General features: G+C 41.5%; 47 protein-coding genes and 1 riboswitch. Of the genes, 36 read left to right on the forward strand and 11 right to left on the reverse strand.

Going from position 1 to position 50781, the window contains the following annotated elements; genetic code table 11:
* Positions 1 to 285 precede the first annotated feature (285 nt).
* Positions 286 to 957 carry a DUF3885 domain-containing protein gene (locus QYG89_RS14740; RefSeq protein WP_404318609.1) on the forward strand — a complete coding sequence of 224 codons (672 nt, stop codon included), beginning with the start codon at positions 286 to 288 and terminating at the stop codon, positions 955 to 957.
* A 43-nt stretch (positions 958 to 1000) separates the two neighbouring features.
* Positions 1001 to 1132: a hypothetical protein gene (locus QYG89_RS14745; protein WP_404318611.1), complete on the forward strand. Its 132-nt coding sequence runs from the start codon at positions 1001 to 1003 to the stop codon at positions 1130 to 1132.
* A 405-nt stretch (positions 1133 to 1537) separates the two neighbouring features.
* Here QYG89_RS14745 and cyoE read toward each other — a convergent pair whose 3' ends face one another.
* Positions 1538 to 2470: a heme o synthase gene (gene cyoE / locus QYG89_RS14750; RefSeq protein ID WP_404318614.1), complete on the reverse strand. Its 933-nt coding sequence runs from the start codon at positions 2468 to 2470 to the stop codon at positions 1538 to 1540.
* A 187-nt stretch (positions 2471 to 2657) separates the two neighbouring features.
* On the opposite strand from cyoE, the gene QYG89_RS14755 reads away from it, so the two are divergent.
* The 4 genes from QYG89_RS14755 to QYG89_RS14770 all read left to right on the forward strand — a co-directional run bounded on the left by QYG89_RS14755 (position 2658) and on the right by QYG89_RS14770 (position 5223).
* The gene (locus tag QYG89_RS14755; protein WP_404318617.1) at positions 2658 to 2927 is read left to right on the forward strand and encodes a hypothetical protein; all 270 of its coding nucleotides are present in this window, start codon (positions 2658 to 2660) and stop codon (positions 2925 to 2927) included.
* 44 nt (positions 2928 to 2971) lie between these two features.
* Positions 2972 to 3391 carry a hypothetical protein gene (locus QYG89_RS14760; protein WP_404318620.1) on the forward strand — a complete coding sequence of 140 codons (420 nt, stop codon included), beginning with the start codon at positions 2972 to 2974 and terminating at the stop codon, positions 3389 to 3391.
* An 86-nt stretch (positions 3392 to 3477) separates the two neighbouring features.
* Complete coding sequence (locus tag QYG89_RS14765) at positions 3478 to 4326, forward strand: hypothetical protein (protein ID WP_404318622.1); 849 nt, start codon at positions 3478 to 3480, stop codon at positions 4324 to 4326.
* A gap of 225 nt (positions 4327 to 4551) precedes the next feature.
* Positions 4552 to 5223, forward strand: a complete 672-nt coding sequence (locus tag QYG89_RS14770; RefSeq protein ID WP_404318625.1) for a C40 family peptidase — start codon at positions 4552 to 4554, stop codon at positions 5221 to 5223.
* A gap of 34 nt (positions 5224 to 5257) precedes the next feature.
* Here the strand turns inward: QYG89_RS14770 and QYG89_RS14775 are convergent, their stop codons facing one another.
* The 5 genes from QYG89_RS14775 to QYG89_RS14795 all read right to left on the reverse strand — a co-directional run bounded on the left by QYG89_RS14775 (position 5258) and on the right by QYG89_RS14795 (position 10619).
* A complete protein-coding gene (locus tag QYG89_RS14775) occupies positions 5258 to 5998 on the reverse strand; it encodes a CBS domain-containing protein (protein WP_404318628.1) in 741 nt (246 codons plus the stop codon).
* Between the two features lie 297 nt (positions 5999 to 6295).
* The gene (locus QYG89_RS14780) at positions 6296 to 6622 is read right to left on the reverse strand and encodes a general stress protein (protein WP_404318631.1); all 327 of its coding nucleotides are present in this window, start codon (positions 6620 to 6622) and stop codon (positions 6296 to 6298) included.
* A gap of 91 nt (positions 6623 to 6713) precedes the next feature.
* On the reverse strand, positions 6714 to 9299 hold the full coding sequence (locus tag QYG89_RS14785) for a YfhO family protein (protein WP_404318634.1): 2586 nt from the start codon (positions 9297 to 9299) through the stop codon (positions 6714 to 6716).
* Positions 9296 to 9661, reverse strand: coding sequence for a GtrA family protein (locus tag QYG89_RS14790; protein WP_404318727.1), 366 nt, complete (start codon positions 9659 to 9661; stop codon positions 9296 to 9298). Before QYG89_RS14790 ends, QYG89_RS14785 begins: the two co-directional genes overlap by 4 nt.
* Positions 9624 to 10619, reverse strand: a complete 996-nt coding sequence (locus tag QYG89_RS14795) for a glycosyltransferase family 2 protein (RefSeq protein ID WP_404318637.1) — start codon at positions 10617 to 10619, stop codon at positions 9624 to 9626. Before QYG89_RS14795 ends, QYG89_RS14790 begins: the two co-directional genes overlap by 38 nt.
* A gap of 79 nt (positions 10620 to 10698) precedes the next feature.
* Here QYG89_RS14795 and QYG89_RS14800 point away from each other — a divergent pair, with 79 nt between their 5' ends.
* From QYG89_RS14800 to QYG89_RS14840, 9 genes are all read left to right on the forward strand, one after another.
* Positions 10699 to 12363: a glycosyl hydrolase family 28-related protein gene (locus tag QYG89_RS14800; protein WP_404318639.1), complete on the forward strand. Its 1665-nt coding sequence runs from the start codon at positions 10699 to 10701 to the stop codon at positions 12361 to 12363.
* Between the two features lie 95 nt (positions 12364 to 12458).
* The gene (locus QYG89_RS14805) at positions 12459 to 13631 is read left to right on the forward strand and encodes a CapA family protein (RefSeq protein ID WP_404318642.1); all 1173 of its coding nucleotides are present in this window, start codon (positions 12459 to 12461) and stop codon (positions 13629 to 13631) included.
* A gap of 214 nt (positions 13632 to 13845) precedes the next feature.
* The gene (locus QYG89_RS14810; protein WP_404318645.1) at positions 13846 to 14502 is read left to right on the forward strand and encodes a sugar transferase; all 657 of its coding nucleotides are present in this window, start codon (positions 13846 to 13848) and stop codon (positions 14500 to 14502) included.
* Positions 14503 to 14612: 110 nt separating this feature from the next.
* A complete protein-coding gene (locus tag QYG89_RS14815; protein WP_404318648.1) occupies positions 14613 to 15713 on the forward strand; it encodes a glycosyltransferase family 4 protein in 1101 nt (366 codons plus the stop codon).
* 44 nt (positions 15714 to 15757) lie between these two features.
* Entirely contained in the window at positions 15758 to 16678 is a 921-nt protein-coding gene (locus QYG89_RS14820; RefSeq protein ID WP_404318650.1) for an NAD-dependent epimerase/dehydratase family protein, read from the forward strand.
* Between the two features lie 82 nt (positions 16679 to 16760).
* A complete protein-coding gene (locus QYG89_RS14825; protein ID WP_404318653.1) occupies positions 16761 to 17516 on the forward strand; it encodes a hypothetical protein in 756 nt (251 codons plus the stop codon).
* A gap of 12 nt (positions 17517 to 17528) precedes the next feature.
* Positions 17529 to 18524, forward strand: a complete 996-nt coding sequence (locus tag QYG89_RS14830; protein WP_404318655.1) for a polysaccharide deacetylase family protein — start codon at positions 17529 to 17531, stop codon at positions 18522 to 18524.
* Positions 18525 to 18876: 352 nt separating this feature from the next.
* Entirely contained in the window at positions 18877 to 20331 is a 1455-nt protein-coding gene (locus QYG89_RS14835; protein WP_404318658.1) for a polysaccharide deacetylase family protein, read from the forward strand.
* 151 nt (positions 20332 to 20482) lie between these two features.
* Complete coding sequence (locus QYG89_RS14840) at positions 20483 to 22087, forward strand: ATP-binding protein (protein ID WP_404318660.1); 1605 nt, start codon at positions 20483 to 20485, stop codon at positions 22085 to 22087.
* 69 nt (positions 22088 to 22156) lie between these two features.
* Here the strand turns inward: QYG89_RS14840 and QYG89_RS14845 are convergent, their stop codons facing one another.
* On the reverse strand, positions 22157 to 23071 hold the full coding sequence (locus QYG89_RS14845) for a DMT family transporter (RefSeq protein ID WP_404318663.1): 915 nt from the start codon (positions 23069 to 23071) through the stop codon (positions 22157 to 22159).
* Positions 23072 to 23207: 136 nt separating this feature from the next.
* On the opposite strand from QYG89_RS14845, the gene QYG89_RS14850 reads away from it, so the two are divergent.
* On the forward strand, positions 23208 to 23660 hold the full coding sequence (locus QYG89_RS14850; RefSeq protein WP_404318666.1) for a YaiI/YqxD family protein: 453 nt from the start codon (positions 23208 to 23210) through the stop codon (positions 23658 to 23660).
* 93 nt (positions 23661 to 23753) lie between these two features.
* Here QYG89_RS14850 and QYG89_RS14855 read toward each other — a convergent pair whose 3' ends face one another.
* Entirely contained in the window at positions 23754 to 24872 is a 1119-nt protein-coding gene (locus QYG89_RS14855; RefSeq protein WP_404318668.1) for an NAD(P)/FAD-dependent oxidoreductase, read from the reverse strand.
* Positions 24873 to 25026: 154 nt separating this feature from the next.
* Here QYG89_RS14855 and QYG89_RS14860 point away from each other — a divergent pair, with 154 nt between their 5' ends.
* The 7 genes from QYG89_RS14860 to QYG89_RS14890 all read left to right on the forward strand — a co-directional run bounded on the left by QYG89_RS14860 (position 25027) and on the right by QYG89_RS14890 (position 32810).
* Positions 25027 to 26640, forward strand: coding sequence for a spore germination protein (locus QYG89_RS14860; protein ID WP_404318671.1), 1614 nt, complete (start codon positions 25027 to 25029; stop codon positions 26638 to 26640).
* A 39-nt stretch (positions 26641 to 26679) separates the two neighbouring features.
* Positions 26680 to 27861, forward strand: coding sequence for a Ger(x)C family spore germination protein (locus tag QYG89_RS14865; protein ID WP_404318673.1), 1182 nt, complete (start codon positions 26680 to 26682; stop codon positions 27859 to 27861).
* On the forward strand, positions 27858 to 28079 hold the full coding sequence (locus QYG89_RS14870; protein ID WP_404318676.1) for a hypothetical protein: 222 nt from the start codon (positions 27858 to 27860) through the stop codon (positions 28077 to 28079). Before QYG89_RS14865 ends, QYG89_RS14870 begins: the two co-directional genes overlap by 4 nt.
* A 57-nt stretch (positions 28080 to 28136) precedes the next feature.
* A complete protein-coding gene (locus QYG89_RS14875; protein ID WP_404318678.1) occupies positions 28137 to 29237 on the forward strand; it encodes a GerAB/ArcD/ProY family transporter in 1101 nt (366 codons plus the stop codon).
* 97 nt (positions 29238 to 29334) lie between these two features.
* Complete coding sequence (locus QYG89_RS14880; protein WP_404318680.1) at positions 29335 to 30435, forward strand: GerAB/ArcD/ProY family transporter; 1101 nt, start codon at positions 29335 to 29337, stop codon at positions 30433 to 30435.
* An 87-nt stretch (positions 30436 to 30522) separates the two neighbouring features.
* Entirely contained in the window at positions 30523 to 31623 is a 1101-nt protein-coding gene (locus QYG89_RS14885; protein ID WP_404318683.1) for a GerAB/ArcD/ProY family transporter, read from the forward strand.
* 95 nt (positions 31624 to 31718) lie between these two features.
* Entirely contained in the window at positions 31719 to 32810 is a 1092-nt protein-coding gene (locus QYG89_RS14890) for a GerAB/ArcD/ProY family transporter (RefSeq protein WP_404318685.1), read from the forward strand.
* A 218-nt stretch (positions 32811 to 33028) separates the two neighbouring features.
* On the opposite strand, the gene QYG89_RS14895 is transcribed toward QYG89_RS14890, so the two are convergent.
* Positions 33029 to 34441, reverse strand: a complete 1413-nt coding sequence (locus QYG89_RS14895) for an FMN-binding glutamate synthase family protein (protein WP_404318688.1) — start codon at positions 34439 to 34441, stop codon at positions 33029 to 33031.
* A gap of 178 nt (positions 34442 to 34619) precedes the next feature.
* Positions 34620 to 35417 carry an SDR family NAD(P)-dependent oxidoreductase gene (locus QYG89_RS14900; RefSeq protein ID WP_404318691.1) on the reverse strand — a complete coding sequence of 266 codons (798 nt, stop codon included), beginning with the start codon at positions 35415 to 35417 and terminating at the stop codon, positions 34620 to 34622.
* Positions 35418 to 35681: 264 nt separating this feature from the next.
* Between QYG89_RS14900 and QYG89_RS14905 the strand changes: the two genes are divergently transcribed.
* From QYG89_RS14905 to QYG89_RS14925, 5 genes are all read left to right on the forward strand, one after another.
* The gene (locus QYG89_RS14905; protein ID WP_404318694.1) at positions 35682 to 37079 is read left to right on the forward strand and encodes a M28 family peptidase; all 1398 of its coding nucleotides are present in this window, start codon (positions 35682 to 35684) and stop codon (positions 37077 to 37079) included.
* A gap of 375 nt (positions 37080 to 37454) precedes the next feature.
* Positions 37455 to 37577 (forward strand): hypothetical protein, encoded by a 123-nt coding sequence (locus tag QYG89_RS14910; RefSeq protein ID WP_404318695.1) that lies wholly within the window; start codon positions 37455 to 37457, stop codon positions 37575 to 37577.
* A gap of 27 nt (positions 37578 to 37604) precedes the next feature.
* Positions 37605 to 38870 carry a molybdopterin molybdotransferase MoeA gene (locus QYG89_RS14915; RefSeq protein ID WP_404318697.1) on the forward strand — a complete coding sequence of 422 codons (1266 nt, stop codon included), beginning with the start codon at positions 37605 to 37607 and terminating at the stop codon, positions 38868 to 38870.
* The gene (gene mobB, locus QYG89_RS14920; protein ID WP_404318700.1) at positions 38861 to 39388 is read left to right on the forward strand and encodes a molybdopterin-guanine dinucleotide biosynthesis protein B; all 528 of its coding nucleotides are present in this window, start codon (positions 38861 to 38863) and stop codon (positions 39386 to 39388) included. The genes QYG89_RS14915 and mobB overlap by 10 nt, the downstream gene beginning before the upstream one ends.
* 433 nt (positions 39389 to 39821) lie before the next feature.
* On the forward strand, positions 39822 to 40844 hold the full coding sequence (locus QYG89_RS14925) for a ThiF family adenylyltransferase (RefSeq protein WP_404318703.1): 1023 nt from the start codon (positions 39822 to 39824) through the stop codon (positions 40842 to 40844).
* Here the strand turns inward: QYG89_RS14925 and moaC are convergent.
* On the reverse strand, positions 40841 to 41335 hold the full coding sequence (gene moaC / locus QYG89_RS14930) for a cyclic pyranopterin monophosphate synthase MoaC (RefSeq protein WP_404318706.1): 495 nt from the start codon (positions 41333 to 41335) through the stop codon (positions 40841 to 40843). The genes QYG89_RS14925 and moaC overlap by 4 nt on opposite strands.
* 99 nt (positions 41336 to 41434) lie before the next feature.
* On the opposite strand from moaC, the gene QYG89_RS14935 reads away from it, so the two are divergent.
* From QYG89_RS14935 to QYG89_RS14970, 8 genes are all read left to right on the forward strand, one after another.
* Positions 41435 to 41896 (forward strand): molybdenum cofactor biosynthesis protein MoaE, encoded by a 462-nt coding sequence (locus QYG89_RS14935; protein ID WP_404318730.1) that lies wholly within the window; start codon positions 41435 to 41437, stop codon positions 41894 to 41896.
* Positions 41889 to 42119, forward strand: coding sequence for a molybdopterin converting factor subunit 1 (gene moaD / locus QYG89_RS14940; protein ID WP_404318708.1), 231 nt, complete (start codon positions 41889 to 41891; stop codon positions 42117 to 42119). The genes QYG89_RS14935 and moaD overlap by 8 nt, the downstream gene beginning before the upstream one ends.
* A gap of 5 nt (positions 42120 to 42124) precedes the next feature.
* Positions 42125 to 42751 (forward strand): molybdenum cofactor guanylyltransferase, encoded by a 627-nt coding sequence (locus QYG89_RS14945; protein ID WP_404318710.1) that lies wholly within the window; start codon positions 42125 to 42127, stop codon positions 42749 to 42751.
* Between the two features lie 43 nt (positions 42752 to 42794).
* Complete coding sequence (gene moaA / locus QYG89_RS14950; protein ID WP_404318713.1) at positions 42795 to 43805, forward strand: GTP 3',8-cyclase MoaA; 1011 nt, start codon at positions 42795 to 42797, stop codon at positions 43803 to 43805.
* 23 nt (positions 43806 to 43828) lie between these two features.
* On the forward strand, positions 43829 to 44350 hold the full coding sequence (locus QYG89_RS14955) for a MogA/MoaB family molybdenum cofactor biosynthesis protein (RefSeq protein WP_404318716.1): 522 nt from the start codon (positions 43829 to 43831) through the stop codon (positions 44348 to 44350).
* Between the two features lie 107 nt (positions 44351 to 44457).
* A riboswitch (cyclic di-GMP riboswitch) is annotated at positions 44458 to 44541 on the forward strand.
* A gap of 42 nt (positions 44542 to 44583) precedes the next feature.
* Positions 44584 to 46764, forward strand: a complete 2181-nt coding sequence (locus QYG89_RS14960; RefSeq protein ID WP_404318719.1) for a sensor domain-containing protein — start codon at positions 44584 to 44586, stop codon at positions 46762 to 46764.
* Positions 46765 to 46782: 18 nt separating this feature from the next.
* On the forward strand, positions 46783 to 48513 hold the full coding sequence (locus QYG89_RS14965; RefSeq protein ID WP_404318721.1) for a methyl-accepting chemotaxis protein: 1731 nt from the start codon (positions 46783 to 46785) through the stop codon (positions 48511 to 48513).
* A gap of 43 nt (positions 48514 to 48556) precedes the next feature.
* Positions 48557 to 50746: a bifunctional diguanylate cyclase/phosphodiesterase gene (locus QYG89_RS14970; protein WP_404318724.1), complete on the forward strand. Its 2190-nt coding sequence runs from the start codon at positions 48557 to 48559 to the stop codon at positions 50744 to 50746.
* The last annotated feature ends 35 nt before the right edge of the window (positions 50747 to 50781 follow it).

The raw sequence follows: 50781 nt of genomic DNA on the forward strand, positions 1-50781 counted from the left end.
ATGGGTTATTTTCCTCCAGAAACCATTAGAATATTTAATACTTTGAATTCAAATGACTGATAGAACGGATTTGCCAGTTCTGGTGCAAAGATTGCATTAATTTGAAGAAGATATATTAAATGGTGTCTATGAAACTATACTAACTTCAGATCTTCTTTAACTAGAGAAGCAAGTTTATTAAAGACAAAGTGTTATAATTATGATCAAATTAATTATTTGTATAGCCAAATTCACACTTTTATGAGCCATCTATAATTCAAGGAAAGGGAAAGAGAGAATGATTAAATGAATATAACAAAATATCTCAAGGAAAAGTTTCCGTCTGTCCAGTTAGTCTCAAGTATTTATTATCAATGGGACATAGGCATCCACTTTTCACTTGGCGGCGAAATCTATCAGTTCAAAGAAAATGACGAACTCAACCTTGAACGATTTCGACTTGTATATAAGCAAGCCTCTACAATTTTCAATGAATTATTTGAACAAAATGATGACCTGTTCCTTGTAACGAATGTCTATAAATATAAAACGAAAAAGCAGCGAACAAGAAAATTGAAGGTCTATCAGCCATTTCTTAAGTATAAAAGTACTTTAAATCGAATTCAGGTAAGAACTTATCCTTATCCGTTTGAGTTGGATGAAGCAGAAGAATGCAGGATGCAACAGTTTTCATTGCTGTGTAAACGAAAAGACATACGTGTGAATGAATTACTGAAGGCAGTAAGTAATGAAGACTTTCCACTGAAACCAAAGCTTGGAGGGTATTCTACTGGTTATCCTGATGTTTTCTTTGTGAACATCACAAAAGACATTATCTTCTTTATCTATGATGACCGGGGGTGTGAAGTGATAGCCCATGAAGCAGAGCGAATACGGCCCCTTTATGAGAAATACTACGATTGGATAGACGAAATGGATAGAAAAAGAATTAAAGCAGGCTTGGAAAGACAGGGATGAAGTAATGATATATCCTAACTCTAAAAGGATATCAGGGGGCTGTATGATTGTTAAAGGTTTTAAAGGAGTTAAGGGTGCGTTATTAACAAAAAGAAACGCTGGAAAAGTAACTTGCCATATTATTGAACAAGACGAACATTACTTTTCAGATGCTATTAATTACTTTGTTAAATAGTTTGGGGTTCCAAGTTCAGAAAGTGATTGGCTAAATGTAAACGAGGAGACAGCAAAGGAGATTCTCTATCGATAGATCTAGCTTATAACAGCGAATTAGACTCAAAACAGATAGCTGTCGATCTTGGTAATTACTTCATAAGTTTGTTCTCTTCTAAAGCAGAATTTTATATGAATACCAATTATATTTCGTACATTAGGATGTATAGGCAGGTTTAAAGTCGTTTTTCACAACAAAGTAACTAGCTGTAACCATGCCAGAAAGCACCTGTATGAAGAGAAGGTTCCTTGTGACAAAGGGCTTTTTTCGTTTCTTCTTTAATCTCGATGTAAGGTCTCATTGTTTATCTATACAAAAACAGTTACCACAAATGGGGTAACTGTTTTTGTATGCCTATTCGTCAGTTTAAAATCCAAAAAAGGTGCCGATAAAGCCGTAAATAATGATCGTAACGAATAAAATCGTTAGGTGATTAAGTGAAAGAATAAACATCGTTGTTGCCCATTTTTCAGGGGACATTTTCTTATAACCAACAACACTTAGGATCAACCAAGCTGTACTTAAAAGAAGTGACACTAAAGTAATACCCAGACTTAAGGAAGCAAACAGAAAGCTTGCGGCGATTAAAGCGACTAAATAAACATTCGTTTGGATATAGGTGCGTTTAAAGCCTTTGACTACTGGAAGCATTGGCACGTTTGCTGCTTTATACTCATCATGTCTGCGAATAGCGATGGCATAAAAGTGAGGCATTTGCCAAAGTACCATAATGACGAAAATGCCAAGAAGTCCAGGATGCATCAAATCCGAAGTAATTGCTGCCCAGCCGATAATCGGCGGCATAGCGCCAGAGATACTGCCAACCTCCGTATTGTAAACGGTGCGGCGTTTCGTCCACATCGTATAAGGAACGACATAGAAAAATAAGCCTAAAAAACCAAAGAAGGCAGCGAGCGGTGTTGCCAGCGCCAGGGCAGCCAGTCCGATTACAGTCATTGAAATAGCGAGCCAAAGAGCCGCCTTCGACTGCATGGCACCGGTTACGGTTGGACGGTTCTTTGTCCGCTCCATAATTGAATCAATATCGCGGTCATATAAGTTATTAAATGTGCCTGCAGCACCAATCACTAGAGCCGATCCAATCATCGCAAATATAATTTCCGGCAGTTTCTCGAATGGGCTAATGTGATTTGTATACAAGGCCAATGCCAGCCCTGCCAACATGGCAATTAGATTTGATTTAATAATGCCCGTCTTAATCGTTTCTGCCAAAATCTGTTTCGGCATCGTTAGAGAGGCTTTTTGAACACTTTTATTGATCTTTGCATCAGTTTGCATCGTTTCCCCTCTTTCCTTTCAGCAAATTATCTGTGTATCGTCAGTGTATCATAATTTACACACAAAAAGGTGCTCACCTTTGACAACTTTAGAACAAATCACTCGATAAAATATTCAGCGGCGATGGTTATACATGTGGAAGTAACATTCATGTGGTAAAATGAGGAAGAATATGGGGAGGGATTCTTTGAAAATCATGATTCAAGCTTTGGCGGGTTCTTTTTTCATTCATATCGTATATTTTTTATCTTCATTTATCATCGGTTATATAAAAACAATTTTCTATCAACCGGATATTTCGGGTACATATAATACTGTTGAAACTCTCCAAAATGAAGTAGCATTTGGCGGTGTTGTGATTCACCCTTTTCTTTTCATTTCCTCTTTTTTTGGTATGGCTATTATATGTGGGGTGCTCATCATTTTTTTGAAAAAAGTGATGATTAAGCAGAACTAATTCTCCGCAAATATGTGACTTGTTCTAAAGAGAGGAGGAACAAAATGAGGAAGATGCTATTGCTGTTTTTGCTGGTGTTTTTTTTAGCGGCATGTCAATCAGGCGTTTCAGAACCTCCTAAGCCTGTTCTAACGATAAATAATAAAAAAATTCCCTATGAAATCGGTACTTATTCTTGGTATGAGAAGGGTAAAGGAGTTGAAGTCGATACAGCGGAACCGTCTGAACTTGTGAAAGATACTGATTATTTGATTGTTCCCGCTGGATCAGAATGGTCTATTGATTCTAAACATCAGCCTGTGAATCTCGAAGCTGGGATTTGGAAGGATGGAAGCGCAGACTTTAAAAAAATAAAGAATAACAAAATGAGACTGCCAGAAGAAAAAGGTACATTTATTTATGTTATTCATGCCAGTTGGAAAGAAGGAGACGCCATTTACGCGTTTCAAATTGGCACTAAATAGCGTTTTCAATCAATAGCTGAAAAACATAGGCAAAACAAGATCGGGGAATGATAACCGTTGATTCCAATGTAAAGGAGAAGACGGAAATGAAAATCATACTGCCGATTTTGCTGGCATTTGGGGTGCTGCATGGTTTTCCGATAGTCGTTCACGCTGACGAAGGTCTTATGAAAATTGTTCAGGAGTTCAAGCCGCCAGGCTCTTTACTTGTGAGCCCTGAACAGCCTATTTCTGTACGGGCCATTCAATTGTACGATTTTAACAATGATGGACAGAAAGAAATCATCTTTACTTTTGAAGTGAAGGCAAAAGAGCAGCCTGCTCCTTCACAGTTCGGGGTGATCGCACTGGAGAAGAAAAATAAGGGCTGGCAAAAAGTGTGGGAAACGAAAACTCAAGGAGTAGGGCTTGGTTTTTCGGGCTTAGCTGATATTACTGGAGATGGTACAAAAGAATATTTATTTGGTGTGACAGCTGGTGCAGCGGCAGGGAGCCAACTTGACCTATTCCAGTGGGAGGATCATTCATTTAAAAAGGCAGCAGAAGTTCCTTATCATAAAATGGACCTTGTGAATGAAAATCAAAAAGTTGGTATTGCAGTTTGGCAAATGTATATCGGCGACAGCTATTTAGTAGATGTATTAACATGGAATGGCGAAAAATTAGTTTATGACGAAGAGTTATACTCCGAGTACTATCCGATTATTGAGACATTCTATCAGGAAAAAATTTTAAAAATGGATGCCTGGTTTTATTGGTACTGCTTAGCGGATGCACAAATTAAAGCGAATCAAATTGAAAAAGCCGCTGCGTCGATTCAAAAAGGGCGCCTGCTCGCCAAACAATTATCTATGCAAGAAGTGGTGCAAGGTTTTAATGAATTAAATAATAAATTAGAAGAGAAGAAAAAACTTCAGGATAGAGCACCTCGATGAATGAACATCGGGGTGTTTTTATGCTATTTTACTATTAGTACATTTTACTCTCTTTTTTTGGTAGAATATTCACTTGACCGTATCAAATAAAACAGAAATTATATAAAAATAATAAAAAATGTCGAATTTTTAACATACTTGTAATATATCTAAAATAATCTAGCAATTTTTAGATGGTACAATCATCTTAACAATGAATATGTTGGAAGTATAGGAGGAAACAATGTGAAAAAGTGGTTAATGGCAGCTGCTATGACCGGCGCCTTAATAACAGTAAGTCCGGTCGCAAGTGAAGCTGCACTCGGTGATCAAACATTAAAAAGCGGCATGAAGCATCAAGATGTGAAGGAATTACAGCAAGTGTTAAAATCAAAAGGGTATTACACCTCTTCATTGGATACGCATTTCGGTCCGTTAACGAAATCAGCTGTCATCAAGCTGCAAAAAGCACACGGATTAACGGCTGACGGCATTGTAGGGAAAGGTACATTTAAAGTGTTAGGCAAAACAGCCGTATCGACTTCTTCAAATTCGAGCAGCAGTAAAGCAAGCGTTACCAGCTATGCGAAAAGGTTTATGAATGTTCCTTATAAATGGGGGGGAACGACACCATCTGGGTTCGACTGCAGCGGGTTTTTAACATATGTTTATAAAAACAGCGCCAATATTTCTCTGCCAAGAACAGTAGCTGGAATCTATACAAGCGGAAAGAGGACGAGCAGTCCGAAAGTTGGCGATATCGTTTTCTTTCAAACATATAAAAAAGGTGCATCGCACGCCGGTATCTACCTTGGCGGCAATCAATTTATACATAGCTCCTCTTCAGCAGGGGTAACGATTAGTTCATTAAAAAGTACATATTGGTCTCAACGTTACTTAGGTGCCAAAACATATTAAACAATAAAGCAGGCAGGGTTTACCCCTGCCTGCTTTATTGTTCTAAAAGAATATCGTTGTTTTTTGTTAAATCCCAGGAAGTAATAATTCCAATTGGCAGTTCATCCGCCCCGCCATTAGGCGTAATTAAGACTGCTTCCAGCTTTTTATTTTGGGATTGGTGTTCTTCGAAGATGGATTCAATATCAAAAATGTTTGCTTTGCTTTCTACGAAAGAGATGATGTAATCACTAGTGGGCGGCAGGATGTCTCTGACTTGGACATCGGTCAGGCTGATTTTTCCATCCGTATGCTGATCTGCCATCCATTTCAATATCTCTCTGCCGGTTAACAGCCCTTTGCACGTTCCTTTTTCGTACACTGGATATTCAGCGAGCTTGTGATCGCGTATCATTTCCAGCACTTGTACAAGAAGAGTGTCCGGTTCTACTGTATAAACCGGGGAAGAGGCAATCGTTGCTGCTTCTGCCGGTTCCGATAAGATTCTGTCAATCTGTTCAATCCGTTCAACAATTTCGGTATGTGGCTGAGCTATGTAATAACTCGCTTCAGTTTTTTGATGGACGATGGCGTTTCTCAGCTTGGCAAATTGTTTTAATTCATCTAAGTGTGCCCGGATGCTTGCGTGACTTCGTGCGCTAGTGTGAAGCAGCTCCATAAAAGCTGCTTTCTCAGATTGCTGAGAGATGGCTTTTAACTTGTTGTGTATTCGATTAAAAGCAGCTTCAAACCGCTGGGATAATTCGTCATTTGTGATCGTCTCTTTGTCCATCATATATGTCTCCTTTATGAGCGGCAGTGTGCCGTTTTTTGCAGGCAGGCTGCACGTGATTGGATATGACACGCCGTGCAGCGAAAAAATAGGTTGTCAGAAATAGCACAAGTGTGTTATAGTAATTAAGCGATGAGCTAATTTGCGTAAGCCGGAAAGCTTGCTGTTTAGCAGAACGTCTGGATGTGGCCGGACGGTTTTCCGCCGCAAATACGTCAGAAAAAGCTGTCATGAAGGGCATGTCCCGTCATGACAGCTTTTTTCGTTGTTGAGAACGTCTAGCGTGCGTTTATTGTTCGATTAGTGTTGTTTATTAGCAATGACGACTAGTTTGCCTTTATCCAATTCTCTTTCATACGTTTCCGCTTCCTGCTGAGATAATCCAAGCGATTCCATTTTACTTCTTAATTCGTTGCCGCGCGATTGGAACATGTTGCCCATACTGCTCAGCAGGCCTTGTTCTTTCATCCCCACCTCATTCGTTTGAAGGGCATCTGCTATATCCTCCGTTCGATGCTCATCGTGAGCGAGGATGTATACGTGATCTAAGGAGTACCCTTGAGCGAGCAAACCATCGATTTCGTTTTTTGCCTGTAAAGCATTTTCTACTGTTTTTGTTGTAAGCATTGTATCGTCCTCCTTAATGTTGTCTTCCTTTTATCTTTACCATGAAACTCTTTTTTTTAAACATAAAATCATTCAAGAACGCTTTTTTCTGTCAGCGATCCCTCTTGATCAGCCAGGAGGCTCCAATGAAACCAAGTACGGTTAAGATCACAGAAACGATAAAGAAAGGAGGCCGGTAAACGAGCTGAATGCGGTTCACCCCATTTTGTAATGGAATGCCGGTAAAGGCGAAGTTCGCTTTTTCTATTTGTTTTCGCTTACCGTTGATTTTTAATAACCATCCTTTTTCAAACGGAATAGGCAGCACCATATACTGTTCCTTTGTCTCATTTTTATAATGGATGAACAGTTTGTTTTTATCCCATTGAACTTCAGGCTGTGTAACCTTTTTGGCGGCTTCTTCATGAAGTTCACGGTAATCTTCTTCATACAGCTGTAAATCTTTCAGCTTATATGTTCCTTGAGGCAGTTGAATGGTGATCTTCTCTGCTGCAGGAATACGAATGACGACGGTATTGATTCCTGTTTTGTAAATAGAGGAAGCCGGTTTTCTCGTTGTTCGGTATTTGTTTACTTTTAAGGCAAAACCGCTGCCGTCCATACGCTGTATATCGAAATGAACATAATAATCTTTCACTTCGGCAGAAGGAACGGGCGGGATCATCGTAATGCCGCCGTTATCTGTTTTCACTTCTAAATGGTCATTTGTATAGGCGGCGTTTTTCGTTCGAATCACAGACTTATGAATAATATTCTTTTCTTTTGGAAGAAAGCGGCTTTTGCCGCTCTTTTTTTCTAACACGACTCCTGAAAGCATCGCATGCTCTTTATCCAGCGGAGATCTGTCTATTAAATCCTCCTCATAAAACACGTCCTGGGCTGTTCTCACAAATGGAAGCGGAAGGGTGTTTTTAAACACAATGTACCGTTCTGATTCCGCAAAAGGTACAAAGCCGTATGGCGCATTGACGGTTTGTTGTTTGTCTCGCATCCAGTACTTTGTTTGAAGCAGACTGTGCAAGTTCGTTCGATTGCCTAAAGTTGCATAGCGGCTCACACTTTCTCGGCGCATATCTATTTGTAAATCGTGCCAGTAGAAAAATAGCAGTTCTTCGTTAAATATACTGGAGTACAAGCTCGTCCCATTAAAATGCTGAACGATTGGCGTATTATTTCTGAAGTCGATCATCCAATCGATTCGCGTAAAGGGGTCTGTCTCTGACTTTTTTATTTGGTTGATTAAGCGCTGCTGTTCAGTCCCGTTGTATTCGGAACTTTGTAAAAAATCACGGGACACTATATTCACACCAAACCTTTCGGACATTGCCAGCTGCTCATACTCATTGACAATAACGAGGGATGACAGGACAATGCCAATCTGCAACAAAAGCAGGAGATACATCTGCTTTTTCCACAAGTAGAGAAGGAGAAGGAAAACTACGCATAAAAATAACAGAACGGAGATCACTAGCTGCCTCTGAAATTCAAAGGCCAGTCCCGTCACTCGTGTCATTAATTGCGCCATAAGTAAATAGAGTCCGCCGGCCACAGCGGCAGGCAAAAGAAGCTGCTTTATACGTATGGTATGCAAAGACTGCAGTCCTGCAGCGACACAGCCTCCTCCTACAAAGGAAAGTACATATTCCCAGCGGTATTGCGGAGCGGAAAACCCGTTAAATACGCTGGCTGCCAACGGACTAAAGTGAAGGATCATGAGAAACAAAGTGAGCCAGGCGAAAAGCTTATATGTACGTTCTTTATATAACGTTTTTGTAAATAGAAATAACAGCAAGATGGCCGGTAAAATAATATATTTGCTGGCATACAGCATATTGTCTGTCATACGAAAGAATGGAATAGCTGCTTCGTAAGCGGGACGATGATTGTTAAAGAAAGCGTATACGGCTGGAATAAAAGAAACAGCGCTTATACAAAAGCTAATGAAACCCGCTGTGAAAAATAGCCGAAGCTGCTTCCGTTTTGTGCATTCTTGTTCGGAAAGAGGAATCATCCAGCGAAAGAGTATGTAAATAAATAAAAAGATGAGATGAACATAAGCAAAGTAAAAATTATTAAAGAACATGAGGGACCAGGCAGCAATGAACCAGCCGGGCTTTCCTTCCCGGATGATTTTTTCTGTTCCTAATACGAGAATCGGCAGCCAAAGCATCGCATCCGTGAAAAACTCCCAGAAGATGACGTGCCGGACATACATCACACACAAGCCGTATACAGCAGCCCCCGTAAAAGCCGCGGTCGTTCCAATGCCCATATACCGAAAGGCAAAAGCCGCGGCTGTTATAATGAAGGAAAGCCTCAGGATACTGACAAACAATATTATATCTGCCCAGAACAATAAATCAGGAGAGTCGATCCATTGAACCGTTTCCAATAAAAAGACGATTCCAGCTGTAGCTAGAAATACAATGGAAGTAGAAAAATAATAAGCGAGCTGGCTGTAAAACCCGCCGCCAAGACCAAATGCCCAGGAATAAAAAAAATTCCCGTTACTATACTGTTCATAAATAAATTGTTTAAATGGAATCATTTGGGACAAGCCATCGTTCGGACCGATCATAAAGTATCCATCCAACCATTGCTGAATAAAAAAGAAATGAGCAGCCGCTGATAGAAGCAGACTGCTAATGATGACAAGAATGACCTGTTTTTTCCTCATGCACTGACACTCTCTTTTTTCAAAATTTTACTCGTCACGATAAACGTAGCAGGCAAAGCAACAAATACGGCTAGGATCGGAGTGACGATACTGCTAATGTGAAAACGTTCAATCAACACATACATAACAAGAGAAGAGGCCGTAAAATTAACCGCTTGTGACAGCGGGAATTTCAAAAACTTCGCCAATGTCGGCTTCACTTTAAAGGTAAAATAAGAATTCAAGAAAAAGGACAGGACAAAGCTGATAAAAAAAGCAGTCACATGGGATGGCAAGTATGGCCATCTCCATAAAGTATGAAGCAGTAAATAGACCGCATAATAATTAAAAGTATTGATTCCTCCGATTATGACGAATCTGATAAACTCTCGGCTTGTTTTTTTCATATTGCGCTCCGTTCATGAAATTTGTTTCCTGGATTAAATAAGGAGGCCGTTTTTTCGTTTCATAATAAATCCGGCCGACGTATTCGCCGATGATGCCAAGGCTGACAAGCTGAATGCCGCCTAAAATAAGAACGGCCGTAATAATGGTGAAGTATCCCGGCACATCAATGCCGCTGTTTAAAATTTGAACGAACGTAATGATGCTGTAAATGAGAGCTAAACATAAGATCATTGCCCCAGCGTAAAAACAAAGCCTAAGCGGCCGGTTATTAAACGAAATGAACCCATCGAACCCGTAATTCAGCAGCTTAGAAAATGACCATTTCGTTTCGCCGTTTTTTCTTACTACATTGTTATAATGAATCACTTTATGATTCATGCCGATCCATGAGAACAAGCCTTTCGAAAAACGCTGACCTTCGTTTAATGATAACACGGCTTGAACCGCTTTTTTACTGAGCAGCCTAAAATCACCCATCCCGTCTTCCAGCTTTACGTCTACAATATGATTGATCACTTTATAGTAAGCCGAGCAAAGAACCCTTTTGATAAATGGTTCTCCATGCCGATTCCTCCGGGCAATCACTTGATCAAAGCCCTCTTCATATCCTTTTAAAAGTTGGGGAATTAAAGAAGGAGGGTGCTGTAAGTCCGCATCCATAATAATGACAGCTTGTCCCCTAGCATGCTGCAGTCCGGCGAGCATGGCGGCTTCTTTTCCAAAATTTCGTGAGAAAGAAATAAATTTCACCTTTTGTGTGGCGGCAGCTAATCGTTTCATTTCCTCTAGTGTCCGATCTGTACTGGCATCATTAATAAAACAAATTTCGAAATGATAGGATAAATGGGTAAATTCCTTTTGGATGCTTTCATAAATTAAGGAAATATTATCTTCTTCATTGTAAGCTGGTATGATGATTGAAATCGTATGCATACATCTCTACCTCTTCTCTTTGTAAAATCAGTTACGTTGTATGTATGAAAAGAATTCATTGAAAGGCTAGGTGTAACAGATGATTTATTTAAATAAAAACCATAACCCTATTCGTAATGGTGAGTTGATTTCCCAGTTTTTCCATAATGAGGATCATATAAACAAAATTATTGCAGAAACCCATGATCTATTTACTAAATGCAAAGATCTGTATGCTATGCCTCCAAGCAAACCACGGCAGCACGCGTTTTCCATCAGCGCTTTTTTTCAAAAGATGGCCTCTTTTTTTGTCAGCCTTATTCTGCCGGCAGAGCATTCGAAAGGAGCCGTTTTTTCAAAAACGCTGACGAATGAAACAGGTCATGTATTTCCAGCATGGAAAGAAACGTTAGATAAGGAATACCTCGTATTCACGAAGCAGCTAACTAGAGAAGTCCATGTGGAACAGTTTGGCGCGGTTGGCGATGGAGTAACGGATTGCACGGAGGCATTCCGGCGGGCTATTGGGAAAGGAAAAGTGAAGGTGATCGTGCCGGAAGGTGTGTTTCTTGTGAAAGAGATCAGACTGCCGTCTTTTACTTATCTTGTCGGGGAAGGAAAAGAGAAGACGACTCTGAAGCTTCATGATCGTGCTCCGAAAAGCAGCTGGCTCATTACGAATGCCGATCATAAAAAAGGAAATCATCATCTATGTGTAGAGAATATGACGCTTGATTGGAATGTAGAGCGTCTAGGGAATGTAACGAGAACGAGTACAGGAGGCAATCGATCAAGCTGTTTGACGTATGCCAACGTCACGTATGGCTGGGTGAAGAACGTGAAAGCAGTGAATCCAGGGCTGCATTGCTTTGATGTTTCTTCTACGAAATACAACTATTCCGGCGATGGCTATAGAGCGAAAGGCGGCAGTAAGTATATTTGGCTGGACGGATTGAATGGCTATGGCTTTGGTGATGATGGCATTACGACTCACCACAGTGACTTTATTTTTATCTCGAACTCCCATATGTGTGACCCGAGCGGAAAAGCTCATCAAGCTGGCTTTTCCAACTCCAATGGCATTGAAGTCGATGACGGCTCTCGGAATGTCTGGCTATGGAACAATTCAACAACGAGGTGTTTCGGGGGGGTCGAAATCAAAGCCCATCACAATTCCTCTGCGGCAAGCAACGTTCATATCGTTGGTCATTTGTCGGTGAATGATAATCGCTCATTCAATTTCCGCCACATCGGCCACCATAGTGCAGGTGATCCTGAATCGCTTACGGCTTACTACATTACGGCCACTCGGATTGTTTCTATCGCCCCTGTTCGTACAGCACTTTACCGCGAATCAAAGCCGAGAGCGTTAGTCGTATCGGCTTATAAGAATGTGGTGATCAACCATTTTACTGCTATAGGAGACCCTAACTATGATTATGAAAAACAACCGGTGATTGCTATTCAATACCGGGCACGCAACGTCCATTTGAATCATATCCAAATGAAACACTTTAACAAAGCGGGCATAGATATTAAAGTGTTCGGCGGAGAGCAGAGAGCAGATGATATCCATATCAAACATGTAGTCATTGAACATTCAGCGAAAAGAGGGATTGTTGTGGGAGCGGGGATCGAAAAAGCGGCCGTCCAGCACGTACTCGCTAAGTCTGAAGCAGGGGCTTGCGGCTGTCAAGCAGATACGCCAATGGCGGTGTTTAAAGATATTGTCGCTAAAGGCTACAACATTCCTTTTAAATCTTAAAAACTATTCATAAAGTGATAGTTTTTTTACAGATTTTGTAGTATATTCATGGATGAATGGAAAAATAATGACGTAAAGGGGCTATTAGTAAGAAAATGAAGAATGAACTAAACAGCCGCAATGGGAGAAGAAAAAGCAGACGGTTAAAAAAACCAGTGAAGCTGACTCTTCTCATTCTGTGTATGCTGATCATCGGGCTCTCTGTCTATAACTTTAGTTTAAAGTCAGCCGAAACAGTCCAGAACGATAACGCCGACAATGTCAATATAAAGGTAAAACAAGTAGCCAACGATAAAGAGTCGCCAGCACCTGTGAAAGAAACAGCGATCACCATCAGTGCAGCTGGAGATTTCACACTCGGAACAGACGAAACATTTCAATATGCAGGGTCTTTTCCCGATGAAGCAGACAAAAATGGACTGTCTTACTTTGTTGCTGAACTGGACGATATTTTTAAGAATGATGATTTATCGACGGTAAATTTAGAAACGACTTTAACGAACGCCACTGAAAAGGCTGTGAAGAAATTTCGGTTTAAGGGCGATCCATCGTACGTTCAAATTCTAGAGCTTGCGGGAATTGAATCTGTGAATCTGGCAAACAATCATATTCATGACTACTTACAAAAAGGGTATGACGACACGATTGAAACGCTGAAAAAGCAGAAAATAGGCTACTTTGGCTATGACAATAAATACATAACAGAAGTCAAAGGAGTAAAAATTGGCGCTCTTGGATATGAAGGCTGGAATGATACGCCTGAGCTTCGCGAGCAAGTGGCAGCAGACATTAAAGAGTTAAAAGAAAAAGGGGCAGAAATTGTCCTCGTCCACTATCATTGGGGAATTGAAAGAAGCTACATCCCGATGGAATCACAAAAGACGCTGGCCCACTATACAATAGACAGCGGGGCGGATTTAATTCTTGGGCACCATCCTCATGTCGTGCAGGGGGTCGAAGAATATAATGGAAAGTTCATCGTTTATAGCCTCGGCAATTTCATGTTCGGAGGAAACAGAAACCCAGGCGATAAAGATACGTATGTTTTCCAGCAGACATTCCATTTGAAGAATGGAAAATTAACAGATAAAAAGGAAATAAACGTCGTTCCATTTTCTATCTCTTCCGTCACGCATCGAAACAACTACCAGCCAAAAAGACTAGAAGGGGCTGAAGCAGAAAGGGTAAAAAACAAAATTATCGATGTCTCTAATCAAATTAATGGGTCTGACTGGCTGCAATACGACAAGAACAATATAAACAACTAAATAAATAGGGCTATTTTCGAAATCTGGACAAACAGGGCGCGAACTGTTGATCCAGATTTTTTTTACTCTATAACATAATCTGAAAATAGGGCGAGTAGACTAGTAAAAATATCAGGAAGGGAGAGAAGTTAGAACAAGTGGTCCATATGTTGGGGGAGTAAATACTAAATGTCTGTTAACTGGATATCCTTATTTGATCTTAGGAGGTGTCAAGTTGAACGAAAAAAAACAGGAGCTATTACATAATGACAGGGCTAATGAACGCAAGGGGAAAGTTGTCCGCAAGCGTGTTTTTGACCTCTTTATAAGCATCATTTTACTTATAGTGTCTCTCCCTATAATGCTGATGACCGGCATGTTCATTTTGTTGATAGATGGCCGTCCGATCTTTTTTAAACAAATTAGAACGGGGCAATATGGCCGGCCTTTTTTGATCTGGAAATTTAGAACGATGAAAGTGCACGATTCAGAGTCAGATCATCAATATAGGTGGGCAGGGGGAGTCCCCAATGATTTTGTATTTAAAACATCGGAAAATTCTCATGTGACGAAGCTGGGTTCTTTTCTTAGAAAATACAGTTTAGATGAACTGCCGCAATTAATCAATGTCTTACGGGGAGAGATGAGTATTGTAGGACCAAGGCCTGAAATTCCGGCCGTTACTAGTTTGTATAACAACGAACAAAGGAGGAGGCTAAACGTAAAGCCGGGGATTACCGGGTATGCCCAAATTAATGGCAGATCAGCGATTAATCATGGTAAAAAAATGGCTTATGATCTTTATTATGTACAAAACTGTTCTATTGGGCTTGATGTGAAAATTATCGTTAAAACGGCTATTCAAGTCATTAGGAGTAAGGGAGCTTACTAATATAAGATTGATAGAAAACTATAAATACACTTTCATTCGTTCTAAAACAATGAAGGAATGGTCTGGACGTTCATGATCTTGGAAAAAGCCAGACGGCAGGACGGAGGAAAATGATGAGAATTGTCCAATTGATTACGAGAATGGACGAAACCGGCGGGGCTCAAGTTCATGTACGCGACCTTGTGTCAAGTTTAGATAGAATGGGACACGAATTATATATAATGGCGGGCAGTGAAAATGTCGTTTGTCAGAGTTCCACCCATCATATCCCTTACTTTCACATTAAACATCTTCATAGAAGTATTCACTTGATACAAGATATAAAAGCGTTTATCGAGATCCGAAATAAATTAAAACAATTAAATCCCGATTTATTAGCCCTTCATTCATCGAAGGCAGGAATGATTGGGCGTGCGGCGGGCTGGTCGCTTGGCATCCCTACCGTTTTTACCGCTCATGGCTGGTCCTTTACCGAAGGGGTTTCCCCTCGAAGGAGGTACTTTTATGCTTTATGTGAAAAGCTGATCGGCAAACTATCAGCAGGGGTTATTACTGTTTCACAATATGATCGGGAGTTGGCGGAAAAATATAGAATTGTTCGTAATGAAAAAATCACCACGATTCATAATGGGGTCATCGACAATCACATACATGAATTATCAAAACCGGCACGCCATCCCCCGAGAATGGTTATGATTGCAAGATTCGCAGAGCCGAAACAACAGCAGGCTGTTGTCGAAGCATTAAATTACATGCGTGAATTTGATTGGCAAATGGACTTTGTTGGAGATGGACCTCTAAGAGAAGCAGTAGAGGCGCATGTTAATCAGCTCGGTTTGTCTGATAGAATTCGATTCTTGGGGGACCGACATAATATAGAAGAAATTCTTTCTCAGTCACAAATATTTATTCTTCTATCTAAATGGGAAGGGCTGCCGTTAAGTATACTTGAGGCTATGAGGAGCGGTCTGCCCATCGTAGCATCCGATGTCGGCGGAGTAAAGGAAACGATTAAGCCCTCTTATAATGGTTTTCTTATACCAAGAGACAATGAAAAAGAACTGATTAACAAGTTAACGTTTCTGATTAATGATCCTTTCATTCGAAAAGAAATGGGGGATGCATCCAGAAAGCTCTACCTAGAAAAGTTTACTTTTGAAAGAATGCTAAACGAAACAGTTGACTTCTATGAAAAAGTAATTGCCCCGTAAGCTTACTAGGCATTTTCAGATAATACGAAAGGGGACAAAAGCAGATGAAAGTATTAGTAACAGGAGGAGCCGGATTCATTGGAACGCATGTAGTAAAACAGCTGTTGATGGAAGATGCGGAGGTCGTTGTTGTAGATAACTTGACCACATCAAAAGGAAATCATCTGCCCAAAGGGGTTAAGCTGTATAAGGAGAATATTGAAGGAAAAGAAATGAAACGTATTTTCAAAGAAGAAGCTCCCGATTACCTGATTCATCTAGCTGCGCAAGTGTCCGTCCGCCGCTCAATGGAAGATCCATACGCTGATTGTATTTCTAATATTGTCGGCACACTTAACCTGTTACGAAATTGTATTACTTATAAAGTAAAAAAAATTATTTTTGCCTCATCTGCGGCCGTATATGGCGAACCATCTTATCTCCCAATAGACGAACTTCATCCAAAAAAATCCATTTCTTATTATTCCCTTTCAAAAAATATAGCAGAAGAATATATTACGTTATTTCATAAGCAGTGCGGCTTGAAATATTCCATTCTAAGGTTTTCCAATGTATATGGACCAGGTCAAAACCCTACAGGCGAATCAGGTGTTATTTCCATTTTCAGCGATCAAATTTTAAAAGGAGTCTCTCCAGTTGTGTATGGCGGCAGCCAAATCCGTGATTTTATCTACGTGAAGGATGTAGCAAAGGCTTTGAGTGCTGCGACAGGAGTATTAGAAAACGGTATCTATAATATTAGCTCAAACACCGAAACAAGCATTAAAGAGCTATTAACAACGTTAATTGAAATAACAGGGATCAATGTAACTCCTAAATATTTACTAACGAGGAAAGGCGACATTATGAAGAGTTGTCTTGATAATAGGAAAGCAATTGAAGAACTGAATTGGAAACCTGAATACTCTCTAATAGATGGCTTAAAGCATACAGTCAAGGCTCTGAAAAAAGAACAGGAACGATAAAATTTCAAATGGTGGATATTTACTGTGGGAACGATTCTAGGGAAGGCCATAATAGGAAGTGGTCTGGGGAGGAGTAAGAAGAATGATCACGATCGCTAGGCAATTATGGGGAATCAAATTACAAAATGTCTATTTTCCAGAAAAGAGTGACTCTCTAGTTAGTGATCGTTCTTTCGACTTGATAGGAATTACACAATCGTTAACCCCTTCAGACAAGTTGAATAAATTAGAGACTTTACAAATAGATTTGACGAAGAGTGAAGAAGAGCTTTTAGCAGATATGACGAAGTCCACCAGGCAGCAAATTAGGCAGGCTATACAAAAGTATGATTTTCACTTTCAGGTATTCCCCAAGCCGGCCAATAACGATCTTTACGCTTTTCAGAGTTTTTACAATCAATTTGCTGAGCATAAAAATACGTATAAATGTCGTGCTTTTCATATTCAAACGTTAAAACTGCTAAGGGATAACGGAAATATGTTGATGACACAAATAACAAATGAGAATAACGATGTCCTCTGCTGCCGGATCTATGCAATCGATGGTCAAAGGGCTACATCACTTTATTCGGTGTCGCATTTCAGGCTGAACGACGATCAAACAAGAAAAAGAATCCTTAGCAACGCCCATCGTTATTTAAAATGGAAGGATATGACTTGGCTGAAAAACAACGGCTATCGTGTATATGATTCCGGGGGATTGACTAGTGATAACAACATACGAAAATTTAAGCTCGAATTCGGGGGAACAATTGTAACAGAATACTCGGGTTACGTTGCCAATACACTAAAAGGAAGAATGCTATTGGGAATCCGTCGTTTAAACATGTCAAAATAAAAGAGGGGATCATTGTTGCATAACCACGGGACATTCATTATTTCACTTGATTTTGAATTGTACTGGGGAGTACACGATGTCATGTCTATTGAAGAGTATAAAGAAAATCTACTGGGCGCACGCAGGGCTGTCCCCAAGCTGCTTGAGATGTTCGAGGAATATCATATTCATGCTACCTGGGCAGCTGTCGGGCTGCTTTTTTTTCGAACGAAACAAGAAATGATGCAATCTTTGCCGAAGCTTAGGCCCAGATATCAGAATCGTGCATTTTCTGCTTACGAAAAGATGGGGCTGCTCGGCGATCAAGAGGAGAATGATCCTTACCATTTCGCTTCTTCTTTAATCAAGAAAATTTCAAATTATAAGTATCAAGAAATAGCAACGCATACATTCTCACATTATTATTGCTTAGAAGAAGGACAAACGGAAGAAGAATTTGAAGCCGATTTAATCGCCGCTTTAAACATAGGCAAAGAGCAGGGTTTTTCAATTAAAACCATTATCTTTCCTCGGAATCAAGTGAATGAAAAGTATCTTTCTATTTGTAAAAAACATGGAATTATCTCGTATCGTGGAAATGAAAAGCATATGATTTACGAACCAGCTTCCTTTGCCGCAGGAAACCTGCCCTTGAAGAGAATCATCAGAATGGCGGATACTTATTTGAATATAACAGGCAGGCATATTTATTCGGCTGAAAGAGCCGCATCCACGCCATTGATTAATCTATCTTCCAGCCGCTTTCTAAGGCCTTATCATCCAAATTTAAAAATATTAGACTCACTTCGTTTAAAAAGAATAAAAAATAGCTTAACAGCGGCGGCCAAAGAAAGAAAAATCTATCATTTGTGGTGGCACCCTCATAATTTTGGAAAAAACCTTGAAGAAAATATGGCATTTCTTAAGGAAATTATCGAACATTATATCATGTTGAAAAAAACTTATGGAATGGAAGCTTTAAATATGGCCGAGGCGGCAGAGAAGTTAAACAGCATCAAAAATAAGTAAAAAAACATTCACTCAAATGATGCGTTGGAAAGTTCTATTATAGAACGTTCGTATTATTTCTCGTTCTATGGGGGAGGGAAGCTGTAATATAGTAATTAATAAAAATATTATGTAAACAAAAAAAGAGCGTCTCAACACGCTCTTTTTTCATTTTTTTGTAAAAAATACTTTAATAGAGTAAATGAGAATTATTTCACTCAATTATGTTATTTATTGCATTGACCTTTAGAAAAAAATAGCATAAAATACGAGAAGTTGGCAGTTTATGATTCTATATATATACGAAAATAATCATATAATGGGATGAAACTTTATATAAATACATATATTTATTGTTGAAAGGGATGTAAAAATGACTAAAAGATGGCGCTGGCGTGGTGCTCTAGCCTTATTCTTTCTTTTCATTTTGATAGGATTTAATCAGCTGGTCAGTATCGACACGTATGCGAAGAATGAAAAGGTGGAAACGAAAAAGCTTAGTAAGTATCCGGGATTGCATTTAGAGACACGGACGAGTGAAACGAAAATATATACAATGGCGATCAGCTCGCCTATTGCAGAAGACCGCCAAATAAACGAACCGATTCAGCAATGGGTCAAACAGCAGGAAAAGCAATTTTTGACGAAAGTCAAAAATAATAAGAATAAGCTTGACAAGAAAAAACGTGCCAATTTAACGATTAAAGTGGATACGACGAAAGTAAATGATAACATCTATAGTCTTGTGTTTTCTTCCTATCAATATACTGGAGAAGCAAAAGGACAGGAGACGATTAAGACCTTTATCATTGATACGACTGGAAAAAGGTTTTTGAAAGTGACAGATGTGCTGCGAGATGGGAAAGCTGACTTGGATAACATTCGTACGATTGTGACGGAACGATTAAATCATGAAGAAGACATTGCTTTCTATATAATGGATGATTTATTAGAAGAAGCGTTGAGTAATCCCAGCGATTGGAAATGGTCATTAAGCAACAAAGCATTGACTTTTTATTTTGATAAATATGAAGTGGCAGCTGGTGCAGCTGGATCGATGAAGGCGGCAATTCCGCTGGAGGAATTAGAACCGTTTTTAAAAGAGGCAATCGTGAAAGAGTTAAAGATAACTGATGGGCATAAGGAACAATCGGATGCACGGAACATAAAACAAGTGCCTCTGGATCCGAATGGCAAATACATTGCACTTACCTTTGATGACGGACCAAATTCCACATCGACGCCGCAAGTGTTAGAGACGTTAAAAGCACACAACGCTGTCGCTACCTTTTTTATGTTAGGAAGTCAGGTAGAATATTATCCAGTGATAGCTAAACAGGTGCTGGAAGCGGGTCATGAAATAGGAAGCCATACGGAAAATCACCGGGACTTATCGACTTTAAATGAGAGTCAAATTAGGCAGGAACTGGGTGAAGCGAGCCGCAAAATTGAAGAAGCTGTCGGGCAAAAACCTACATTGCTTCGTCCCCCATATGGAGCATACAATGACAAAGTCCTTAATGCAGCTAAACAAGATGGCACCCCAATTATTCTGTGGTCTGTTGATTCACTTGATTGGAAAAGCCGGAATGCGCAAGCGGTAAATGATGCGATCTTGCGAAATATTGCCCCGGGAGCGATTGTATTAATGCACGACATCCACCTTTCAACAGCGGAAGCTTTGCCAGCTTTATTAACAGCTCTTCAAAAAGAAGGGTATCAGTTCGTCACTGTGTCACAGCTCCTGTCACTGGACACCACGTTTGAAACAGGGCCATTTTATAAACAAAAAAAGAGTGAGCAGCAGGCAGAGGAACAGTTAAAATAGCAGAAGCCGCACCGAATATCATATAAAAAAATTGATATTCGGTTTTTTTATGTTCTTTTTATGGAATTTCATTTAGAATTAATGTATTGGAGAGATTTACTTATCACCTTTTTTAATAGAAATCATCCATCTTGTTAGGAGCTTAAGAAGAATGAAAAACATAGACGTGTGTTTTGAAACATTAAAGGCACAATGTAAGGAACAAGGACTTGACCCTTTAAGTATCCCTGCATTTAAAGACACTTTAGATATGTATGAACTGCAAAAAAAACATTCAAAGCATGAGAAGTTTTTGAAAGTGGTGAATCACTTTTTTGAAAAGTTTCTTTCTTCTATGAAAGGAGTGCCGATATTAACGGCAACGACTGATGAAGAAGGCTATATGATCCTACTGCGTGGAGATGAAACGATTAAAAATACGATTAACCAACTAGGGGTGAAAGAAGGGTGCCGATTTACGGAAGAAGTCAACGGCATCAATGCTATCAGTTTATCGTTAAAGCATAATCGGCCAATTGCTATTGTTGGTTCGCAGCATTATCATCATTTTCTGCACGTATCTGCTTGTTACAGTGTGCCAATCACCGATCCGGTAACAGAAAAAATATTGGGTACGATTACGTTTATGACGTCTGTCGATCATAGCAGTCCGCTCTTATTAACATTATTGTTAACGATGAAAGATTCCATTGAAAGAGAATTACAGCTGTTGAGACAAAATGAGAAGCTGAATATTATGAATCAGCTCATTATGGATACAACGAGAAACGGCATGATGGTGTCAGATAAAGCTGGTAAAATCATCGGGTTTAATCATGCGGCTGAACATATAACCGGCTTGAAAAAAGAGACTATTCTTTTTCAATGTATCAATCAGCTGGAAACCTTCACTCCATATTTGAAAAATGTACTTGAGGAAGAACAGCAATATACCGATGTGGAAATATCTTTTGTACGTAAGGATGGACAGGAGATGACGGTTTTATTTGACGCTTTGCCTATCCTTGATGAAGAGCAACAAACGATCGGTGCATTGGCTCAAATGAAGGATATTACTCGGCGTAAGCAGACGGAACAATTACTATTAAATGCAGAAAAGCTTGCGGCTGTAGGGCAGATGGCGGCCAGTGTTGCTCATGAAATTCGTAATCCTCTTACGACAGTCCGCGGGTTCATTCAGCTTGTTAAGGAGGATTTCAAAGAGGGATCGCACTTTCATCTCGTTTTAGATGAAATCGACCGTATTAATTTTATCATTAGTGAATTTCTCGTTCTTTCCAAACCAAACGTCGTTCATTTTCATACTAAAGATGTGAAACAAGTATTAGATGAAACAATTGCGCTGTTTCAAGCGCAGGCAAGTATGAATAATACTCAAATCGCGACTGAATTTGGGAATAATGAACTCATAATCAACTGTAATGACAACCAGCTAAAACAAGTATTTATCAACTTGTTTAAAAATAGTATGGAGGCGATGCCATTTGGCGGAAAGCTTACCATACGTGTGAATCAAAAAGGAAAACAAGCAGTGAGCATCCAAATTATAGATGAAGGAGAGGGGATGAGAGAGGAGCAAATTCAAAGATTAGGTACCCCTTTTTATACAACGAAGGAAACGGGAACAGGTCTTGGATATATGATCATTAAACGCATTATTGAACAGCATGACGGAATGCTTGATATTCATAGCAAAGCCAACAAAGGAACCGCTGTGGAAATTACTTTGCCGCTTGCAGTCGGTGCCCTCCGATAAATAATTGTTTCAAATGTCAAACCCATTCGCTCATGCGAGTGGGTTTGACATGATAGCTGCAGTCAGCCTCTAACGATGAACTTCGGCAACACTCTCCGCTGAGTGGGCTTTGGTGATCGTTTTCGAGTGATTGACGAAATAAATGCTGAGCACGATCAAGACTAAACCGACAAGCAGGGAAAGGGTGAAAGGCTCATGCATAAATATTGTACCTGTTGCAACGGCAATGAGCGGCACGAGAAACGTGAAAGAAGCGACTTTGCTGGCTTCCCCTGCGTTCATTAATTTAAGATAAAGTGCAAATGCCACGGCAATGCCTAAAACGGAGCCAAATCCTAAGCCGAATATGTACTCGCTATTCCAAGTAATTCCTGCCCAGCTTTCCATTTCTATGCCAAGACCAGTCAAGATGATTCCGCCGATAGTGAATTGTAAAGCTGCCATCCACATCGCGTCTACGCTTTTGCTCTCTTTCTTCACATAAATGGTGCCCAGTGCCCAGCTGACAGCCGACAATAAGGCAATGGCTACTCCAAATATGGATATTTGACCAGATAGACTATTCGCACTAGCTGCTAAAATGCCAACAAAACCAATAATTAAGCCAATAACTTTTAATTTAGTCATTTTTTCGCCTAGCCAAAACCAGGCGAATAGTCCAATTAGAACGGGCTGAAAATAAACAAGAACGGAAGACAAGCCTCCTGGCAAATGATTAAGCCCGATGGTTTGAAGACCAAAAAACAAAACAGCGTTTAATAATGCAGATAGGCAGTATTTGATCCAGTTCTCACGCCACTTTATTTTTTTCCATGCAGGCAATAAATAAATGGATAATAACAACCCTCCGATTAAGGCGCGCATCCCTGCAAACAGCAGAGGAGGGGTATAGGCCAGGGCCAATTTATAAATGGGCCAGCTGATCCCCCAAATGACAACTAAAAAAACGAGTGAAGCGGTTGTTTTTACTGATAGATTTTTCACCGAATATCCTTCCTTTCCTAATTAACTATACAATTGATTGTTTATAAAATCTAATACATGTTTTAGGATAGAAAGATGATTATTTTAAATAAGTTTGTGATTAAAGAACATAAAAAATGAAAAGGAGTGGTTTGTGATGCCTGCTATTCTTATTGACGCGGATGGATGTCCGGTTGTAGACCTTACGATCAAAGCAGCTAAACAGTATGGATTAAAGGTTACGCTGATTTGTGACACTGCTCATATGATGCAGCGGGAAGGCGCAGAAACGATTACTGTTTCAAAGGGAGCCGATGCCGTGGACTTTGTGTTAGTGAATCGTATGCAAAAAGGAGATATTGTCGTTACGCAGGATTATGGATTAGCAGCGATGGTGCTTGCGAAAAAAGGGCATGCGATCAATCAAAATGGCCGCTTTTACACACCCGATAATATCGATCAGCTTCTTAGCTTTCGGCATGCCGCTAAAAAAGCCCGGCAGGCAGGAGGAAGAATGAAAGGGCCAAAAAAGCGGCAAAAGGAAGACGATCAACAGTTTGAAGAGCGGTTGGTCCAGTTGATCGAAAAGGTGATAGCGAGTGGAACATAACAGGAATCAAATGATAGGAAGAAAAGGTTCTTCCTTTTATAAGTGCCGGGCCTTACAGTCATCACTATATTGCTGTAAGACCCGGCATTTTCGTCAGCTGAATTTAAGCAAGTAATACTTTTCAAACGCCCGCTTCATGATGTGCGGCATCATCCCGCTTATTGCCCATTGAAACACTCCTTCTTTGACTGGTTTATCCATCACAAGCATGGCACCTGCTTTTCCAAGCTCCATAAAGTACATCGTGTCCTCTTGAAACGACTGAAGTGGTTCCTGCTGTATTTGTTTTATGATATTTTCGGCCGCCAGTGTTCCTTGAAGTTCAGCTGCCCGCCCTGATTTGGTTCCTTTCATATTGTTCGCATCGCCAATTACATATATGTTTTTCCACTGTATCGATTGGAGTGTGTCATGGACAGGCAGAATACCATGATCGTGCTCCAAGTCCGTCGATGCAAAAATACAATCCACTCCTTTATAGGGAGGCAGCACGAATAAGAATGAATGAGGCAGCTGTTTTCCATTCGTCAAATAAATAGATTCATCATCTGCTCGTTCAATAGAAACATTGCAGTAATAGGTTACCTGTTTTTTCTCCAATAACCTTTCAAGTCTCTCTGTCGGTTCTTTTCCTTTCCCATTAAAAAGCTCTTCTTCATAAGTAAAAAAAGTCAGCGGGCATTCGAGGCGATGTTCATGAAGATACGCCTCTAATTCAAATAAAAATTCATACGCGATGCCTTGGTTTGGATTTCCCTGCCCCACGCCGATCACAATAGGATCCTTTTCTTTTATTTCTTTCACTTTCTTTCTCGTTTGCAAGGCAGTGGATATCCCGTAAATAGATGCACTTCTTCCTTCTAACCCTTCGATACGCGCCCAATCGGGAGAAGCCCCTGTCGCCACGATTAAATAATCATACTCAATGATTTCATCATCCTTACATAGGATATGATTCTGTTTTGGCATAAGAGCTTGCACGCATTTTTCAATGAATGTAATTCCAGCCTTTTCAAACGTAGGACGAAGGGGGAAGGTCATCTTGTTAAGGCGATGTTTATGAAAAGGCAGCCAAATGAGGGAAGGCCGAAAAACAAATTGTGCTTTGTCAGCAACGACAATGATCTCATGCTGAGGTGATGTTAATTTTTTTCTTATCTCAATGGCAGCATTCAATCCCCCGAACCCGCTTCCGATAATAACGATCCGCATCTAAATCACTCCCCTTTTTTATTTAGTATTTCTCGAATGATCCGCACTTATGTTTTGTTTTCACGGTTGTCTCATAAAAGTGTATCGGTGCCAATTTCGGCATTTCTGTATAAAATTCTCCAAATGAAGAATGATAGAAAGAAGAGTGAGAACGATGTGTAAAAGTGGGGGGACTAGCTTGATTCGTAATGTGAATAAATTGTTAAAAAAAACAAAGTTAAAAAAAAAGAATCTGCCTCTGCAAAAGAATCAACAGAATGCCAAGCCGCAGGATGTGCTTCATAAAGATTTCAATGTAAATGTTGAAACGATTCGCTCCATTTATGAGAACTGTATGGATGTTGTTTTCCGTCCCTTTTTACTTTTCGGAAAAACGAGAGCGATACTTATTTACATTGATGGTCTTTCTGACATGGAGGGGCTCGATGAAAATGTCCTATTGCCGCTCATGAAACAAGCAGATGGTGAAACACCTTCATTCACTGAGCTGCTGGAAAACAAACTGCCTGTTACTAAAGTGAAAAGAGTAAACTTATTAGCAGATTGCATTGAGTCCATTTCAATGGGAAACCCTATTCTTCTATGCGAGGGAGAACAAGCTGCCTGTTCCTTAGGTTTTCCAAAATGGGAAAAACGCAGTATTGAAGAACCTGAAGCAGAGGCAGTTGTTCGCGGACCGCGTGAAGGCTTTACGGAATCGCTGCAAGTAAGTACATCACAATTGCGGCGCATTATTAAAAGTCCGGCGCTAAAAATCCAGTCTGTGAAAATCGGAAACTATACACGGACGACTGTTGCTCTTGCCTATATTGAAGGAATTGCTGATCAGACGCTCATTGAGGAGACCGCTAATCGGTTAAAACGAATTGAGATAGATGGGATCTTGGAAAGCAGTTACATTGAAGAGATGATTGAGGATAATCCATACTCGCCTTTTCCCCAGATTCTGTCAACCGAACGGCCGGATGTTGCTTGTGCGAATCTACTAGAGGGACGTGTGGTTATTTTAGTAGAAGGCACGCCATTTACGTTAATTGCTCCCGTTACTTTCTTCTCTTTGATGCAAGTACAAGAGGACTATTATCAACGCTTTCTGATCAGTACGCTTATTCGCTGGCTTCGTTACCTGTTCCTTGCAGTCGCTCTCTTTCTACCTTCTCTGTATGTAGCTGTGACGACATTCCACCAAGAGATGGTGCCAAGTGCTTTATTGTTAAGTATTGCTGCTTCTCGGGAAACCGTTCCTTTTCCAGCGATCATCGAGGTGCTCCTCATGGAAATTACTTTTGAGGCACTCAGAGAGGCGGGGGTCCGCTTGCCAAAACAAGTGGGGGCCGCTGTCAGTATCGTCGGAGCACTCGTCATTGGACAGGCGGCCGTTCAAGCAGGGCTCGTTTCGGCGCCAATGGTTATTGTTGTAGCGATTACAGGGATTGCTTCTTTTATGATTCCTGATTATATCGCTGGAATTACCATTCGGATGCTTCGTTTTCCGTTTATTTTTCTTGCAGGCACACTGGGTTTGCTCGGAGTCACAATGGGGCTCATTGCTATCGTGATTCATTTATGCAGCCTGCGTTCTTTTGGTGAGCCTTATTTGGCACCATTGGCACCGCTAAAAGTCCGGGAGCTGAAGGATGTATTATGGAGAGCTCCTTGGTGGATGATGGACACACGTCCAAAGTTCCCTGGAGGATCTAATTTATATCGTCAGGCTCCGAATCAAGCACCGAGCCCGAACAAGGGAGGGGAAACGAATAACGAATGAAAAAGGTGATCAACCGTGCTAGTGAAAGGTAATCGTTTTATGAAAAGGATTCTGCTGCTATGCTCCTTAAGCGGATCACTTTTTTTATTAACCGGCTGTTGGGATCGAACAGAGATTAATGACTTAGCCATCGTGACAGCAGCAGCGATTGATAAAAAGGGAGATAAACAAATTCAGCTGTCCCTCCAAGTGGTTGTTCCTAAATCATTAGGAGGAGGCTCTCAACAGGGAGGGGGTCAAGGAGGAGGTGCTGGAAAGACGACCTTAGTTACATCTCAGACAGGCGCTAATGTGGCAGAGGCCTTGTCGAAGATACAAAGTGAATTGCCCCGTAAAGTATTTTGGGGACAATGTAAAGTATTTATCTTTGGTGAAAAGGCAGCGAAGGATGGTATACATGATCATGTTGATTTCCTGCTTCGCCATCCACAGCCAAGGGAACGGGCAGATGTATTTGTCAGCAAAGGAAAAGCAAAACGTATTCTTGAATTGCAGACAAGGCTGGAACGTGATTCCTCGGAAACTGTTCGAGAGCAGGTGAAATTAGGCATTGGAATGAAAGTGACGTTACAAACTATGGACGAAATGCTGACAGGTGAAGCCCGGGCAGCGGCTCTTCCATATTTGAAAGTAGCAACAGAAAAAGATGATGAGGGCTCCTACGAGTATCCGAAAATCTTTGCAACAGCTGTGTTTAAAAAAGATCGAATGATTGGTCATCTGTCCCAGAAGAAAACGAGAGGGCTGTTATGGATAAGGAATGAAGTGAAGAACTATACGATAACTGTCAAAACGAAAGAGTTAAAGGGAAGTATCTCTTTAAACCCAGTGTCAATTAAAGTTGATCTCATTCCAAAAATTCAAGGTGAGAAGTGGAAAATGTTTGTGAAGGTGCAGACGGAAGGAAGCGTCATACAAAACGGTACAAATTTAGATCTTAACAATCCTAAATCATTAGCAAAGGTGACAACAGCGTATGAAGATGCGATCAAAAAGCGTATCGGTTCGGCAATCAAGCCCGTACAGCATGAGCTGAAAGCGGATATTGTAGATTTCGGCAAAGAGTTTCATCGAAAGTATCCAAAACAATGGAGGCGGGTCGCACATCGCTGGGATGAAGTACTGCCTGAAGTGGAAGTAGATGTGGACGTCAAAGCACACATTCTTAGACAAGGAAACATTAATGAATCTGAGGGAAGAAGGGAGGTACGAAAACAATGAGGTGGGGGGCATTTTTTGCTACTGCTGTTATCATCTTCGTGATCGTTTTATTTCAATGGCCGAAAATGAAGAAAACTCCTAAAAAAGACAAATGGGTATTTAGCATATTGCTTCTCATCGGCTTAGGACTGTCTATGTTCGAGCTCGAGCATATGGCTGGCCCGGTTACATGGATAGAAGCTATTTTTAAGCCGTTTGGAAAGTTTATGGAAAAGTAAGCTTCTATGGTTGACAGTGTGTTATTTTTCGGCACGTTGATGGAAAGGAGAAGGAGGATGGAGAAGGGCAAAATTTCATCGCTGCAGATGGCGATGCTGCTGTACCCTACGATTGTCGCTACAGCGATCCTTTCGGTTCCGAGTATTACAGCGAAATATGCGAAACAAGATCTATGGATGTCGCCTATTATAGCGTCTTTCATCGGATTTATAACCGTTTTTATTGCTGTGCGATTACATAAGCTCTATCCAGATCAAACGATCATTCAAATGAGTCAACAAATTGTTGGACAAGTATTAGGAAAAGTGATTAGCTTTTTCATTCTGTTTTTTTATATCCATATTAATGGGGAAATCATCAGAGAGTACGCTGAGTTTATTGTCAGTTCGTTTTTGTTTCAAACTCCCATTACTGTAATCATTGCATCTATGACACTCCTTTGTGGGCTGGCGGTATATGGAGGATTAGAAGTAGTAGGGAGAGCGGCCCAGCTATTTTTCCCTCTTTTTGTGATTCCGATTCTCTTGTTCGTCCCATTATTAAGTCCAAATTTTGAACTTGGAAGTATGCTTCCAATATTAGAGAGAGGAATGCTGCCGCCAATTAAGGGAGCGATTGTGACGAGCGGATGGTTCACAGAATTTTTTCTGATCATCTTTCTCCTTCCTTTTTTAGTTGATAAGGACAAGGGAATGAAATATGGAATGATGACAGTGTTGGCTGTTATGGTCACGTTAACCGTCGTCAATCTGGTTGTTCTTTGGACACTTGGTGTAACAACGTCCTCTAAAGAGTATCCGCTTATGAATGCGGGCCGATACATTAGTTATGCTGATTTTTTTGAAAACGTAGAAGCAGTCATTATGGCTGTTTGGATCATTGGAGCTTTTGTTAAAGTTTCTGTATTGTATTATGCAGCTGTTTTAGGCACTGCCCAGTGGCTAGATCTTGCGGATTACCGGCCAATTGTGTGGCCAGTAGGGATCTTTCTCGTACAATTTAGCTTTTGGTCATTCCCTAACACAATGGAGATTAGCCGTTTTAACATTTTAACGTTCCCTTTTTATGGGTTTTTCATTCAAACGATGGTTCCCTTGCTTTTATTAGTAATCGCTGTCATCAAGAAAAGAAAGCAGGCGGGGGGTAAAGCGGGTTAACTGGGTGGTTGTCATTTGAACATAGTTTAAAGAAAAGTAGTGGTCGTAATAGCAGCATGATTATATTTTTGGTCAGTGCACGGAAAGGGGAAAGAGGATGGAGAAAGGGAAAATTTCATCGCTTCAGATGGCCATGATGCTATACCCTACCATTATCGCTACCGCTATTCTTTCGGCTCCAAGTATTACAGCGAAATATGCGAAACAAGATTTATGGCTGTCGCCTGTTTTAGCTTCCCTTATCGGATTTGTGACTGTTTTTATTGCTGTTCGATTGCATAAGCTGTATCCGGGCCAAACAATCATTCAAATCAGTGAGCAGGTCATTGGCTGGCTGCCGGGGAAAGCGATCAGTTTTTTTATCGTATTTTTTTATATCCAGATTACTGGGGAAATTGTTAGAGATTATGCTGAATTCATTGTCAGTTTTTTTCTATTTCAAACTCCGATTACCGTAATCATTGCATCGATGACATTCCTCTGTGCATTGGCCGTATACGGGGGGGTGGAAGTAGTAGGAAGAGCTGCTCAACTGTTTTTTCCGCTTTTTGTTATGCCACTCCTTTTGTTTGTCCCCCTATTAAGTCCAAATTTTGAACTTGGAAATGTGCTCCCGATCTTAGAGGAAGGTATGATGCCTCCTGTTAAGGGGGCGATTGTGACGGGTGGATGGTTCACGGAGTTTTTTCTGATCACGTTTCTTCTCCCTTTTTTAGCAGATCAGAAGAAGGGGATGAAACACGGAATGATGACAGTTTTAGCTGTTACGGTTACGTTAGTCATTGTAGATCTTGTTATGCTTTTTACACTTGGTGCAACGATTTCCTCTAAAGAGTATCCACTTATGACTGCAGGCGAATACATTAGCTATGCTGACTTTTTCGAAAACTTAGGGTCTGTGATCATGGCCGTGTGGATCGTCGGGGCCTTTGTCAAAATATCTGTCTTCTATTATGCCGCTGTTTTAGGTACGGCTCAGTTGTTGAATCTTGCGGATTATCAGCCAATTGTCTGGCCCATAGGAATTTTTCTCGTACAATTTAGTTTTTGGTCATTACCTAACACGATGGAGATCAGTCATTATAACATTGCCGCCTTTCCTTTCTACGCACTCCTCATTCAAACGGTGATTCCTTTGCTTTTATTAATGGTCGCTGTAGTCAAGAAAAGAAAGCAGGCAGGCTCTAAAGCGGGTTAACTTGGAGTATTTCATTTGAACATAATCTATAGAAAAGCAACTGTTGCGATTCTATTTGGAGAAGTATGTACAGAAAGGAGGAAGAGGATGGAAAAGGGCAAAATTTCAGCGCTGCAGATGGCGATGCTGCTGTACCCTGCAGTTGTCGCTACGGCGATTCTTTCGGTTCCAAGCATTACAGCGGCCTACGCGAAACAAGATTTATGGCTGTCGCCTATTTTAGCATCCATTGGCGGATTTATGCCGGTTTTTATGGCTTTTCTATTATATAAAATTTATCCAGGTCAAACGATCATTCAAATGAGTGAACAGATCATTGGACGGTTGTTTGGAAAAGTCTTCATTTTTTTTATTTTATTTTTTTATATCCAGATTACTGGGCAGATTCTCAGAGTGTATGCAGAGTTTATCGTTGGCTCTTTTTTGCTCAAAACACCGATTAGTGTCATGATCGCATCGATGACATTTCTTTGTGCATTGACTGTATACGGGGGATTGGAAGTAGTAGGAAGAGCAGGACAGCTGTTTTTTCCACTTTTTGTGATTCCGTTTCTCTTGTTTATTCCAATAGTAAGTCCAAATTTTGAACTTGGAAATATACTTCCGGTATTAGAGAGAGGGATCGTTCCCTCAATGAAAGGGGCAGTTGTGTTGAGCGGCTGGTTCGCGGAATTTTTTCTAATCAGTTTTCTTTTTCCTTTTTTGAAGGATCAGGATAAAGGAATGAAATATGGAATGATAACGGTGTCAGCTGTCATGGTGACGTTAGTCATTGTCAATCTTGTTGTCCTTTTGACGCTTGGCGCAGCGACAGCCTCTAAGGCATACCCAGTGCTGAATGTAGCACGATATATCGGCTACGGAGACTTTTTCGAAAATGTAGAGTCTGTCATCATGGCTGTGTGGATCATTGGGGCCTTTGTCAAAATCTCCGTCTTTTATTATGCTGCTGCTTTAGGAACTGCCCAGTGGCTGAATCTTGCGGATTACCGGCCGATTGTCTGGCCATTAGGAGTTTTGATCGTACAGTTTAGCTTTTGGTCACTCCCTAACATGATGGAAATTAACCATTATAATGTCGCGACCTTCCCTTTTTATTCGCTGTTCATTCAAATGGTGCTCCCCCTGCTTTTATTAGTGATTGCTATTATACGAAAAAGAAAGCAGGCGGCCTCTCAAACGAGTTGATTTAGCATTTGCTGAAACATCGTCTATAGAAAAGTACAGCTGTGATAAACGACGTGAGTACACTTTTCGGTGTATGTACAGAAAGGAGGAAGAGGATGGAAAAGGGCAAAATTTCAGCGCTGCAGATGGCGATGCTGCTGTACCCTGCGGTTGTCGCTACGGCGATTCTTTCGGTTCCAAGCATTACGGCGGCCTACGCGAAACAAGACTTATGGCTGTCGCCTATTTTAGCGGCTCTTCCCGGATTTGTGTCAGTTTACATAGCTGTTGGATTATCCAAACTATATCCGAATCAAACGGTCATTCAGTTTACCGGACAGATTATTGGCCAGATTCCAGCAAAGGTTCTCGGCTTTTTTATTTTAGCGTATTACCTCCAAAGCACGGGAGAAATTACGCGCGCATACGGTGAGTTTATCGTAAACTCATTTTTGTTCGAAACTCCACTTATTGTCATTATTGCATCAATGGTATTTCTTTGCGCATTCGTCGTCTATGGAGGAATAGAGGTGCTCGGAAGAATAGCCCAATTGTTTTTTCCTGTCTTTGTTATTCCGCTTATCGTGATGGTCTTCTTATTAAGTCCTTATTTTGAGTTTGGAAATATATTTCCTATATTAGAAGGAGGAGTAGTGCCTCCGATCAAAGGTGCGATGATGCCAAGCTCCTGGCTGACAGAAGTGTTTCTGATCATTTTTTTTCTTCCATTTTTAGCAGATCGGGAAAAGGGAATGAAATACAGCATGATTACGACGTTTGGCGTGATGATCACATTAGTCGTAGTGAATCTTACGGTTCTTTTTGTACTCGGTATAACAACAGCCTCTAAGACGTATCCTTTGATGAATGCAAGCCGATACATCAGCTACGCTGATTTTTTCGAAAATTTGGATGCCGTTGTCATGGCTGTTTGGATTGTGGGTGCTTTTGTCAAAATTTCAGTGTTTTATTATGTGGTTGTTTTAGGTACTGCGCAGTGGCTGAACCTTGCGGATTACCGGCCGATTGTCTGGCCGATAGGCATTCTCATTGTCCAACTGAGCTTTTGGTCCGTACCTAATATGATGGCATTTAGCCGTTATGAAGACACTGTTCTTCCATTTTACGCAAATTTTTATCAGGTTGTTCTTCCACTATTGTTACTAGTCGTCGGCGTTGTCAAGAAAAAAAAAGCAAGCAGGTTCTAACACGAGCTGATTTGATGTTTATTCATTTACAGATGAAGGCGTGTTGTAAGCTGGTTTGATCAAATAACGGACAAGCAATGATCGCGATTTTATTATTTGATATGTTCACGGAAAAGAGGGGACGAACATTCATATGCACTACAAACTATTTAAGCTGTGCAAGTTTTGAGGTAAATAGAGGAATGGAAAAAAGGAGAAACGGCAATTCGTGAAATTACTCATTTCTCCTTATTTGTATCTTCCCATGGTTCAAATGAAAATGGAATGCCAACCATTTGGGCAGTCAACTCGTCGTACGATACTAAATCTTTTCTTGACAACTCTTTTAAAGAGTGTTTTCCCATAGCTCTTAAAGCCATTTTCATTTCTTCCGTGCTGGCCGTTAAGAATTTTTCCGCCGTTTTTACTCCTTCTTCCGTCTTAAATTGATCTTTGAATTTACCGTCATTCCAAACCACTTGTGTCGGCGGTTCAAAGGGGAGCGCATTAATGGATTGCCCATGTGAGACAGCGAATAATATAGCAGAGCCTAAATACACAGCATCCGCACCGAGTGCCAATGCTTTTAAAAAATGACCGGGTACTAACATGCCTCCAGCGATAATAAGGCTGATTTGATCTTTCATCTTTCTTTTTTCCAAATGATTGCTTGCCCGGACAACGGCATGTAATGTCGGAATTCCGAAGTCATCAGCTAAAATAGGAGGGGCACCATGTGTAGCTCCTTGTCCGCCATCAATGGCAATATAATCGACGCCCATCTCAAGTAAATGATCAATGTCTTCTTCAATTTTACCGCCTGCTCCTATTTTGGCACCGATCGGCACGCCGCCTGTCAGTTTGCGAAGTTTGTCCACCAGCTCTTTCAAATCATTTAACGTTTGGTTTTCGAAAAAGTGTTCATGGATCACCGCCGTTTCGCCTTCTTTGAGCCCCATAATATCACGGGCACGTCCTGTTAAGTTGTCAGGTGAAATTCTGGCGCCCATTCCAAGAAGCGCTCCTTGTCCGAGCTTTATTTCAATCATATCGGCACGTTTAATCAGTTCATCTTCCTTCGCCCATTCGGTTTTGGAAAATTGTAAAATATACTTTCCAGCTGTGTTTATTTCTTCAGGCATCACGCCGCCCTCACCAGAATTCAGGGCTGTTCCTGCATTTTTAGCCGCTTCTGCCAAAGAGAGTCTAGCTTGTTCACTAAATGCGATGCCATAAGCCATTCCGCTGATCATGAGCGGAATTTGAATGTTCATTGGCTTTTTTGCTTTCGGTCCAATGGTAACACTTACATCCACTTCTTCATCGCCGCTGACTGCAAACGGGGACGTCTGTGCAGGGATAAAGGTAATCGGATCGAAGTGAGGCCATTTTTTTGAAGAACCAAGCGGGCGGTGAAGGACATCTCCCGTTTCTGCACGTAAGCTATTTTCAATCACATTTTGAACACCCATATGCCGAAGGCCTGGCATCAGTTCCATCAGATTTTCTTGATAACTGTCGGTTAAAATAATTTTAGCTGTTTTTCTCACAACTATTTTCATGATCCACCGCCAGCCAATCAGCATAAATAGAAAGACAATAAATAAGATAACGATCATTCCAAAAGTCAAATAGAACAAAATGTTAGGCATATTTTTTTACTCCGCTATTGATATAAATTTACAACCTTCCGTTGTTGTTTCTCAATGGTCGGAAAATTCGTTGGAAGGTTGTAATTTATTACCAGGATTCCCTGTTTTCTTTTCATTTATTCATGAAGAAATGGAGAGTTGGATAATGGAGTAATCTGGAATAGGTTGAAGGCAGCGTTTAATAATAATCTTCCCGCGGGCCTTTATAATCTTGAATCGTATTTCCACCATCAACAACGAAGAGCTGCCCTGTAATATAAGATGCTTGTTCAGAGGCTAAAAATGCAATTAAATGGCCCACTTCCTCGGGCCGGCCATTTCTGCCCATCGGTGTATTCTCGCCGGCCGCTCTTTCGTGATCAGTTTGTGCTCCAGTAGCAATCCAACCTGGAGCTACATTGTTTACCGTAATGTTGTGTTTAGCGACTTCAATGGCAATGCCTTTGCTCATGCCGACCATAGCCGCTTTTGCTGCGCTGTATCCGGATTCCCCAGGGTTGCTGACGAGCGGTCCGGCTACAGAAGAAACATTTACAATTCTGCCGTATTCATTCGTAATCATTTGCGGAAGAACCGCCCGTGTTACGTGAAAGCAGGTAGATAGATTTCGTGAAATAGAAAGATTCCATTCTTCTGCATCTAATTCGACAAAAGGAATAAATTTTTCTGGTGAACCGACTTGTCCCATACCAGCATTGTTAATAAGAATATCGATTTTGCCATAGTCACGTACAATTTTTTGTACGAGCTGTCCCGCTTGCTCAAAATCCATTAGATCGGCTGTATAGCCTTTTGCATCAATACCGAGCTCTTTTAATTCTTTCTCCCGCTCATAAATCCGCTCAGTCGTTGACGTAACCGCTACTTTCCCGCCGAGCTGTCCAATGATTTTTGCGGAAGCAAAGCCAATACCCGCCTCACTTCCTGCCCCAGTGACAAGGCATACTTTACCGTTAAATTGAGGATGTATATTCATCAATAATGACTCCTTTTTGAAAAATTGGAATTTACTGAACTTTTTTGTAGTATAGCATATAAAAAGTGTTGTATGAAAAAAATTGATGGATGCAAGAGGAATATCTTTGATCCTAATAAAGTACTAAAACACTAGGTATCTATTCAAATATACTGAAAATAGCCTATTTTGGGAATATTTCCTTTGCTGTAAGATTATTAACAACAAGCATCATTGCATAGACAAGAAACGATGAATGGAAAATAAGAAGTGAGGGGGATTTAGATGAACAAGTGGAAAAAAGCAGTTTTATCGGGAACGCTGGCAGCGGGAATGGTGATGATGCCGCTGGCGATTTATCAAACGCCTATTAAAGGACAAGCGGCCACACAGGCATTTGACAATAAAATCGTTAAAAAAATAGATGCCGAAAAAATATATGGGCATGTATTCGAATTATCGGTCGGTATCGGTGAGCGGGCAGCGGGAACTGATGCAGAAAAAAGAGCAGCCGATTATATTGCCGATCAGTACCGCTCTTATGGCCTGGATGTAGACATTCAGCCATTCAAATTCCAAACCTATAAGGAAGCAGAAGATGTGTCTCTTGAAATCAATGAAATAACGGGGAAGAAATTTGAGCCGCATGTATTTGGATACTCTCCTAATACTCCAGATGAAGGTGTAACGAGTGAAGTTGTCTACGCAGGACTTGGAACAGCGTCTGATTTTGCCGGAAAAGATGTAACAGGAAAAATTGTATTAATACAACGAGGAGAGCTTACTTTTGCAGATAAAGCAGCTAATGCCGCAGCTGCTGGAGCAAAAGCTGTGCTCATTTACAATAATACAGCCGGCACGCTTAAAAGCAGCATTCCTTCATCCGGAAATTATGTCCCTACACTCGGTTTGACACAAGAGGAAGGGGTAGCATTAAAGACTCTTCTCGATGAGGGACAAGCTGTTACAGCCACGGTGAAAGTCATTGGAGCAGGCATCGTTACGAAAACTTCTCATAATGTGATTGCAACGAAAAAAGCCCACACAAATCATGATACCGGCCAGATTTTGTACGTTGGGTCGCATCATGATTCTGTGCCGGGATCACCTGGTGCCAGTGATAATGCATCTGGTGTAGGAGTGAACCTTGAGATTGCCCGTATATTAAGCAGCCAACAAACAGATACGGAAATTCGCTTTATTACATTTGGTGCAGAAGAACTTGGTTTGCTCGGTTCTTATCATTACGTGTCTACTTTAACCGCAGAAGAGGCTGCCCGTTCTGTCGGCATGTTTAACTTTGATATGGTCGGCAGCAAAAACGCCGGTGACATGATTATGTTCACAGTCGATGGGAAGCGAAATGTGGTCACCAATACTGGTGCTTCAGCGGGCATGCGTGTATTTAAGCCGCTTACTTATGGAAAAGTCGGCCGAAGTGATCACCAGCCGTTTCATGAGAGAGGAATCCAAGCTGCCGCCTTTAGCTATGCTCCTCTAGAACCGGAATATCATCAGCCAACTGATACCATCGATAAAATCAGCAAAGAAAAAATGGAAAACATGGCAAAAGTAGTGAGCGCAGGCGTTTACCAAATCGCCCGCAAGGATACACCGGCACTCGAATGGGCAAAACCAGCTCCAAAACCGGTAGAGCCGCCATTCGAGAATCGTCCGCTATAAAGTATAAAAAGAGCAGTCAAAATTGGCTGTTCTTTTTTATAGTTTTATTATGAAATAGAGATCGTTACATCTTATAACAGAACTCATTTCACTATGTGCGAAATTCAAAAATAAAAACCCTCTAATAAGCAGCCAAATAATAGATTTACAAGATAGAAAACGCCATTTTTTATCAGTAATACGGATCAATTTGGCTGGTCTGCAAGATTGAGTGAATTTTTGAAAAAGAAAAAACTAAAATGGGGAAGCCTTCTGTCTCACTGAGGGATTATCTTCGTTTTCTTCCTCCATGTAGCTGGAATTTTGATCCCTAAGCTGCTTTGCGATACAATTGGAATAAGTATTCATGACCTGCTATGCAGGTTGGCTAAGGGGTTGTGGGAACAGCTGACTGCAGATGGTGTAACAAGGGCAGTCATTGATCGCTTCACCGGCTTGCTGCTCGTCAATGAAATCCATAGCTGTGATGAAGAGCCGCTGCTTTTTGGAGAGGGATAACTAATAGATAAAAAGGGGATAGGGAAGTTGGAGATAAGAAAACCGATTACCGTTGCCGAGGCTGTACGAAAAGTGATGACGGCCGCCGGAAGCGGAAAGAAAGAAACGATACATATTGATCAAGCATACGGCCGCCGGCTCGCTCAAGATATTATCGCAAGTCATCCGGTCCCGCCATTTGACCGTTCTCCGTATGATGGTTTTGCTATTCGCGCTAAAGATTCCAAGGCGGCATCAAAGGACCATCCAGTGACGTTTCGGGTCGTTGGTGAAATCGGAGCCGGGTCTGTGTTTACAGGCGAATTGCAAGAACGGGAAGCAGTCAGAATTATGACAGGCGCACAAGTTCCTGAAGATTGTGATGCAGTCGTTATGTTTGAACTGACAACGGAGCATACCGAGGGAACAGACAAGTATATGACGATTAAACGGCCGTTTTCATCTGGCGACAATATTTCTTTTGCCGGGGAAGATACAGAAGAAGGAAAAGTGCTCGTTCAAAAAGGTGAATATATTAACCCAGGTGTCATGGCGCTATTGGCGACATTCGGTTACCACATGGTGGAAGTGGCAGAAAAGCCGGTCATCGGTGTATTCGCAACCGGATCAGAGCTGCTGGATGTGAACGAACCGCTGCAGCCAGGGAAAATCCGCAACAGCAATGCCCATATGATTTTAGCTCAAATTGAACGGGCCGGGGCCGAGCCGCTTTATCTCGGCAAGCTGCCCGATCAGCTGGATCTTTGCCTTTCAGCTGTTGGAGAAGCGCTGCAAAAAGTTGATATGCTTATTACTACCGGCGGTGTTTCCGTTGGCGACTATGATTTACTGCCGGATGTGTATAAGGAAATTGGAGCAGAGGTCCTATTTAATAAAGTAGCTATGCGGCCGGGCAGTGTCACGACGGTTGCTAAGACGGGTGAGAAAATTTTATTCGGTTTGTCAGGAAACCCATCCGCCTGCTATGTTGGCTTTGAACTATTTGTCCGTCCAGTGATTTCCCACCGTTCGTTCTCCGAGAAGCCTCACCTAAAAAAGGTGAAGGCGGAACTGGCACAAGACTTTTTGAAACCTAACCCGTTTACTCGTTTCGTCAGAAGTTCTATCGATCTGACAGACGGTGTGCTGCGGGTAGATCCGAGCGGCTTTAATAAATCCAACGCAGTAGCTGTACTCGCCTATACAGACGTATTGATGGTGCTGCCGGGTGGAACGAGGGGATTTAAAACAGAAGACATAGTCGATGTGCTGCTGCTGGATTCACATGAAGGAAGTGAGTGGCCGTGGGAGTGAGTAAGCCGGTTCTGCAAGTGGTGGGCTATCAAAACAGCGGAAAAACAACGCTGATGACGAAGCTCATTCAAGCAGCGAAGTGCCGAAATTGGACAACCGCCTCTTTAAAACACCATGGTCATGGAGGGAGGCCGACACTTGCTGAAGATCAAAAGGACAGCGGGCAACACCGGCAGGCCGGCGCACTTGCTGCCGGTGTGGAAGGCGGCGGGACGCTGCAAATCACCGCTGAAAAAGCAGAATGGACACTCGAAGACATTCTTGCGCTGTACCGCTGTCTTCCTGTTGATTTGCTGTTAATTGAAGGGTACAAACAAGCGGAATATCCAAAAATCGTGTTAATTAAAGAGAAGAAAGATCTTCCATTGCTCGATCAGCTGAAAAATATTCAAGCTGTGATCAGCTGGCAGCGGCTTGCAGGGGAGCGGCGGGATTACCCTGTTTTTCTGCTCACTGAGGAAGGAATGTATGTAGATTGGTTTATAGATTATGTTGGACAACAGCTTAAGAACACATGAAAAGTTGCTGACTCAGAGTGTGTAGACACAGTGTATGTTAGCTATACTCAGGCGGAATGATGAGCACGATAGACAGGTAAACAAGGGAAAAAGCGAGCGTTGGTCGACAGCCTGAATCCTTCTTCTCACGATAAGGGAATAATCCTCTATATGGAGAACACTATCTTTTTCTTATGGTAAGAATGAGATAGTGTTTTTGATTTGGAAAAACGGCAGAAACGCATAAAGGGAAAACGAATGATGATGAATTAAAGGACTGAAAAACAGCAAATTGTTCAAATATTTGATACACTAAGGTAAATGATTTCAAGTGATCTTGGGGCACTTGCTTTTCAAAACACGAATGGAACAGATACCTCTAGAAAAGGGAAAAACGATCATGTTGGAAATTCCGTTTAAACGATAAGTTTTGCCGTCAGAAAGGGAGGTCAAAATGCAGGGACGTTATTCAAGGCAAGAACTGTTTTCTCCTATTGGTGCAGAAGGTCAGAAAAAATTACAGAATAAGCATGTGCTTCTCATCGGTGCGGGAGCGCTCGGCACGGGGAATGCAGAGGCGCTTGTAAGGGCGGGAGTCGGCCGAATGACGATTGTTGACCGTGATTACGTGGAGGAAAGTAATTTGCAGCGGCAGCAGCTATACAGTGAGGAAGATGCGAAACTTGCTATTCCAAAAGCGGTTGCTGCGAAACAAAGACTGGCGGCGATTAACTCAGCTGTAGCTGTCCAAGCCGAAGTGATCGATGCGTCGTACGTTGAACTGCTGGGTTTAGCAGAAGAGGCAGATTTGATCATCGATGCAACGGATAACTATGAAACAAGGCTAGTGATCAACGATGCTGCTCATCAGCTCGGTATTCCATGGATTTACGGAGCCTGTACGGGAAGCCACGGGATGGTATTCGTCATTCTTCCTGGACAGACGCCATGTCTTCGCTGTTTATGGGAGCGGGGAGCAGTCGGAAGCGGGCATACGTGCGATACAGCAGGAATTATCAGCCCGGCAGTTACTCATGTTGTTTCTTATCAAGTGACTGAAGCGATGAAAATATTAGTGGAAGACTGGCAGTCATTAAATGATAAACTGATCATGTTTGATCTTTGGAAGAATATGCACAAAGAAATTAATGTAAGCAAAGTCAAACGAAAAACCTGCCCCACATGCGGTGAATCACCGGTTTACCCATATTTGTCTCACGAGAATTTAGTGAAAACATCTGTACTGTGTGGGAGAAATACGGTACAGATCCGTCCAGCCCATGCGAGGAAAGTGAATCTTTTAGAACTAGAAGACGCTTTTTCTAAGCAAGGTTATAAGGTTACACGCAATCCATACATGGTAACGATTCACTTTTCTCCTCATCGGCTTGCCGTATTCTATGACGGACGGGTGCTGATTCATGGAACGAATGATGGGGCAGAAGCGAAAAAATATTACGCGAAGCTGTTCGGTTAGCGGACAGGCTCATTTCGGTGAAAATCGCCGCTTTTGCCGCCGTGTTTTTCGATTAAATAGGTCGGACCGATCACCATGCCTTTATCGATGGCTTTACACATGTCGTATACCGTTAAAGCGCAGGCAGAAGCTGCCGTAAGAGCCTCCATTTCCACACCTGTGCTGCCTTTTGTTTTCACAGAAACGGTGATGGATAACCGATAGCCGGACTCTTCAATTGACCAGTCAAACGTAATGTCGACACCGCTGATTGGAATGGGATGGCACATAGGAATGAGCATCGCCGTCTGTTTGGCTGCCATAATACCGGCGACTTGGGCGACCGCGAGAACGTCTCCTTTTTTAATGGTATGATTGGTGATTTGCTCGTAAATTTGTTCATTCACAAGGATGCTTGTTTGAGCAACAGCTAAGCGGTTAGATGGCTGTTTTTCAGTAATATCGACCATTTTTGCTCTTCCTTGTTCATTAAAATGAGTAAACTCAGACATAGGAACCCTCTTTTCAACAGTTATTTTCTTTTTCATTGTAACATGGACAAGACGCTAATAGTTTATGAATAGACAGGGAGTGAAGATGAAGTGGAACGAATGTTCGTTGTGACCGATCAGCCGATTTCGATTGAAGAAGTAACGAAGAAAGTTACTCGGCCTGAAGCGGGAGCTATTTCTAATTTTATTGGCACAGTCAGAGAATATACGCACGGCCGCCGAACGCTGTCGTTAACATATGAAGCGTATCAGTCGATGGCTGAAAAGCAGCTGCAAAAGATTGGTGAGGAAATCAGTCAAAAATGGCCTGATGCAAAGACGGCTATTACGCATCGAACGGGACATCTCACTATTTCCGATATTGCGGTTGTCATTGCTGTATCGACACCGCACCGTAAAGATGCCTTTCGGGCGAGTGAATATGCGATTGAAAGAATTAAGCAAATTGTGCCGATATGGAAGAAAGAGCATTGGGAAGATGGAGAACAATGGATTGGGAATCAACTGGAAACGAAAGCTTATCCAGAAGGAAAGCCGAAAGGAGTGCAAATTCATGATTAACGTTCTTTGTTTTGCTCATTTAAAAGAACAAGTGGGAAAAGAGCAGGTGGAACTTCAGCATAATGAATTGACAGTGAGGGAATTATTAAATGAACTGAATGAAAAGTATTCGATTCATACAGATACATTAATTGTAGCTGTCAATGAAGAGTATGCTGATTTAGATGACATGATTCAATCTGGGGATACGGTCGCTCTTATTCCGCCAGTGAGCGGCGGGTAAGAAGGTTGGCTGCGGAAAACAAGAAGCAGTGGCTCGGTGTCGTACTTGCTGGAGGAGAATCGAGACGATTTGGTGAGCCGAAAGCGTTCGTACGATACGAAGGCCATTATTTTTATGAGTACTCTATCCGAGCTCTCGTTCCTTTTACAGATGAAGTCGTCATTATCAGTCATCCGTCACTTACAAATCAATTCAGCCGGCAATCAGCTGTTCAGGTTATGGAAGATGCAGCACCTTATTGCGGAAAAGGGCCGCTGGCTGGCTTGTATAGTGTGATGAAGAAGTTTAAGGCGAATTGGTACATCGTTCTTCCTTGTGATATGCCGTTAGTAAATAAAGAAGTGACAGGCCGGCTGGCAGCAGCTGCGGACCAAGCATATGATGCTGTTATCCCAAATATCGCGGGGAGGATGCAGCCGCTTGTTGGTGTTTATCATCAAAGGGTTTTTTCAATTGTAACGAAACAGCTCAGTGATGGTAATTACCGAATGCTGGATTTCTTACAGAAAATAAATGTGAAACAACTAACTGAAGTTGAATTACAATCAGCTGACAACTGGTTTGAAAATATTAATACGAAGGATGCCTACAGTCAATTATTTGCTGATGGGTCAAGTGATCCGCTATATTAACGGAAATCTGCAAAATTATGCGGCATCCAGAAAGGGGAATTGAATGAAGCAAGTAAAAGATCAATTCAACAGACCGCTGAGAGACATTCGGATTTCCTTGACGGATCAGTGTAATTTCCGCTGCTCTTATTGTATGCCGGCTGAGATTTTTGGCCCAGATTATCCGTTTTTACCGAAAGAGCACTATTTATCCTTTTCAGAGATCATTCGAGTGGTTCAGGCGGTAACAGAACTCGGCGTAGAGAAAGTCCGATTGACCGGCGGCGAGCCGCTGCTGCGGAAAGATCTGCCCGAATTGATTCATGATTTATACACGAAAACAATGATCAAAGACATTGCTCTAACGACAAATGGCGTGCTGCTTCCGAAATATGCGAAAGAGCTGAAAGATGCCGGCTTGCAGCGAGTGAATATTAGCATGGATGCACTTGATGACGACATCTTTAAGAGGATGAACGGACGCTCTGTCAGCGTGAAAACTGTGCTAAAAGGAATCGAAGCGGCGAAGTCGGCGGGCCTTGACATTAAAATAAATATGGTCGTTAAAAAAGGTGTAAATGACGAACAGATTTTGCCGATGGCCGCCTACTTTAAAAATGAAGGCATACCGCTCCGCTTTATTGAATTTATGGATGTCGGAAGTACAAATGGCTGGCAGCTTTCCTCTGTTGTGTCCAAACAAGAAATCGTTGAACGGATCGATCGTCAATTTCCTGTGAAGCCGGTTGATAAAGCATATTATGGTGAAGTAGCGGACCGATATATATACGCGGATGGCAGTGGTGAGTTCGGCGTCATTTCATCCGTGACTGAGTCATTTTGCTCAACATGTACCCGGGCAAGAGTGTCTGCTGACGGCAAGCTATACACGTGTTTGTTTGCGACGAAAGGCCACGATTTAAAGCCAGTGCTTCGTTCTTCCGCTTTAGTAGAAGAAGTGAAAGAGTACATTGCATCCATCTGGCAGCGCCGGACGGATCGTTATTCTGATGAACGGACAGAAGAAACAGCGAAAAAACGGCCAAAAATTGAAATGTCTTATATTGGTGGTTAGTTACAAGGAAGGGAATGGTGTCCATGAGTGAGAGGCAAGTGCATGCTCATAAAAAGCAGGCAGCGAGGCATGTCGCCTGCCAGGTGTTGACAGTCAGTGATACGAGAACAGAAGAAACAGATAAAAGCGGAAGGAAAATTAAAGAATGTTTAACAGCGGCCGGCCATTCCGTTGCACGTTATCACGTTGTTCCCGATGAAAAAGAAAAGATTCAGCAAATCGTTTTACAAGGAATTCAAGACCGGGACATTGATGCTGTCATTATCAACGGCGGAACGGGGATTGCCAGACGTGACGTGACGATTGAAGCAGTCACTCCTTTGTTTGATAAAGAACTGACTGGATTTGGCGAACTTTTTCGCTATCTTAGTTACACAGAAGACATCGGTTCCGCAGCGATGATGTCCCGAGCAGTGGCCGGGGTAGCTGACAAAACGGTGCTGTTCTCGCTTCCAGGTTCTACTGGAGCCGTCACGTTAGCAATGGAAAAATTAGTGCTTCGAGAAATTGGTCACATTGTTGCCGAATTACACAAGGAAAGTTAGAAGCTCTGCCACATTTTTAGATTGACTTATTAGGTCTATCGAACTATGATGGATTGTGTAGGAATATAATGGTTTGTAAGTTACATATTACATGTCTATATAAAAAATTGTATGATGGAAGCGATGAACAGTCATTCGTATGTGGGCACTTGAATGGCTTGGAGCAACTAGTGCAACCGACTCTGCTTTTTAGGGTCGGTTTTTTTATTGAACATAGGGGTAGGAGGAGCAACATGATAAGTAAAGAATCTGAGACGTCTAAATTGCCTATGCATTCGTATTCGCAAGATCGGTTAATGAAGGGAAATGAATCATTTGAAAGTGTATTGAAAGAGTTAACAGATGTCACATATGCACTAGATCAATCTTCTATTGTTGCGATCACGGATCGGCAAGGGAAGATTCTTCACGTAAATGATCAGTTTTGCAAAATTTCCAAATACGAACGGGAAGAGTTAATCGGGCAGGATCATCGGATTTTAAACTCTAATCATCATCCGAAAGGATTTTTCAAACAAATGTGGACGGCGATCGGCTCCGGGGAAATTTGGAGAGGTGAAATTAGAAATAAAGCAAAAGATGGTTCCACTTACTGGGTAGATACAACGATTGTTCCTTTTTTAAATAAAAAGGGGAAGCCCTATCAGTATGTTTCGATCCGCAATGATATTAGTTCTCGTAAACGAATGGAAGAAGAAATAAGAAGGAGCGAGGAAAAGTACCGTTTAATTACAGAGAATTCATCTGATTTGATCTCGGTCATTGACCCGGAAGGAAGTTTCCGATACGTTTCACCTTCCCATGCAGCATGGCTGGGCCATCATCTTTCTGAATTACAGTCCAGTCAATTGTTTCATTGGGTGCATGAAGAAGATCAATCCTCTTTGCGGAATGAAATCGAGCTGTTGTCCGCTAAGAGGAGAACGTCTGCCCGCGTAGAATTTCGTATCCGAACGAGTAAAAATAAATATAAAGACATGGAAACGAGAATCAATCCAGTTTGGGATGAAGAAGGCAAAGTGAAAAAACTCGTGCTCGTCATGCGGGATGTGACGGAGCGGAAAAAATCCGAACGGCTCATTTACCATTTAGCTTACCACGATACATTGACTGATCTGCCGAATCGCCGGTTATTTATGAATCGTTTACAAAAGGAAGTCGATCAGGCAAAACGTTCTTCTTCTCGGCTAGCTGTTATGTTTATCGATTTAGACCGGTTTAAGCACGTGAATGATTCATGGGGACATGAGAGCGGCGATTTTATTCTAACAGAAGCAGCCCAGCGCATTCAGCGGGCTCTTCGTTCCACTGATGTAGTGGCCCGATTAGGCGGAGACGAGTTTACGGTTTTGTTGACGGATGCAGCAAGTACAGAAGAAATTGAGCGGATTGCTCATAGAATCCAGGCGCATTTTCAAGAACCGATTGAGCTTGCTGGTCAGATATATACCCTTACTTGCAGCATCGGAATTGCGCGGTTTCCTGATCACGGAAAAGGAGCGGATGAACTATTAAATAAAGCCGATACTGCCCTTTACGCGGTGAAGGAGCGGGGACGAAATGGATATGCGGTGTTTGAGGCTAGTATGGAAGAGAAGTCGTTGGAACGTATTCTTTTAGAAAATGAGTTGAGAAAAGCGATTCATCTTGAACATTTTCATATTGACTATCAGCCGAAAATGGATATTTCCAAAGATGAGTTAATTGGAATGGAAGCGCTGGTTCGCTGGAATCATCCGGAACTAGGGAAAATCCCTCCTAATCAATTTATTCCGCTGGCTGAAGAAACAGGATTGATTCTCCCTCTTGGAGAATGGGTGCTTCGTCAAGGATGCCGTCAAAATAAAGAATGGCAAAAGAAAGGGTATCCGCCGTTAAAGGTCTCCATCAATATGTCTGTCCGGCAGCTGGCCCATCCAAATATTGTGGATAAGATCGAAGGGATTTTAAAGGAAACAGAATTGGATCCAGAGTGGCTGGAGCTGGAGGTGACGGAGAGTGTGTTCGCTGATATCGATCATGCAGCGGATACGTTACAATCGCTGAGGGAATTAGGTGTTCACATTTCGATTGATGATTTTGGAACAGGGTACAGTTCGTTCAGTTATATCAAACATTTGCCTGTTGATACATTGAAAATTGATGCTTCCTTTATTCGTGACATTCATCAAAATGAAGAGAGTCAGGCGATTGTACAAGCTGTCTTGGCATTGGCGCGGACACTTGGGATCAACGTCATTGCAGAAGGTGTTGAAAACCAAGAACAGCTGGATATTCTTAATGCGGACGGATGCGGTCAGGGACAAGGTTTTCTATTTAGTAAACCATTATCTAATAAGGACTTTGAAGAGTATTTAAAAGAATCCATTGGAGCAAAAAGAACTGAGAAGAGAAATGGCGAAATAGTGATATAAAAACATTGGGGGAAAGCGATGAATCTTTTTACAAAAAGGCCAAAGTCATGGATGGAGTATTTGGACAGTTCCGATGCACAAGAAATATCCGAAGTGGGAGCGCGGGTGAAAGAACGGCTCGCTTTTATGGGTGTCAGCCAGGAGACATTGGATGATGTCAAAGAAGCTTCTCCCATCCTTTTGTCTTATAAAGAAGAGATTGTTAATCAATTTTACGAGCACATTACGTCTGTTGATCATCTAAGGAACATCATTATGGAGCATTCTACGATTCAACGTTTAAGAATGACGATGGAACGGTATGTGGATCAGCTGCTGCAGGCAGAGGTAGATAAAGAATATGTGATGACGAGAATTATCGTCGGGAAAGTACATAGCCGTATTCACTTGACAGCCGAACATTTTATTTCCGCCCACCACTTGCTGATTCAAATGATGACAACGATACTTATGGAACAACTGCATCACCGTCCTGATAAAATGATGAAGACTGTTCTTGCTATCCAGAAATTAGCGGCTTTTGATCAGCAGCTGATTGTGGAAGTATACATGGAAGAAACGTTTAAAGCCTTTTTATTTGGTGTTTCCGATATGCTCAATGATGTGACACAGCTTAATACGACGAAACAGCTGATCACAGAAATGGATAATATGATCGAAGCAAGCCACAATGTCACAGCTGCTGCGGAAGAAGTAAGTGCGTCCATTATGGAGGTAGCTGATCATTCTATTAAAGTAGCTGAAAAAACAGATGAAGCAGTCCGTTCAGCCGAACAAAGCAAACAGGTGATCAATGAAGCGTTGGGAGATATTCAACAGGTAGGCCAAGTATATAAAGAGGTAGCGGGGCAAGTTAGTCAGCTGAATCAAGAGATTGAACAAACGCAAAGCATCGTGAAAGTCATCCGGGAAATTACCGACCAAACGAATTTGCTCGCTTTAAATGCTAGTATTGAAGCAGCCCGGGCGGGTGAACATGGAAAAGGATTTGCGGTGGTCGCTGCGGAGGTTCGGAAATTAGCTGAACATACGAAAGAACAAACGATGCGAATTACATCCAATATGGAATCATTACAAAATGTCTCCTGCCTCGTTACACGACAAATGGGAAATACCGAGAAATTAGTGGAACGAAGTGTGAAAGAAGCCCAGCATGCAGATAAGGCACTGGAAACGATCGTTTCGACGATGCAGGAAATCAACGGATCTACTTCGCAAATTGCGGCTATGACGGAAGAGCAGACTTCTGCCGTCATGGAAATTGCTCAGAAAAATTCAACCATATTGGACCTTAGTACTCTCTCCAAAGATATCGCTAAACAAACGGCTCAAGTCATTCTTGAACTGAGCAAGCAAATGGACGAATATCGTCTCACTTTCTTTACGACGAACATTAAATTGAATGCGAAAGACATTATTAAAGCAGCAAAAACCGATCATCTTCTGTGGAAGTGGAAAGTGTATAACATGCTGTTGGATTTAGAGACAATGGATTCTCAGCAAGTATCATCCTATGAATCATGCAGACTCGGACAATGGTACTATGGAGATCTCCCGCCGCGGATTAAAAATCAATCTGCTTTTCAACAATTGGAAGAACCTCATCAAGCCGTCCATTACTATGCAAAACAAGCTGTACAGAGTTATGAAATGGGGAACTTAGAGGAAGCTCAACATGCTTTTGAACAGCTTCAAAGGGCATCTGATCAAGTGATTGTCCTGTTATCGCAGCTGGAGAAGGAGCTTTAACTAAACTGTATGTGCTTTAGAGTGTGAGGAAGGAGGCGGGCCTTTGGAATGGCAAGAAACGAAGAATGAATTTTGGAAAGCAAATAGAGGGGGAATGATGCTCCCTCTTTTGTTTCTTATCCCTATTGTAATGTTTCAGGATCCGTTATTTGATGTTTTTGGAGAACAGAATTATGTTGCGCTCCATTTAATTTTTGAGATCTTCATTATCGCATCATCTTTTACAATCGCTATTCAAGCGTGGATGATCTTTCCACATATTTTATCGAATCATCGGCTATGGTTAGGAGCGCTTTTCTTCTCTGTTGGTTTATTGGAAACGTTCCATGCAGTCACTTACACAGGCATGCCCTTCTTTCTGATGGAAAGTTCACCGTATAAAGCTACTTGGTTTTATATGGTCTCCCGCTTAATGCAGGCTGGCGGCTTGCTGCTGATTGTCGTGTCGGCAGAAAAGCAGATAAACTCTCAATATCGTTGGATCGCTTACTTTCTAGCTTTTATTCACGCAGCTGTTTGGGTCACGGTTCTTTTTTACCCTGCTAAGTTACTGCCTGAGTTAGTAGTAGAAGGAGAGGGGACGACAGCGTTAAAAAATAGTCTGCAATACGCGGCGATCGCATTGCAGCTTTTTTGTGTATTGATTTTAATCAAGACGTTCAAAACAGCAAAAACCCGTAATTGTATGATGGCGATCGCTTCTATCTATTTGATCATCAGTGATTCACTGTTCACTTCTTATAAAAGTGTCAATGACTTGATTAATTGTATTGGCCATTTATTTCAGCTGACTGGCTTTTATTGTTTGCTAAGGGCGTTGTACTATACGTCTGTCGAGGAGCCTTTTCGGCTGTTAGAGGAGGCAAGAAAGCGGCTAAAAAAGTCGGAGGAGTCACTGTATTATATAGCGCATCATGATGAGCTGACAAAGCTGCCTAACATGCGTTATTTTACGGAGAAACTAGCTCGTAGTCTTAAACGAGAACCTGAAAAGTCAAAAGCGGTATTCGTGCTGGAAATTGACCGTTTTCATACGATTAGCGAATCTCTTGGTCATTCTTTTGGAGATTTGGTTCTTCAATCGGTTGCCGCTCGTTTCCGGGAAGATTCCTTTAAGGAATTATTTGTAGGAAAGATGCGGGGTGAAAAGTTTGCTGTCTTTCTCAATTTTATGGAAGGAGAAGAGGAAGCTGCCGCTATTTGCCGATATATTCACTCACGAATGAAAGAGCCTTTTCAAGTGCAGCATTTGCAATTAAACATTACACTGAATATTGGTATTTCACTTTATCCAGAACGTGGAAAGAATGAGAACGAACTTCTGAGGCAGGCACAAGTTGCGATGTGTGAAGCGAGGGGAGAAGTGAACCGGTACACGATGTACCGTTCGTCTATGGATCAACAATTTCTCGATCGGTTAGTACTGGAACACGATCTGCATAAAGCGATAGATAAAGGGGAACTGTATCTTAATTATCAGCCGCAGTTCGACTTGCGTACGGGTCGTATTCTCTCTTTAGAAGCATTAATCCGTTGGAAGCATCCTGAGAAGGGGTGGATTTCACCAGGTCAATTTATTCCGATTGCTGAGGAAACTGGTCTTATTATACCAATTGGGGAATGGGTATTGAAAACCGCCTGCAGACAGTTGAAGTGCTGGCATGATCGAGGATTTCCTCCTTTCGCTATAGCAGTTAATTTATCTGCCCGGCAATTTTTTCAGCAAAATTTAATTGATATCGTAAAGGAAAGCCTAAAGGAGACGGGATTGCCGCCCCGCTTTTTAGAATTAGAGATCACTGAAAGCATGACGATGAATGTCAGTTATGCAGCCGGGGTCCTTACTGATCTAAAGAGGATCGGGATACGGATCGCCGTGGATGATTTCGGAACGGGTTATTCTTCTTTATGCTACTTGAAAGACCTTCCAATCGACTGTTTAAAAATTGATCGTTCATTTATCCAGCAGGTGCAAACGAACAATCATGATGCGGCTTTAATTTCGATGATTATGTCTATTACAGAACATCTTCAAATTGAAGCGATTGCGGAAGGTATCGAACGTGTTGAACAGTTAAGGTTTTTGTGGAAACATCATTGTTATCACGTACAGGGATATCTTTTCAGTCCGCCGATACCACCTGAGGAACTAGAGGAAACGTTCTATGAGTTAGAAGAACGCGCGATCTCCTATTGTGAAAGGCTGACTGACGAGTGTATAACGAATAAATAAAAAAGATGAGGCCTGACTCGGCAGCTGCCGAGTCA

Origin of the sequence: Bacillus lumedeiriae (assembly GCF_044891285.1) — a bacterium.
Taxonomy (GTDB): domain Bacteria; phylum Bacillota; class Bacilli; order Bacillales; family Domibacillaceae; genus Pseudobacillus; species Pseudobacillus lumedeiriae.

Bases quoted from the DNA above. Each gene is read 5' to 3' on its own strand.
- QYG89_RS14955 (WP_404318716.1), top strand. From the start codon at position 43,829: ATGAGTGAGAGGCAAGTGCATGCTCATAAAAAGCAGGCAGCGAGGCAT.
- QYG89_RS14895 (WP_404318688.1), bottom strand. From the start codon at position 34,441: ATGCCTAACATTTTGTTCTATTTGACTTTTGGAATGATCGTTATCTTA.
- QYG89_RS14775 (WP_404318628.1), bottom strand. From the start codon at position 5,998: ATGATGGACAAAGAGACGATCACAAATGACGAATTATCCCAGCGGTTT.
- QYG89_RS14875 (WP_404318678.1), top strand. From the start codon at position 28,137: ATGGAGAAGGGCAAAATTTCATCGCTGCAGATGGCGATGCTGCTGTAC.
- QYG89_RS14815 (WP_404318648.1), top strand. From the start codon at position 14,613: ATGATGAGAATTGTCCAATTGATTACGAGAATGGACGAAACCGGCGGG.
- QYG89_RS14890 (WP_404318685.1), top strand. From the start codon at position 31,719: ATGGAAAAGGGCAAAATTTCAGCGCTGCAGATGGCGATGCTGCTGTAC.
- QYG89_RS14960 (WP_404318719.1), top strand. From the start codon at position 44,584: ATGATAAGTAAAGAATCTGAGACGTCTAAATTGCCTATGCATTCGTAT.
- QYG89_RS14965 (WP_404318721.1), top strand. From the start codon at position 46,783: ATGAATCTTTTTACAAAAAGGCCAAAGTCATGGATGGAGTATTTGGAC.
- QYG89_RS14885 (WP_404318683.1), top strand. From the start codon at position 30,523: ATGGAAAAGGGCAAAATTTCAGCGCTGCAGATGGCGATGCTGCTGTAC.
- QYG89_RS14855 (WP_404318668.1), bottom strand. From the start codon at position 24,872: ATGCGGATCGTTATTATCGGAAGCGGGTTCGGGGGATTGAATGCTGCC.
- QYG89_RS14805 (WP_404318642.1), top strand. From the start codon at position 12,459: ATGAAGAATGAACTAAACAGCCGCAATGGGAGAAGAAAAAGCAGACGG.
- QYG89_RS14860 (WP_404318671.1), top strand. From the start codon at position 25,027: ATGTGTAAAAGTGGGGGGACTAGCTTGATTCGTAATGTGAATAAATTG.
- QYG89_RS14820 (WP_404318650.1), top strand. From the start codon at position 15,758: ATGAAAGTATTAGTAACAGGAGGAGCCGGATTCATTGGAACGCATGTA.
- QYG89_RS14925 (WP_404318703.1), top strand. From the start codon at position 39,822: ATGCAGGGACGTTATTCAAGGCAAGAACTGTTTTCTCCTATTGGTGCA.
- QYG89_RS14745 (WP_404318611.1), top strand. From the start codon at position 1,001: ATGATTGTTAAAGGTTTTAAAGGAGTTAAGGGTGCGTTATTAACAAAA.
- QYG89_RS14835 (WP_404318658.1), top strand. From the start codon at position 18,877: ATGACTAAAAGATGGCGCTGGCGTGGTGCTCTAGCCTTATTCTTTCTT.
- QYG89_RS14800 (WP_404318639.1), top strand. From the start codon at position 10,699: ATGATTTATTTAAATAAAAACCATAACCCTATTCGTAATGGTGAGTTG.
- QYG89_RS14780 (WP_404318631.1), bottom strand. From the start codon at position 6,622: ATGCTTACAACAAAAACAGTAGAAAATGCTTTACAGGCAAAAAACGAA.
- QYG89_RS14840 (WP_404318660.1), top strand. From the start codon at position 20,483: ATGAAAAACATAGACGTGTGTTTTGAAACATTAAAGGCACAATGTAAG.
- QYG89_RS14765 (WP_404318622.1), top strand. From the start codon at position 3,478: ATGAAAATCATACTGCCGATTTTGCTGGCATTTGGGGTGCTGCATGGT.
- QYG89_RS14850 (WP_404318666.1), top strand. From the start codon at position 23,208: ATGCCTGCTATTCTTATTGACGCGGATGGATGTCCGGTTGTAGACCTT.
- QYG89_RS14900 (WP_404318691.1), bottom strand. From the start codon at position 35,417: ATGAATATACATCCTCAATTTAACGGTAAAGTATGCCTTGTCACTGGG.
- moaC (WP_404318706.1), bottom strand. From the start codon at position 41,335: ATGTCTGAGTTTACTCATTTTAATGAACAAGGAAGAGCAAAAATGGTC.
- QYG89_RS14740 (WP_404318609.1), top strand. From the start codon at position 286: ATGAATATAACAAAATATCTCAAGGAAAAGTTTCCGTCTGTCCAGTTA.
- QYG89_RS14785 (WP_404318634.1), bottom strand. From the start codon at position 9,299: ATGAGGAAAAAACAGGTCATTCTTGTCATCATTAGCAGTCTGCTTCTA.
- QYG89_RS14795 (WP_404318637.1), bottom strand. From the start codon at position 10,619: ATGCATACGATTTCAATCATCATACCAGCTTACAATGAAGAAGATAAT.
- QYG89_RS14880 (WP_404318680.1), top strand. From the start codon at position 29,335: ATGGAGAAAGGGAAAATTTCATCGCTTCAGATGGCCATGATGCTATAC.
- cyoE (WP_404318614.1), bottom strand. From the start codon at position 2,470: ATGCAAACTGATGCAAAGATCAATAAAAGTGTTCAAAAAGCCTCTCTA.
- QYG89_RS14905 (WP_404318694.1), top strand. From the start codon at position 35,682: ATGAACAAGTGGAAAAAAGCAGTTTTATCGGGAACGCTGGCAGCGGGA.
- QYG89_RS14865 (WP_404318673.1), top strand. From the start codon at position 26,680: ATGAAAAGGATTCTGCTGCTATGCTCCTTAAGCGGATCACTTTTTTTA.
- moaD (WP_404318708.1), top strand. From the start codon at position 41,889: ATGATTAACGTTCTTTGTTTTGCTCATTTAAAAGAACAAGTGGGAAAA.
- moaA (WP_404318713.1), top strand. From the start codon at position 42,795: ATGAAGCAAGTAAAAGATCAATTCAACAGACCGCTGAGAGACATTCGG.
- QYG89_RS14825 (WP_404318653.1), top strand. From the start codon at position 16,761: ATGATCACGATCGCTAGGCAATTATGGGGAATCAAATTACAAAATGTC.
- QYG89_RS14760 (WP_404318620.1), top strand. From the start codon at position 2,972: ATGAGGAAGATGCTATTGCTGTTTTTGCTGGTGTTTTTTTTAGCGGCA.
- QYG89_RS14870 (WP_404318676.1), top strand. From the start codon at position 27,858: ATGAGGTGGGGGGCATTTTTTGCTACTGCTGTTATCATCTTCGTGATC.
- QYG89_RS14935 (WP_404318730.1), top strand. From the start codon at position 41,435: ATGTTCGTTGTGACCGATCAGCCGATTTCGATTGAAGAAGTAACGAAG.